Here is a 55,541-nt window from a genome sequence, read left to right as displayed (position 1 = left end):
ATGTGCGGAGTCGAGCTGTCAGGGATGACGTTTTTTGCGTGTCTGCGGTCAGTACACCCCGCCATCAGGCGGCTTGGCAATTGTTCCGAGGTACCGAAACGGCACAACCTCAGCGATAACCCTCCGGCTGGGCGGCGGCGAAGGGTTGGTTGAGGCGTTCGACTTCATCGTCGATGTCGGGCAGTTCAAGGTCCGGTTCGCTGCTGTCGAGGCGCGACTCGGCTGTGGGCAGCAGTACCTCGAAGGTCACGCCGCGCACATCCAGCGGCTCGAAGACAATGCGACAGCCCCGTTTGCGTGGGTGAATCTCCAGCACCCAGCCGGGCAGATCAGGCTGGATGGGATCGAACAGCACAGCGGGGTGATCTTCACCATCAGTGTTCTCCGGCACCAGCGTATGGGCCTCGCCCGTGGTTTCGTGCCGCACCTCCACCGCGCTGACCGGGCGGCGCAGCGACCAGCTCTGCTGGCGCTCGAACTGCGGCTGACCGTCCCGGTCCAGACTCGCCAGCACCTGGGGCGCCCCGTCTTCCAACTGTACCTGCACCGTTTCGTGCACCAGATCGCCATTGCTCAGCGTAAAGCGGAAATGCCACACCGCCTTGTCCTGTGCATCGGTGGACAGCCGGTTGTCTTCGTTGTGCACCAGAATCCGGCCGTCATACCCGCGCACGATCTCCTGCACGAAAAACAGACCCAGCCCCTTGCCGTGATGTTCACGCACCCGACGCGTGGAATACCCCAACTGAAAAATGCGGGCCTGCTCGGATTCCGGGATATGCGGCCCCCGGTTGTACACCTGCAAACGCACAAAGCCCTCGCGCTCTTCCAGCAGCAACCGAACCCGATTGTGCCGATGGCGATAGGCCTTCTTGTGCGCATAGAACTGAGCGTTCTTGAGCAGATTGTCCAGCAGCAGCGCCAGATGATTGGACTTGCCCAGCAACTGTTCGGTTGGCGCCAGGCGCAGTGCGATCTGAGGGTCTGTCTCCAGGACCAGCGTGCGGTCGTTGCTCGTCATTGCCGCCCGCAGGTCGGGCGTGACGGACGACTCATGCAACAGAGGCCTTGCCGCCAGCCAGATGGCCTCGCGCGGGTAATAGGCAGTGACCACGGGCTCCGTTTGCTCCGGGTTCAGCAACTGCTGGTAATAGCGCTCTTCACAGCGCGCCTGCTGGCTGCCGATGTGCAGGGCCAGATTGTCGGTGGTGGCCAGGTCCAGCAGATCCCACAGATAGCGCATCTGAGCCATGGCGTCTTCCGTGTTTGCACTGTCGCCCTCGAGCTGACCGGCACGCTGCGCAAGCGCCGTCTGCACCCGATCGAAGGCAATGACGCCATTGTGCCTGACCTCGGCGGCGATACTCTGAAAATGCAGGAACTTCTCGTCGTATTCGATGTACTCCAGCAGCTTGTCACTGATAAAGCGCTTCAGTCGATCGGCATGGCCGGAGTAGGTCTGTGCCTGCAGGCGCAGTTCGCGCCGGTGCTGCCAAAGATCTCGATTTTCCGCCTCCAGTTGTTCCACTGCAGCCCGCAGCGCACGCTTGCGACGGGCATGGCGGCGGGTGTCCACCAGCAGGGCCAACAGCAGAGTGCCTGCCGCGATATAAAGGCTTTCGGGCGTGCCCAGCCACTGGCTGACCTCGACCGGCACGCGGTAAAACTCGGCATTGATCGGATCAGCCTGAAACAGCAGCGCACAGACCAGTACCAGCAGAGTCAGCGCTGACCAGATCGGGAAGGCCGGCCGCGGCAGGTGCACCGGGCGCGGAGTATCGGCTTCGCTCTCGGGTAACGTCATCCCTGAGTGTCCTCTTGCTGTGGGCTCACCGGTCGCCAGCAATAGGCGCCCTCGTCACCAAAGGTGACCAGCCCCTCACCCTGCTGACACAGCGTCATGAAGCGGCCGTTGCCGCCGGCGGCCTGGTCCAGCGAGTGGCGCAGCGTGCGAATGTGCTGCCGATAGCTGGCCCAGGAAAAGCGATCCGGATCGGCCTGCAGGTGCGCGGCAATCTGATCCGTGGTCAGGGGGCGCGGCGACGCCTCGACCAGATAGCGCAATATCTTGCGCGGTGTCGGGCCCAATGGCCGTTGCGGATTGGCCGGGTTCATGAGCTTGCTGCCGTTCCACCAGATCTCCCAGGTCTCGGTATCAATGCGCAGCGGGCCCTGCTGCAGTTGCGACTGTTCACCCGGTTGCTGGCTCTGGCGCAGCGCGGCGCGAATGCGCCAGCACAGTACCTGTTCGATGTTGGGTTGATGCTTGGCAATGAAATCCCGCGCCTCGGTCTGCTCGAAGGCCTGCTCTTCGATGCCGGTGCCACTGTATTCGGACAGGTAGATCACCGGCACCTCCGGCCAGCGTTTGCGCAAGGCCCGGAAAACCGAGAAGCCCGCCTCGTCGTCGCCGCTCATCTGCGCATCCAGCAATACCAGGTCCGGTGGCGCCGATCCCGGCTGGCGGATGTGCTGGCAGGCTGCCGCCGCGAAACGGAAAACGGTCAGCCGCGTCGGACGCTGATCAAAAGCCTCGGCTTCCAGCGTCGGGCGGAAACGGTCAATCCAGTGTGTCTGGTCTTCAACCCAGAGAATATCTGCCATGAGGTCGATTCTTGTCCTGACGTCTGAGGCCTGTCGAAAGTCTAGCATGACGTTCCGTTGACGTGTTCGTGCACAACTCACAGATTTTTCACCGGCCCGCGGCAGACTTCAGGTCATGGTGGTGGGGCAGCACTCATTCTGCAGCCACACCGATACAACAACCGATGCAGGAGCACTTATCATGACTGAACTGATGCTTGTCTGGTCCGACTCACCGGCCGTCTCCATGGCGGTCTGGCTGGGTCTGGCCATGATCGTTCTCTATTTCGGGCGCCCTCATGCCCACCAACTGTTCAATTCTACCGGTCAGGCCATCCATACCGTGCTGCGCCTGGCGGCCCGTTCGGTTCACCAGCTTGAAGACCGGGTGGCGGCGCGCAACCGGGATGTCCTGCTGGCGCAGGGCCGCGAAGAGGTTGAAAAGACCATCGAGCAGGAGTTCCAGCGCGTCAACACAGTGGTGGAGCGGGAACTGAGCCACTACCCGGCACTGCACCGCAAGATCAGCGAGACCATCGAGCAGATTGCCAGTGATTATCATGCGGCAACGGACGAGCAGCCATTGCCTCCGGCCTGGTCCGAGGTGATTGACAAGCTGCACAATATGCCGGCGCAGGGCGACCCGGCCGTGGTCAAGGTGATGGACAACATCAGAGGCGTGGTGGACAACGCGCACCACCAGACCCTGAAAGCCTATCAGAAAAACTGTGCCGAGCGGCACAAGCTGTTGTCGGGCCTGCAGCCGCAGTGGCGCTCACTGAATCAGAACCTGCAGGCGACGCAGAAAACCATCAGCGGTCTGGAAGAGCACAGCAAGACCATCGACCGGCAGATGGAACGCTACGAGAGCATGCGCAAGGGTGAAGACCGGGCAGCCAACACCCTGATGGCGTCTTCGTTCACCCAGTTCGTGATTGCCAGCATCGTGCTGGTCATTGCGGCCTTTGGCGGCATCATCAACTTCCACCTGATTGCGCTGCCCATGTCGGAAATGGTGGGTGGCAGTGCCTATATCGGCTCGGTGCGGATGTCCGATATCGCCGCGCTGGTGATCATCATGGTAGAAATCGCCATGGGTCTGTTCGTGATGGAATGCCTGCGCATCACGCGGCTGTTCCCGGTCATCGGGCGTCTGGATGACCATATTCGTCGGCGCATGCTCTGGGTGGCGCTGGCCATTCTGGTGATCTTTGCCACCATCGAATCGTCTCTGGCCTACATGCGGGATCTGCTGGCGCAGGACCGTGAAGCCCTGTCGCAGGCGCTGGCCGGTGCCGCCACTGCGGAAGCCCAGTTCCGCTGGATTCCTTCCATCGGTCAGATGGTGCTCGGCTTCATTCTGCCCTTTGCCCTGGCGTTCGTGGCCATCCCGCTGGAATCCTTCATCCATTCCTCCCGGGCCGTTCTCGGTGCGCTGACCGTTGGCGTGCTTCGCGTGCTGCGGGTGCTGCTGCGCGCCGTAGGTGGCTTCGCCCGCCAACTGGCCCGCATGGCCACCAGCCTTTATGACATCTTCATCATGCTGCCGCTGGCACTGGAGCAGCGTATTGGCGCAGCGGGCAGGCAGCGCCGCGAACAGAAGGCAGACCAGGCCGAATCTGGTGAAGCGTCTGCTGCCGTCGAAGGTGAAGACGAAGCAAGCACATCCGGCCGCAAGCGTCGTTCGCCGCTGAGCCGTCGCAAGGCCGAGAAAAAAGAACCTGAAGTCAGTTCACCCGAACAGGATCTGGAGGTGCCGCATGAACCGCGTACAGCCTGAACACAATCGTGACAACCGGGACCGCCCACGGTGGCGGCTCTGGTGGGGCAAAGTCCGTCTGAGCCTTGGTGTGGCGCTGGGTGTTATTCTGGCAGGTTGCGCCCAGACAGACGACCCTCGCCGGGCGGCCTATATTCTGCTCGATATCTCCGACAACTATGTGCAGGAACTGGCCAGTGCGCAGGCACTGAACCGGTACCTGCTGGCAGAGCTGCAGCCGGGTGACACGCTGGGTGCCATGTTCATCGACAACAGCAGCTACAGTGACCGCAATGTCATCGCCCAGACCACGTTCGATGACCGACCCAGTCTGGCCACCCACCAGAAGCGGCAGTTTCACAGCAAGGTGGACGATTTCGTCAACGGCATCCAGGTGCCCAGTGCGCACAATGACATCACCGGTGCCATCCTGCTGGCCACCGAGCGCCTGGCCGATGTACCGGCAGGGCAACGCGTGCTGTATATCTTTTCCGACATGGCTGAAGACCGTCCGCCCTGGTTGGACCGGGATTTCCCCATCGCCCTGGATGGCGTGGAAATTGTGGCGATGAATGTGACCAAGCTGGGCTCTGACAACCGGAGCCCCAGCGCCTATCGTGAGCGCCTGGCTGATTGGCAGAACTGGGTGGAAGAGAGTGGCGGCGAGTGGCGGGTGATCAACGACCTGCAGCAACTGGAGCGGCAACTGGCGTTGCGTTGAGGAACACTCGGTGGATCATGGATGATCCGCCCGATACCAGGCTGTTTGCTGAATGGCCTGGGTAATCCAGGTCTGAAAGGCCTGCACCTTGGGCCAGCGAAAGTGGTGCTCCGGTGCCACCAGCAGATACCCAAAATGAGAATCATGGGTCAGCTCCAGAGGCCTGATCAACTGGCCCTTCTCCAGTGCATCGCTGCAGATACTGCGCCGTACCAGCGCCACTCCCTGGCCGGCAAGAGCCATTTCCGTCAGCGCCCAGGTGTCTGACACATGCAGGCGCCGCCGATACTGTGCCGGGTCCTGCCCGTTTTCAGTGAGAAAATCATCCCAGCGGTAGTCCATCGGATCCTGGCCGGCCAGCAGGTATTGATGCCTGAGCCAGTCCCACACATCTTCACTGTCATCCTGATACAGCAAGGGGTGGCAGACCAGCAATACACTGTCGTAACTCAGCCACTCGGTATGCATGCCGGGATACTCCGCCAGGCCATAGCGGATGCCCAGGTCGTTGCCACTGCGGGTGGTGAAGGCCTGGGCCCGATCCATGTCGATCTGCAGGTTGATATCCGGGTACTGATCCTGAAATTCCGGAACCCGTGGCAGAAGCCAGGCGCTGGCAAAGGAGGGCAGCACAGACAACCTGAGTACATTGGGTGCCGGCACGCCACTGATGCGTTGCAAACCCTCCGCCAGTTGCTCAAATCCGTGCTGCACAAAAGGTAATAATTCCTTACCAGTTGAGTTAAGCTGTATCTGCCGGTGGGTGCGATCGAACAATTGGAAGCCGAGCCAGTCTTCCAACTGGCGAATCTGCTGGCTTACCGCGGCTTGAGTGATGTGCAGCTCTTCAGCGGCGCCTTTGAAACTGCCCGCCTGGCAGACGATCCAGAAGCAGCGCAGCGTATTGAGAGGCGGGAATTTCATCATAAACATAAGTATAGCTTATGTGTTTATAAAAAACTATCGTTTGTCGAGAAACCGCTTTCCAACGACAATACTCCTGCCCATTAACCGGGGCCGTTGACCCAGCAGAATGCACTGCAACAGCCCCAATCCCGGTAAGGAGAAATACCATGACTGCACAAGTACCCAACACGCCTGTGGTTCACCCCATTCGCATCACTCTGCCCCTGGCAGCCATCAAGCGCCTGGCGACGCGTATCGTCGAGCGCATGATCGAGCGCAAGAGCAAGCGCATGCTGATGGAAATGCCCGAATATCTGCTGCGTGACATTGGTGTTACACGCTATGACATTGCTCAGGATCTGAACCGCCCCTTCTGGCGTTGATCAGACCGCAGCGCAGCGTGCAACAGGCACCGCGCTCACACCAGCACAAGAACAATACCGGGTGAGCAGGTCAGGGATTGACCCGCAGAAAAAGATCGAACAGAAACCGCCGAGTGGTCGCACCCGGCGGTTTTTTTTGTGCCCGTGTTGCGCACAATCCGAACTACACTGCAGATCAGATCAGGGGGTTGCGCCGGCGGATCTGCTCGTGGCGCAGCGATATGCCGGCATGGATGGCAATGGTGGAGAGGATGAGGGCACCACCCCAGAGGGTCGCCGCTGTTGGTGTCTCGTGCAGGATCCACCAGACCCAGATCGGCGCCAGTATGGTCTCCACCAGCAGGAACAGGCTGACCTCCGGTGAGGGCAGATACTTGGGGGCCAGCATCAGCAGAAAGCTGGCTATCGGCATCTGCAGCATGCCCATCAACAGCAGCCAGCCGAACTGATTCATCTCGAGGTCAAACGGCTGCGCCGGGATAACACAGATCAAAGCCGTCACCAGGCCTGCGCCGGCCACCAGCAGGGTGCGGGGCACTTCCGGGGTGTAGCGCAGCACGGTCAGCAGGCCGCCGGTAGACATGGCCAGCAGCAGGGCCAGGGCATCGCCTTGCCAGTTGAAGCCCCCCATGGAGCCGCCAAACACCACCACAACGCCGGTCAGACACACCGCAATGGCAATCTGGGTGCGTCGTGGCAGGTATTCTTTCAGCCACCAGCGCGAGAACAAGGCCGCAAAAAACGGGGCGCTGGCCAGAATAACAACGGTATTGGCCGCATGCGTGGCACTAACCGAGAACACAAACAGACTGGTATTGATGCCATAGACTACCGCCATGATGATGGTCAGCCAGAGTATGCGGCGTGTGGGCGGACGCCAGCGATAGTCGCCGCGCCACAGGCAGATCAGGGTCATTGTCATGCCGATCAGCAGACCCCGCCAGAAAGAGGTAGTCCAGGGGTCCGCGGCAGTCAGGCGCACCAGCAACGCATCAAAACTGAGAATCAGCACCCCGGTAAAGGCAATCAGAATGCCCTGAGCATGCGGCGGCAGGGCGAGAAAACGGGCACGATTCACAATATTGGCTCCCAGGGTTGCAGAAGGCTGGTCGTTTTTGACGGTTGCTATACCTTTGGCTAGCCTTTCAGTTTACTCTGTAGGCTATACAGGCCTGTTGCCCGCACCGCTTTATAACCCGCGGAGGGCCTGCATTGCCATCACACTGTTACAATCCAAAAAAAGAAAGGAGTAGCCCGTGCGGAAGGTTGCACTTGTTGTGGACTCGGTTTGTGCCCTGCCACCTCAGTTCATGCGGGATTTTCACATTTTTCGTGTCCCGATTGAAATATCCATTGATGGACACACGTTTAATGATCCCTGTGATGATCAGGAGTCTCTGCGTTTGTTCCGGTCCGGCGATCTCAGCCGCAAGCATGAGGTTGCAACAGAGGCCCCCTCGGTAGAGACGTTTCGCAACACGCTCTGGGACCTGATTGACCAGGGATACGAATATATCTGGATACAGACCCTGAACCGGCTGCAGGGCCTGACTTACGACAATGCCAACCAGGCCGCCAGTGAGGTGGCCCTGCAGCAGAAGGCTCCGCGCAAGGCTTATATTCGGGTCATGGACAGTCGCACTGTCTTTGCCGGTCAGGCTCTGCTGGCGGCTGAAACCGTGCGCCGCCTGCAGACAGAGGAAGATCCGGTTCGCATGCGCCGCGAGCTGGACTACATGTCGAGTTTTGTGCACACCTTTGTGGCTCCTCGTGAGCCCCTGGTGGCCCTCGAGCGTTCGCGCAAGCGCGGCGAGCGGGCCGTAAAATGGACCCAGGCGTTGATCGCCAACACGCTTGGTATTCATCCGATTCTCTGTATCGTCAATGATCATTCTTATCAGGCGGACAAGATCCGGGGGTTCAACAATGCCGCCAGAGGTGTTTTCACGCACCTTCGGACTCGTGTGGAGACCACGCACCTGCTGGCCCCCATTGTTACCGTCCAGTATTCCGGCAGCCTGCCTGAATTACGGGAACTGCCCGGTTACGCCGAGCTTGAAGCCGCCTGCAAGGCCCGTCAGCTGCACCTGATACCCACTGTGGCTGGCCTGGCTGGTGGCGTCTACGGCAGCGTAGGGTCGCTGATGGCCGCCATTGCGACCGAACCGCATGAATGGGAAGGGGGTTGAAACGGCTCCAGCACGCCCTGACGCACATTTTTCTGTCCCCGATTAAGCAATTTCCTGCAAGCGGACTACATTAAAGATTGAGGAGCCTCTGATTCCGCTGGGCAATGCCCGACGAATACTGCTCAGAAGGCCCTTGACGGCGGGTCGTGGCGCGCGCGAAGCCACTCCGGATTTTCGCAGGTTACTGTGATGGTCGGGCAAAGTGTAATGGTTACTGACGGCAGTGTGACAGCGAACAGAAAGGTACTGATGCTTGTGGATGACGACGCAGCCAACCGGCGTCGTCTGGGGGACTATTTCGTTTCCCGCGGGTATCACTTGCTCGAAGAAGACAACGGCAAGGTTGCGCTCAAGCGCATCGCCGAAGAACATCCGGATGTCGTCATTGCCGCAGTGGATCTGCCCGGCGAGAATGGCCTGACGCTATGCAAGTTGAGCCGGCAGGCCTTCTTTGGCCCCTTCGTGCTGATGGCTGAGCGCTGCGATGAACTGGATCAGGTGCTCGGCCTGGACATGGGGGCCGACGACTATGTACTGAAAGAGGTGTCGCCCCGCCTGCTTGCGGCCCGCATGTCAGCGGTTTTTCGCCGGGTAGAGGCTTATGATGAACCCACCAAATGCCATCATGAACGCCTCGATTTCGGGGATCTGGTGGTCGACAACACCATGCGTGAAGCCTGGCTCAATGATCAGCCGATCGAGTTGACCAGCGCTGAATTCGATCTGCTCTGGCTGCTCGGCAGTCATGCCGGCCGGATACTGACCCGCGAAGAGATCTTCACCCGTTTACGGGGCATCGAGTATGACGGCCAGGACCGTTCGGTCGACGTGCGGGTCTCGCGAATTCGACCCAAGGTAGGAGATGACCCTGACCATCCGCGCCGGATCAAGACCGTGCGCTCGAAAGGGTATCTGTTTGTGGAAGATCCGTTCAGCCCGCCCTGATCCCGACGCGCTCAGACCCTACCCTGCCAGACTCTGAAACCCCCGCCATGATGCAGGCAGGTTACCTGCTGCAGGTGTTCGTTCAGCCAGTCCTGATAGGGCAGGTGGTCATTGACCACGCCCAGCCAGAGCCCGCCCGGTTGCAGCAGGCGTCTGCTGTCGGCGAGCATGCGCCGGGTGATCTCGTAGTCGGTTGCCAGGCCGGTATGAAATGGCGGATTGGTCACCAGAGCCGCCCATTGGCCCTGCAGGGCGGTCAGTCCATCCATCCAGTGGACCTCCAGAGTCATCCCGCTCTGCTCGGCGGTGCGCCGACTGCTCAGTACGGCCAGCCAGTCATGGTCGACACCGGTCATCGCCAGGGTGGGTTGGTGGGCGGCGGCGGTCAGCGCCAGCAGTCCGGCCCCGCTGCCAAAGTCCAGCGCCGGCCCGGGCAGATCACGAAGAAAGGGCAGCAGACAGCGGCTGCCCTTGTCGATGCGGCTATGACTGAACACCCCGGGCAGGCTCCAGAGTTCCCTGTCTGCGGCCTCCGGAACCTCGACCCGAGCCCAGTAACGGTTGAGATCAAAAGGTGCCGGTTGAGCAGGAGGGCTGGCCCGCAGCAGCAGGCAGTGGCGGGCACTGCCCACTTTGCGCACCGTCCAGCCACGTTGTTCGAGAAAGCGTGGTGCCGATTTTATGCCGCTCTTGTTGGGGCCCAGAAGCCAGAGCTCCGCATCGGCACTGAGGCCGGCAGCGAGCCAGGCCAGCAACATGTCGGCTTCGGCCTTGGCCTTGGGCCAGCTCCAGATCACCCGGCTGACTGCAGACAGCTCTGCTTCCGGAAACCGTAGACCGGGCAGCGCCATCCCATCATGCTCCCGGGCAGGGCCGGCATGAAAATGACAATGCCAGATCGAGTCACTTCGCGAACGCAGTTCGTGCGCAGCGCCGGCAGATTCGGTATTCAACAGCAACTGAGGGCCGGAGCGGTCAGGCAGCCAACGTCGCAAAAGGTCCGCATAAGCGCTGGAGGGTCGATCGGACATGGTAGTCGCCGAACATGGAAGAATGTGCGCGCTATTCTAATGGGCAGACAGTCGAGCTGTCATGCGGGCAACAAAAAAAAGCCGGATACAGTCTGCGGCTGTATCCGGCGGTGATGCCTGCCTGGAGGCGGGAGATCACCATGAGTGACGTGCTGCGTTGCTTCGAGGAATCCATGAACGTGTCAGAACAGTCGGGCCATCACTTCCTGACCGCTCTGAATTCAGTCTAGTTCACGGATAGAGATCCTGCCCAACTCAGCAAGGAACAAATTGCTCTCAGTGCCAACTCTGTTAGGCGCTCTGGTTATTATCCGGCTCGGCGACGGTCCGTGGACTCGAATATCCGGTCCGCGTTGTTGGCCACAAAGCCCTGATAGAGAGAGCCGTCCGGTAGCCTGAAGCGCTGTGCAAACTCGTAAAAACAGGTAGGCACAACCATGTCGGTGCCATCTCTGAAACGCAGCCGGCATTGGTCTGCCAGCGTGCTCGATTGTGCCAGACAGACATCGGCACCGCCCTTTATTTCGCCACCGGCGGTGTTGAGCGGCAACTCCACTTCCTGTTTGACGAACTCGTTCAGGGCGCTGAGCTGGTCAAAGGAGCGCAACTGGTGCACGGCTACAGTGAAGTGGTTGGCACGCATGCCCATGACTGACATCCAGGCGGCGTATTCACTCACTTCGGCCAGGCGCAGGTATTCTTCTGCGGTGGGCAGCGCCCAGGGCAGGCCACGATAGAAGAAGTCCGGCCCGTTCACACTGTCGGGGTCAACCTGGTCGACCAGCCCCTTGATGATGGCCTGGCAGTCTTCCGGGAGGGCTTCCACACGCAGTTCACTGAAGAAAATTCGGGGCAGTTCCGGAGTTCTGGGCAGATAGCCCCAGGCGTCCAGATGTTTGCCGGGGAACTGGTATGGCTCCAATCGCTCATACCCCATTTCCAGCAGCCAGGGCTCCAGATCCTGCAGGCGCATGGGGGCCAGGTTGAATGTCCGGAATGCCACATGGTCATTCAATACGGTTTCGCCGCGCGCTTTCAGGGCACCATGAATCCGCGCGGCCTGGGGGGTCAGCTCAGTGTACTGACGCCAAAGGGCAGCGAAGAAGGTTTCGGGAGTCATTTCTGAAGTCTCATTAAAGGATTGCGGGCGTGCAGTTTAACTGACCCTCATGCCATCACCAGCACCTGATCGGCGAATTGACGCATTTGTCATGTACACTTTCACCAACGCGTCACTCAGAGACGCGCCAGTAACGGTGTCGAAATGCCTTCAGGCCGGCGGCTCCTCTTTGGTATCGGGTGCGTCCTGCAAATCATCGAGCCAGCGGTAGAGCGTGCGCCGGCCAATACCGAGAATGCTGGCGGCCTGTCGCTTGTTCCCCTTGACCCGATCCAGTACCAGGCTGACATAGCGTCGCTGCAAGTCTTCGAGGCTCGGCATTTCGGTACCATGCAAAAGCTGTTCGCCGGAACGGCCTGATCCGTTGACGGCAGGCAGGAGGCCGGTCTGGGTTGTCACCCCTTCGCTGTTGCTGCGCTCATCTGCTTCATGCAGGCGGGCGGGCAAGTGGGTGGGCTGAATCCAGGCGTCGGTACAGAACGCGACAGCGCGTTCGACAATGTTCTGCAGCTCGCGAACATTGCCCGGGAAGGGATACTGGCGCAGCAGCTGCATGGCCTCGTTGCTCAGACCTTCAATGGCCCGGTCCTGTGCCGTTGCATGCTGCTGTACAAAGCGCTGGGCCAACAGGTCGCAGTCCTCTCCCCGCTCGCGCAACGGGGGTACCTGCAGGGTAAAGGTTTCCAGCCGGTAGTAGAGGTCTTCTCGGAACTCTCCGGCGTCAACGCGTTGTTTGAGGTCCCGGTGTGTTGCCGCGATGATACGCACATCAACATGTTCCTCGGTATCCTGGCCGACAGGTCGGATCGAGCCGTCCTGCAGCGCGCGCAACAGTTTGGCCTGCAGAGACAGCGGCATTTCGGCGATCTCGTCCAACAGCAATGTGCCACCGTCTGCTTCCTGCAGCAGGCCTTTGCGGCTCTTTCTGGCCCCGGTAAACGCACCACTGGCATGGCCGAAGAACTCGCTTTCTAGCAACTCCTGGGGAATGCCGGCACAGTTCACCGCGAGAAACGGGCCTTCGGCGCGGTCACTTTCCTGAAAGAGCGCCCGCGCCACCAGCTCCTTGCCGGTACCGCTTTCGCCATTGATCAGCACTGGGCCGTTGGCGCGACCGATTACCCGAATCTGTTCAAACAGCCGCCGCATGGGCTCACTCTGTCCATAGATGCCATGAAAGCCCTGGTCGCGTGACAATGCCCGAAAGCGGCTCAGTTCATGGCGCATGGTCCGGTTGTCCAGCACCCGACGCACACTGAGTAGAAAATGATCCAGATCCAGGGGTTTGGTCAGAAAATCATCCGCCCCTGCCTGCAGCGCTTCCACTGCCTGTGGCACGCTGCCAAAGGCGGTGATCACAATGACCCCTGGGCGGTCCGGATCATTGTCATCACTGAAGGCATCCATGATGTCGTGCACCAGGTCCATGCCATAGCCATCCGGCAGGCGCAGGTCGGTAATGATCAGGGACGGCTGGTGTTCAGCCAGCCATTGACGCGCCTGCTGCAACTCGTTGACGGCATGCAGTGTCCAGCCTTCTGCTTCCAGCTCATCGGTAATCAACTGCGCCAATGCCGTATCATCTTCAATCAGCAGCAGGGGATGCTGTGGCTTCTTTGTCATGTCGAGCCCTCCTCTGCAGACGGCGGTGCACTCTGCACCCTGGGCAGGGTCAGGCGGAAACATGCACCGCCAAGTGAGGCGCTGTCTTCAATGCGGATATCACCCTGGTGCTCGCGCAAGACCCTTTTGACAATGGCCAGGCCCAGACCACTGCCAGCACCCGGCGCCTTGGTGGTCACAAAGGGTTCGAACAGCTTGTCTCTCTGGTCTTCGGGAATTCCGGGGCCGGAGTCTTCAACCGTCAGCGTGACCTGCTCATCCGTGCAGGACCAGTTGATTTCAACTTCAGCTCCCTGCTCGCTGGATTGAATGGCATTGCGTATCAGGTTGGTCAGAGCCTGCTCGAGGCTGAGCGAGTCACCCATAACATGGCAATCCTGCGTCCTGTCGACATGCACTTTGGCATCCGGGTACTCGTCGATGATCAGAGCCTGGGCGCGGGCCACCACTGCGGCCAGGGGCAACGATCTTTTCTCGGCCCTGGATCGCCGACCGTAAGACAGCAGCTGCTCGATGATGGCCGTCATGCGTGCCGCCTGATCGCGAATGTCAGCCAGCTCCTGAACGTCGCGCGGGTCGTCCAGTCGTCTTTGCAAGCGTCGCGCGCGCCCGTCGACCACACTTAAAGGTGCACCGAGTTCATGGGCCACACCGGCTGACAGCTGCCCCAGAGCAGCCATGGTTTCAGCCTGCCGCAGCTTTTCGGCCATGGTTTCCCGCTCCTCGCGCTGGCGCGCGACTCTGAGTTCAGCCAACTGTATTGCATCGAGCATGCCATTCAGACCGGTTGCCAGATGTCTTACTTCTTTCGGGCCTCGTATTTCGGCCCGGTGTGCCCGGTTACCTGACTCCACCCGCTGCATGCTGAGGAGCAGCCGTTCCAGTGGCTGGCCGATACTGCGCTGATGGCTGAGGGTGATGGTGCCCAGCACCAGCAGTGACAAAAGGCCAAATCCGGTCCAGGACCAGTTGCGCAGTTGCAGAAGCTGGTTGTCGATATCGCTGCGTCGCCGCGTCACCTGCAGGAACCCGTTGGGCTGCCCGGTGGTGCGGAACAGCGGCATGAAATAGGAGTACACATTACGCCCGTCGATGCTTTCGTACTGGGCAAACTCGCCCTCTTCCGTTTGACGCAGGGCTTCATCGGCCTGTCGACGCGTCGGGTTGACCGACCCCAGGCTGATCACCTGTTCGCCCTCGGCATTGAACAGGTAGGCCCCGTAAACTTCACTGATCCCGAATACCGAGCGCAGGCTGTTTTCTACCTGGTTCAGGTCTTCGCGCTCCATGGCTTCCGATACCGGTAGGCTGATCGCTTGAGCCAGGACCTGCAGGTTTCTCTGCAGACGCTCCTCGGTAAAGTGGGCCATGACATTCAGTATCAGAGCGAGAATCGCCGCCATCAGCACCAGCAGGGGCAGCGCAACCTGAAGCAGCAGGACAGCACGCAAGCTCGAAGCAGAGTGGTTGGCATACGGCTTCTGAGTGTAGCGTTCTGGCACAAGTCACCTCGTGGATGTGGCACATGAGTCAAAATGGCACATTTAAGCCGGTACTGTCAAAGGCCTCTATGACTCACATGAACCGCCGAAATAAAATAAAGTTCTTTAAAAACAGAGACATAAGAGCTATTTGCACTTTCTGGCATGCTGCCTGCAACCCTGTCAGTGAATTCATCAAAAACGATCGAGGTACAGCATGACACGCATCTCCTCAATTCTCGCCGCCATGATGATGGCACTGGGTCTCGCAGCAACCGCCGCAGCCCAAGAGGATACCATGACTGATATGCCTGGCGAGGCTGACATCTCTGACACTGATCTGGAGCGGTTCGTAGAGGTACAGACGGACATCCAGGAGATCACGGCAGAGTACTCGGCACGTCTGGAAGGCGTAGAGGATCCTGACGATGCAGCTGAACTGCAACAGGAAGCCAGCCAGATGATGGTCGAAGCGGTTGAAGACACAGGCCTCGATGTGGCGACCTACAACAACATTGCGGTCGCTCTTGAGACTGATGAAGACCTGCGCGAACGCGTTCAGAGCATGATGAACTGATACGCAGCAGAGTAACGGATTTGCAATTTAACGGACTGAAGCGATGAGCGCTGAAGTCACCAAAAGTGGTCAGAAACGACCAAAGGGGGAGAAGACCATGAAAACGCTGATGAGCACACTGATGGCACTGTCTTTCGCACTGGTACTGGTAGCCTGTGGTGATCCGGGCGAGTTTGAAGACCTGCCGGAAGACGGCATGCAGCAAGAAGGTGGCGGCGACTGGTAAGCCGCTTCTTCTGAAGCAAGTACTTTGGAGGGCCCCGCATTGCGGGGCCTTTTTTTGTGCCGTCACTTTAGCTGGGGACAGGCCGCAGAGTTTTGAGTATGGTAGGGATCTGGCCTGGCTTTTGGGGAAAGGCGCGCATGATCGCAGTCCGGCATTATCTGCAATTCTGCCTTAAATCAGCGGCAGTGGTTTCGCTGCTGTTGTGGAAGCCGGTGGCCGGAGAGCCTTTCTCCCCCGAGCAGTTGCTGGAGTATTGCGCCATTGACGGCCAGGTCTACCGCCATACTGCATTGGGGTACCCGGCATCCAGGGTGGACTGGGGTTTCATGAGTATTGATGGCCAGATTGGCGGTGCCACAAGCGTGCAATGCATGCAATCCGAGGCGCTGGCTTTGCGGTTGATTGCAGAGAGTTTTGCGCAACTCGAGCGTGAATTGGTGCAGGGGCCGGGTATCTATACGCGCAGCCTGCTGGGCCAGTTGGGGTGCAGCGCCGAAATGGCTCAGATGCATTACCAGACTGCCCGTACAGGTTTGCCGGAGCAATTGGATCTGCGGCCGTCTGACCCGGAAGACGGCGCACGGAGAATTCTCTGGTATCTGGCTTTGCTGGAGCCGGACCAGGACTGGCCATGCCTGTCGTCCTGAAGCGGGTTGGCAAACTGCTCTTGCTCGGCTTTCTGGGTGCCGGGCTTGCCAGCGCCGAAGCTCCTGCCGGTCACTCACAATGGCATGACGCTGCCACTGACCTGGCCCTGCATGACAATTGGCGCTGGCTGCAGTTGGGACACTACCAGCCGCGGCGCACTGGAAAACCGGTGAGCGACATCCACTCTGCCGGCTTCTTTCTGGCACCGGAAGGCGCACGCGATCCCGAGCTCGAGTTGCACGCTACGATCGAGGCTTTTTTTGCGCCGCCTGGAGAAGATCCGGAGCAGCATGCACAATGCCGGTTTCCGGCCCGCCTGCTCTGGCTGCGTGAACACTTGCCGCAAGTCGATGATTTGCCGACCCCCCGGTGTGAAGGCTATGACCGGTGGCGAGGCCAGGACGAGCGCCGCATCGAATCGGTCAGCCTTATTGCCGTGGAAGGCTATCTGCGCAATCCGTCATCGCTGTATGGCCATATTCTGCTGCGGCTGAACGAGTCTGCCAGAGAGCCGGCCGAGCATGCACATGTGCTGGCCAATACGGTCAACTTCGGTGTTGATCTGCCGCCCGGAGAAAGTCCGCTGCAGTTTATTAGCAAAGGTCTGTTCGGCGGCTACGAAGCCGTTTTCTCGCACGCCAGATTTCATCAGAACAGCGTGCTCTATGGCGACTACCAGCAACGTGATCTCTGGGAGTACCGACTGCAACTGACCCCGGAGCAGACCGCACTGGTGGTGGCTCATACCTGGGAGCTTCTGGGACGGGAGTTCAGCTACTACTTTGCCGGCTCCAACTGTGCCTATCGCACGGCGGCCATTCTGAACCTGATCCTCCCGGAAGACGAAAGCCTGGATAACCGGATCAAACCCTGGACTATGCCTCATGACACCTTCAACCATCTGATGCGCGTGGACAACAATGGCGCCTCAATGGTTTCGGCGGTCTACTACTATCCCTCGCCACAAAGCGAATTGCTGGCAGACTGGCAGCATCTGAGCCGGACCCAGCGTGCCGCGGCCAGTGCCTGGCTTGAATCCGGAGACCCGGAGCTGATTACGGACGAGCGCTTCAGTCTGCTCGAACAACAGCAACTGCTGGATGCACTGATCAACTATCATGCCGCGCAGACCGCGTCACCGGCGTCGGGGCTCTCTGATGCCGACTGGCGAACCTTGATGGCACTGCGGGTTCGGCTGCCGGTGCGCACAGATTCACTGGGTGATCATATCTATACCGAACCGTCATCGGCGCAATCCTCGCGCGACCGGATGCGTCACCCAGCACCCATGCATGCAGCCAATTATCCGACATTGCTCTCCGCTTCCGGCTTGTGGAACGAGACCCGTGGCCCAGGCGTGGAAGCCCGTTTCCGTCTGTCCTACTATGATCTGCTGGCGCGGCCCGTCGGTCGCCCGGCGCTTGCCGAACTGAGTATGGTGGATATTCGGGCAGCGGCCTGGGAGGATGGACTGCAACTGCGCCGTCTGGACCTGATTAATGCGACTGCGTTGAATTTGTCGGCAACCGGCCGGTTGGCCGATCAGCCGATGTCCGGGCGACTGCGGGCCGGCTATGAGGCCAGCAATCTGGCCTGCAACGACTGCGGAGAGTGGTTTGTAGAAGGCGGGCCAGGGCTGGCTTTCGGGTCACCGGGGCTGGCTGCCGGATATGGTTTGCTGGAAGGTCGGCTGGCCAGCGGGGACTCCGGCCCGGTGGCGGTCACGCCTCGCCTGGGGTGGCTGCAGCACTGGCACTCGGCCTTCAGCACGGGTCTGGAAGCCGGGTATCGCTGGTCAGCCGGCGATTCGGACAGCGCCGGTCCGCTGCTGGATGCAAGGCTGCGTTTTGGTAACAGCCAGCGCTGGGACCTGCGCCTTGAAGGGCAGTGGCATCAGGCCAGTGAATTCAGGGTGGGCCTCGGTACCTACTGGTGACCCCCGGAGCGTTTGCGAAATTTCCGCTGCGCCTTGTCGACGGCACGCGCGTCTTTCCAGGCCGCATAACGTATCTGCATTCTGGCCATCCAGCTCAGCAGTCTGTGCGCCTCGTAACGACGAGTCAGCAACTTGGGTGGGGCTTTGGCCATGTGGGAACCTTCTCCTTTAAGGGTGCAATGAACGTGTCGATTATGCGCGGGGCAGCTGCAAGCGCAAGCTTTGCGCTGCCAACAGCATTTAAACAGGTGTTTCAGGGCAATAATAGCAGCAGAATGGTCTGCATTGTTCACACAGCCCCAAAAGCTACTTCGAATTGCGACCTGTCGTTGTAAAGCCACCAAATTGATGTAATTGGTTGAGTCGCGCTGATCCGACAAAGTACCATGGTGGCCGGTTCAACGGGCAGGGATGACAATGCGCACCTATATGCGGCCGCTACTGGCGCTCTTTATCGGTATCAGCCTGTTACTGCTAGGAAACGGGTTGCTGAACACCCTGGTCACCCTGGCTGGCGAGGTTCGAGGCTTTTCGACCACCTTGCTTGGTGTGCTCAGCTCCGGCTATTTCCTGGGTTTTCTGCTCGGCATCTTTCTGGTGGTTCCGGTTATCAGGCGGGTAGGGCACATCCGGACCTTCGCTTTCATGGCGGCTTTGGCAGCGGTCGCCAGCCTGACCCTGGTGCTGACCGACCTGCCCTGGGTCTGGCTGGCTCTGCGCATACTGTATGGCATTGCTCTGGTGTCGCTGTATGCGGTGATTGAAAGCTGGCTCAATGCCGCCGTGTCATCGGAGCGGCGGGGCATTGTGTTTGCCCTGTACACCATGGTCAGCCTGGGGTCTATTGCGGCAGCTCAGCAGTTGCTGCGCCTCGACAGCCCGGCAGCGGTCACGCTGTTCGTACTGGGGGGCATTCTGCTGTGTCTTGCCTTGACGCCGGTGACTCTGACCCGTCTGCCGCAACCCGATATCATGACCATGCCCAAGCTGGATCTGCGGATAATCTGGCGCCTGGCACCTCTGGCGCTGGTGACTTCGTTGTTTTCCGGGCTGGTGCTGGGCGCCTTCTGGGGGCTGATGCCGCTTTACGGCAGTCTGATGGGCCTCTCAACAGCCAGTATCGGCACGCTGATGAGCGCGGCCATTGTAGGGGGTGCCCTGGGTCAGTTGCCGATTGGCTACTATTCTGACCGGCATGACCGTCGGCGCGTGCTGGCGGCGGTAATGGCCGTGGCCATTGTTGTGTCCCTGCTGATGATTCCACTGGATGAGTCACTTTTTCTATGGGTTCTGATGGGGCTTTGGGGCGCCATGGTGTTCGCGCTTTATCCCATCGCCATTGCCTACATGGTGGACCGGGTGGAGCCCGAACACATTGTCAGCGGATCCAGTGCTGCGCTAATGGCCTTCGGCATAGGGGCCGCCCTGGGGCCGACTGGCGCCGCCTCTCTGATGGAGCTGTTAGGTCGTGATGCGCTGCCGGCCTATTTTGCCGGTTGTCTGTTGCTGATGATGGGTTTGCTGATGCTTTCGGTGCGGCGCCGCAGCCGCGAAGAGCCTACGGATTCGCCCGGGCACTACTCACCCATGGTTCGATCCACACCACAGGTATTGGAAATGATGCCGGATGCGCCAGACCAGCACGAGGCGCCTGAAGACACCCCGGACATCGAAGATGATTTGCCGCCGGACCCTGCTGACGAGGGCCCGGCGTCATCAGATGAGCAGCCGGTCAGGCCTTGAAGGCCTGAATCAGCTTCTGCACACTGTCCTTGGCATCACCAAACAGCATGCGGGCACTGTCCTTGTAGAACAGGGGGTTCTGCACGCCGGCATATCCGGTGGCCATGCTGCGCTTGAGAATGACACACTGTTTCGCTTTCCAGACTTCCAGCACCGGCATACCGGCGATGGGGCTGTTGGGCTTTTCCTGTGCGTCCGGATTGACGATGTCATTGGCGCCAATAACGATCACCACATCGGTCTCCGGGAAGTCGTCATTGATCTCGTCCATCTCCAGCACAATGTCATAGGGCACATTGGCTTCCGCCAGCAGCACATTCATGTGTCCGGGCAGACGACCGGCAACCGGATGAATGGCAAAGCGGACCTGTTTGCCGGTCTTGCGCAGTTCATCGGTCAGTTCGCTGACGGCGATCTGCGCATTGGCCACGGCCATGCCATAGCCGGGCACGATGACAATGCTCTGGGCTTCACTCAGCGCGTCGGCCAGTTCTTCGGCGGTGGTAGCGACAGCGTCGCCCTGATCGTCGCTGCTGATGCCGCTGCTGGAGTCGGTACCGAAGCCACCGGCAATCACGCTGATAAAGGAGCGGTTCATGCCCCGGCACATGATGTAGGACAGGATGGCGCCACTGGAACCCACCAGAGCACCCACCACAATCAGCAGGTCATTGTTCAGCATGAATCCGGCCGCTGCCGCCGCCCAGCCCGAATAGCTGTTGAGCATGGACACCACTACCGGCATATCAGCCCCGCCAATGGCTGCGATCAGGTGGATGCCGAGCAGGCAGGCAATAATCGTCATGATGAAAATCAGCGTGGCATTGCCCGGGCTGGGATCACTGCCGGCGACAATGAACAGCAGAATCACACTGACCACAATGGCGGCCAGGTTCATCCAGTGACGGTAGGGCAGCGTCAGCGGGTTGCCAGACAGTATCCCGTGCAGCTTGCCACAGGCGACCCAGGAGCCGGTCATGGTGATGGCTCCGATGAAGATGCCCAGATAGATCTCGGTATTGAGAATGACGCGATCAGCGCCGGTGTAGTGATAGTCCGGATCAAGATAGGTGCCCCAGCCGATCAGCACGGCGGCCAGGCCGACAAAGCTGTGCAGCAGGGCTATGAGCTGCGGCATGGCCGTCATCTGAACGCGGTGGGCCAGCGACAGGCCGATGACCGCACCTACCGCCATGGCCAGGCCGATCATCACATAGTTCTGGACGTAAGCGCTGAGCAGGGTGGCGATGACGGCAACCGCCATACCGGTGATGCCGTACCAGTTGCCCCGACGGGCGGTTTCCTGCGAGCTGAGGCCCCCAAGGGCCAGAATGAACATAACAGCGGCGAACAGATACGCCATGGCAATAGTGCCGGTCATACGAAATCTCCCTTAATTCTTGTCATTATTTCCGGAACATATGCAGCATGCGATGGGTCACATAGAAACCGCCGAATATATTGATGCTGGTCACGAACACCGCCACCATGGCCATCACCGTGATCAGGGTGCTGTCGGGTGTCGCCACCAGCAACAAGGCACCCAGTATCACGATGGAACTGATGGCATTGGTGACACTCATCAGTGGCGTGTGGAGCGAGTGTTTGACGTTCCAGATCAACTGCCAGCCGACAAAAATCGACAGAATGAAGATAAAGAAATGGTGCACAAAGTCTGCCGGGGCCACTGAGCCGAGCAGCAGCAACAGAGTGCCCGCCACTGCCCAATAGCCGATCATCGCCTTGCCGCTGAACAGATTTTTCGGCTTTGCCTTCACCGCCGGCGCTTCCGGCTCAGGCTCGGGTACCGCTTTTTTCTCCGCAGCCGGAGACGGCGGGGGACTGGCGGGTTGCGGTGGGGGCCAGGTCACCTTGCCCTGGTGCACCACCGTGGCGCCGCGTTGAACTTCATCGTCCATGTTGATGATCAGTTCGCCGTCCTTGCCGGGTGTCAATTCAGCGACCAGGTGCACCAGGTTGGTGGCATAGAGCTGTGACGACTGGGCTGCCAGACGACTGGGCAGGTTGGTGTAGCCGATGATGCTGACGCCATGCCTGGTGACCACCTTGTCGGCCTGCGCCAGTTCGCAGTTCCCGCCATTGGCCGCCGCCAGATCCACAATCACGCTGCCCTGCTTCATGGATTTGACCATGTCTTCCAGTATCAGCTTGGGCGCCGGCTTGCCCGGAATCAGGGCCGTGGTGATGATGATGTCGACCTCGGCGGCCTGCTCACGGAACAGCGCCATCTCGGCGTCGATAAACGCCTTGCTCATTTCCTTGGCATAGCCGCCGGTGCCGCTGCCATCTTCCTCGTAGTCGAGTTCGAGAAATTCGGCGCCCATGCTTTTGACCTGATCTTTCACCTCAGGCCGGGTGTCGAAGGCACGCACGATGGCGCCCATCGATTTGGCTGCACCAATGGCCGACAGCCCGGCGACGCCTGCGCCGATCACCAGCACCTTGGCCGGCGGCACCTTGCCCGCAGCTGTAATCTGGCCGGTAAAGAAACGACCGAACAGGTTGGACGCCTCGACGACTGCCCGATAGCCTGCAATGTTGGCCATGGAACTCAGCGCGTCCATCTTCTGGGCGCGCGAAATGCGGGGTACTGCATCAATGGCCAGCGCGTTGATCTTTTTCTTTGCAAACTGCTTGAGCAGCGGTTCGTTGAGCGCCGGCTGCAGAAAACTGATGAAGGTGGCGTCCTTGGGCAGCAGGTCCAGTTCGTTCTTGCCATCCAGATCTGTCCGCTTCTCCGGCCCGTTGACCTTGAGCAGAATATCGGCCTGTGGATACAGTTTGGCCGCGCTGACCATCTCGGCCCCGGCTTCCTTGTAGGCATCATTGCTGTAATTGGCCTGGCTGCCGGCGCGCGACTCCACCACCACCCGGTAGCCGAGCTCCAGCAGTTTGCGCACTGAATCAGGCGTCGCAGCGACGCGCTTCTCCAGCTTGTGGGTTTCCTTGGGTATGGCGATCGTAAGAGGCATACGCAGTTTCCTTCAGGCTTGCAGCGGCTGGTTATTGTTCTGAGAATGGCGAAGCGCACTGAGGATTCTGAACCCACAGTACCCCTGTCTTTATAGGGCGCAGGGCAGCATAAGTCAAAGCCCGGACCATGGGGTTCCGGCTGAGATACGGTGGAGAGTCGATTAACGCTTGGGCAGCAGGGTGGTGCGACTGTAGGAAAGATATTCGTGCAGTGTCTGACCCTGCGGTGACCAGAGACTCCACAGGTAGCCGAGCCCAAAAAGCAGCACGGCCGGTACACCGGCAAAGAATCTGAGCATGATCTGGCGATGACTCAGCAGGTGACCGTCGAGCGTCTCGGCGCGCAGCCGCCATGCCTTCATGCCAATGGTCTGACCGCCCCGACGCCAGCTCAGCCACACATACCCCAGCACCAGCAGCAACACATAGAGGCGAAACAGCGGGTCGCCAGCGTCAGGCGATTCGGCCCCTGTGGTCCAGTAGAGTATGCCGAGGTACGGAAACGTGGCGATCATAAGCCCGCCGGTCATGACCAGCAGGTCATAGCTCAAGGCTGCAAGACGGCGCAACAGCAAGGCCCCTCGCCCGGGTTGCGGTATCAGGTGGAAGGAAGTCTGTTGGTCACGGTTGTCCGACATGATTGTCAGCACTCCACCTTGAGTGAGAGTTCAGAGCCGAGCGCATGATGCCGGACCTCAGGCGTCCATGCAACGGTATCTTTGGCGCACTGGCAGCAGGCCCCAAAAGATGAGACAAGACGTCGTCGGCTTGCTTGATATATAATGGACGTCATGACTACAGACCTACTGCATAAGAACAGCCAGCAATGGCAGGACAGCCCACGGGATCTATCTGCCATGGAGACCAATGCCCGCGAAGCGGCTGCATTGCTCAAGGCGTTGGGGCATGAATGTCGCCTGATGATTCTGTGCAGTCTGCTCGAGGGTGAAAAGACTGTCACCCAGCTCAATCAGGGTGTACCCCTGAGTCAATCGGCACTGTCGCAGCATCTTGCCAAATTGCGCCATCAGGATCTGGTCAGCGTGCGCAAGGATGCCCAGATGGTGTATTACCGACTCAAGTCGGACAAGGTAGTGCGGGTTATCGGGACGCTTTACGAACTTTATTGCCACTGACCTCCGCTTTTTGCGTGAACTCTGTCTCGTTATATCTCTCCCGGTAGGGTCAAAAGTTGACATATCGCTGACGCCTTCCTATGGTTATTACTGGTTAAATTTTATTCATCCAGCTAACCAGACTCTTGAGGAGTGTCGAATGCCTTTCGCGACTGCACCATTACCGTCGCAGCTGGACATGGACGACCTACCGATGCTGCCGCCCAAGCGCCGTCTTTCCGCCAATGCCTGGCAGATGGTGTGGACGTTACAGATGATGAACCCGCTCCGCTCGCCACATACACTGGAAAAGTTTGTCAAACAGTTTGATGACCATAAGCGTACGTTCGGAGCCCGACCTAGAACCAGTACGCGTTTGTGCCTTTCGGTGACCGCGGAAAGCATGGATGACACCGATATGGCCGCTGAAGTGTTTGTGGTTATTCGTGCGCTGGAAGAACAGTTTGGGCCGGTTTCCCAGATAGAGAACCGCTCGGCAGAGCATTGGCCGCTGTATCAGGATGAAAACCCCCGCAACTGACTCTCAATCGTCCGCCTGACGCAGGGCCCTGTTGGTTGCGCGAGTAGCCGGGTGGGTCTCGGGATTGTCCGGCCATGGATGTCTCGGGTAGCGACCTCTCATTTCCCGGGCCACGGCGTGATAACCCTCTCGCCAGAAACTGGCCAGATCCGATGTGATGGCCAGGGGCCGGCCTGCCGGCGACAACAATTGCGCCGTAATGGGTAATCTGTCTTTCGCTGTGCTCAGGTCCTCGGTGCCGAAAAACTCCTGCAACTTGCCACTGACTATCAACTGGCCATGTTCCGAGATAGCCACTTTTACCTCTCGCCCACTGGGCAGCGTGTAGCGGTCTGGTATCCACTGGTTGAGTTGTCGCACCGCTGTGGCGCCAATCAAGGTGCACAGGGCGTCATGCCAAGGCAGGCGATCCGGGGCCACGGTAGGGTCATCCAGAATCGTCAGAAAAGGTTCGAACCAGTCTTTCATGTTGGCTTGCAAGGCGTCATCCTGCAGGTCGGGCAGTGGTAGCAGATTGTGTTCGGCAGCAATGCGGGTGCGCAACAGAAGCCTGCGGGTGCGCTCAGGCCAGGGCCATTGATCCGGCGGCTGGTTCTGGTAGTGCTCCAGCAATGCGGGACCCAGTTCCTGCGCTGTGACGGGGCGGTTGGTCTGCTCCACGACGCGTTCGCCCAGCTGCAAAGACTCGGTCATCCGCCAGCGCCCCTTGTGGTACTCCAGTACCTGCCGCTGTTGGGCAAGTTGGCGCACCTGTTCCGGTTGCATGCGCAGATCCAGACCACTCCCCCGGTGATGCTTGCCCTGTCGTGCCAGAGTCAGGATCAGCGCCCATTCAGAGCTGGCCATGGGCAGTTCAACGCTGACGCCACTGGCCAGATGATAGCGGCCGGAGGGCTGACAATGCGCAACCCGGTCCGGCCAGGCTGTTGCCGCAGCGGCGGCCAGCGCTTCCGGGGATACTGCATTGTTGTTGCTCAGGCGGACCTCCAGTATACGCTGCCAGCGCTTCGCCAGGCGCTGCCATTGCCAGTTGTGCTGCAGTTGCTGCGCTTTACTCTTGAGCAGCGATGCGCTATCCGAGGCCTGCGGATCATCTGCGCCCTGATCGCCAAAATGCAGCCACAACACCAGCGTCATTGCCTGCGTCGGCCAGGTGCTGCCGAGCTCCCGCCTGAAGCCCTGCAGCAGGGCGGCCAGTCTTGGGTGTGTACCGAGTTGCGAGACCTGTTGGCCGGCTTGGCTGATTTGACCGTTGTGGTCCAGCAACTGCCAGGCTTGCAATTGTTGCCGGGCCTGCTGCAGGGCGAGTGGCGAGGGCCGGTCCAGCCAGCCCAGTTCCTGTTCCGGGCTGCCCCAGTGCGCAATTTGCAGTGCCAAAGGCAAGGCATCGCATTGCCGTATTTCGGGCAGGTCGACCGGTGCCAGAGCCTGATCCGCCGACCAGAGTCGCACACACTGGCCGGCCTGAACCCGCCCGGCTCGGCCGCGTCGCTGATCGGCTGATGCCTGGCTGATACGTTGTGTGTCCAGGCGCTGTACGCCGCTGCCCTGATCAAACCGGGGACGCCGCACCAGCCCCGAGTCGATCACCAGGGTTACATCGGGAACCGTCAACGCACTCTCGGCGATATTGGTCGATACTATGATGCGTGGCCCGGTCTCCGGGTTGATGGCCGCCTGTTGCTCGTCCGTGTCGACACGGCTGTGAAGCCGCACTATGCGGCGCGCCGGCCAGGCTGTGCGCAGGGCCCGGGTAACCGCTTCGATATCGCGCCAGCCCGGCAGAAAAACCAATGCTGTACTCTTCTCGTCATGGCCCTGCAGTGCGCGGATAACCTGATTAGGCAAGGCCTCACTCTGGCCGGCGGTCTGATGCCGGGTGGTCACCGGGTACTGCCGTCCGGCGGCGACCAGGCGGTTGTCCAGTTGTTGCTGCAGCTTGGGGTCTGGCGTGGCAGACATCAGAATCAGTCGCAGATCGTCGCGCAGCAGGGCCAACTCCTGCAGCCAGACCCAGGCCAGGTCCTGCTGTACGGAGCGCTCATGGACTTCATCCAGTATGACTGTGCCGACACCGGGCAGCTCCGGATCGGCCAGCAGACGCTGTAGCAAAATACCCGGTGTCATGATCAGCAGGCGCGTCCTGTCGCTGGCGCAGCGGTCAAATGGCACCTGATAGCCGACTTCCTGGCCCGGTTTGCCGTCGCGCAGGTGCGCCAGGCGCTGGCACAGGGCGCGCGCAGGCAGAATGCGGGGCTGAACAAGCCAAACCTGGTGCTGGTCCGGAGACGCGGCCTCCAGCAGCCACAGTGGAATCAGCGTTGATTTTCCGGCCCCCGGCTCGGCCTCCACCAACAAGGGTGACCCGGCCTTCCAGACATCCAGAAATTCCGTGTGATGATGACTGATCGGCAGATCAGACAGATCAACCCGTTCGGGCATGACGATATCCGCGGTTGTCAGCGTGCCCTGCTAAAGCGCTGGGCCATAGGGCAGAAAACGGTTGTCAGTATTGGCCCTGATCCAGCGGGTGAGCTCAGGGTCGGGACGTCCCAGTAGTTGCCGATAACGCCGGAAGGCATGAATGACAACCGATTGATCGCCTGCCACACAGCCGGACAAATGCTGCTCGGCCAGTGTGCACAGGCAGGCAAGCCGGGCCAGTTCATCGATTTGCAGCCCATCCAGCAATGTGGCCCAGCGATCTTCCGGCAGGTCTATCCAGCGCTGTAAGCTGGCCCTGTCGAGGTCATCAAGCCGTTCAAGGTCGGATGCCTCCTGCCATGAATGTTGCAGCCAGGCTTTCACTCGTGAAGGGTCGGGACGAAGCTGATCCGCTTCCGGTTCCCAGGTGCCTGTAGAGGCCATAATGCGCTCTCCCGCCGTCTATCGTTTCAGTATTCAGGGTGTCCGGCCACCACCAGCTCTTCAATGTGAGCCTGCACGCTGTCGGCCAGAGCATGGGTATTGTAACCGCCTTCGAGGAAACTGATGACCCGCCCACGCGCGCCACCGGTTTGAGCTTCAGTCATGATCTCCCGAGTCAGCCAGCGGTAGTCATCGGTGGTCCATTCCAGTTCTGCCAGGGGGTCCTCCCGGTGAGCATCAAACCCGGCTGACAGCAGGATGAACTCCGGACTGTGTTCACGCAGTGCCGGTTGCCAGTCGTCGGTCCAGATCTGACGCAGCAGCTCTCCTCCAGAGTATGCGGGCAACGGCGAGTAGAGCAGGTTGCTGCGATCCGCTTGCCAGTGGGAGTGCGGGTAAAACGGGTGCTGAAATGAACTGATGAACAGCACGTCCGGATCACCACGGAACACTTCGGCGGTGCCGTTACCCTGATGCACATCAAAGTCGATGATGGCCAGCCGCCTGACGCCATATTCGCGTTGCAGATAGCGCGCGGCCACGGCGACATTGTGGAAAAAGCAGAATCCCATGGTCGTGCCCGGCTCGGCATGATGACCGGGCGGGCGGGTGGCACAGAACGCATTCTGGTACAGGTGGGTCATGATGCCATCGACTGCCTGAATGCCGCTGCCGGCAGAGCGCAGAGCCGCCTCAAGGGAATGCGGACCCATCAGCGTATCCGGGCCGGCATGCACCAGACCGTGTTTGGGGGCCAGGCGCCTGACCTGTTCCAGATAGCGCGGCAGATGCACCGTCAGCAGGTGGCGGTCTTCAGCCATGGGGGCGAGATAGACGTCCAGTTTCTGCCACACACCGGAGCTCTTGAGTCGATCCAGAATGGCCTGGAGGCGCGCCGGGCTTTCCGGGTGATCGTCGCCCATGTCATGCAACAGACTGGCCGGATGATGGATAAAACCGGTGGTCATGAAAGTGCTGTGACTCCAGGCCGTTATTGAGTAAGGTCTGCATCATGGCAGAGCTGGATGCATTCTTTCAACCGAAATCGATTGCCATACTGGGCGCGTCGGAACGACCGGGCAGTATGGGTGGTCTGGTGCTGCGCAATCTCCAGCAAGCCGGCTACCCGCATCCGGTTCTGGCGATCAATCGCAGGGGCTATCGGTCGGTTTTCGGCGTGCCCTGCAAGTCAACCCTGCATGCCAGTGACAACATCGACCTGGCGGTACTCTGCCTGCCGGCGCCGGGCCTGCAGCGGGCTATCAAGTCGGTGGCGCAGGCCGGTGTGCGGGCAGCACTGATATTGACCGGCGGCATGGCCCGCGACCAGTTGAGCCCGACCCGCATGCGTCGCCTCAAGGTGCTCGCACGGCACTGGGGCATCCGGCTGATGGGCCCCAACAGTTTGGGTCTGATCGTGCCATCGCAGAATCTGAACGTCTCCTGGTCGCACCTGCAGGCGCCCCCCGGCGACATCGCTTACATCGGCATGTCGTCGGCTTTGGGATCTGCACTGCTCGATTGGGCGGCTGGCCGAGGCTATGGTTTTTCCCACTTCGTCACGGTGGGCGCGCGCGCTGACGTCAGTCTCAGTGATGTGGTGGATTATCTGGCCGGCGACCGGCGGGTTCGTGCCATCCTGTTGCATGTGGAGAATATCCGCAATGCAGAGCGCTTCATGACCGTGCTGCGGGCCGCGTCGCGCAGTAAAAAAGTGCTGGTGTTGCATACGGATCCGGATTCCACGATCCCGCCTGGTCTGGCCAGCAGAGACAAGCTGACGCAGGCCTTTTTTGACCGGGCCGGCGTCCTTCAGGTGACCAATTTCCATCGGCTTCTGGGTACGCTGCAGACGCTGATACGTACGCGGCCACTTTATGCGCATACGCTGGCCCTGGTCAGCAACGGTCTCGGGCCGGCCATGCTGGCGCATCAGGAGTTGAAGGTGCTGGCAGCAAGTCCTAGTAGGCTGGAAGCCCTTCCCGAGGCATTGCGACCACTGCGCCTGCACGGTGACCGTCATTCCGAACATGGGCTGATTCTTCCTGCTGCGACTGATCCGGACATGCTGACCCAAGTGCTGGCGGGGTTGGACAGCATGAGTGGCATCGGTGCCGTACTGGTAATACTGGTGCCCAACGCGCGGCTCGATATTCCCGGCCTGACTGAGGTACTGCTGGTGCATCGCCGACGAACCCGGCGCACCCTAATGGTGGCCTGGCTGGGAGAAGCCAGTGTACAGTCGGCCAGAGCCCGCCTGGACGAGGCTGGCATTCTGCATTTTGAATCTACCGAAGAGGCGGTGCAGGCGTTCTCTGCCATTGTCCGGCATGAGCAGGTGCAGGCCTACCTCAGCGAGACACCGGAACAGAATACCCGCATCACGCCTGCCGCAGAATTGCTGACACCCTTTCGTCAACTGGCGACAAAAGTGGCGGCTGGAGAAAGCCGCTGGCTAAGCTGGCAGCAGACCCGGGAACTGATCAGGTTGTTCGGCTTTCAGCTCAATCCGGGACAGCACTTCAGAGACCGTAAAGCACTGCTGCAGGCGGCTCCCGGCCTCAGGTATCCGGTAGTCCTTCGGTTGTTGCACGAGGCTTATCTGTATCCGTTTGCTTATCCGAGCGAGGCCCGGCAGCGTTGGCGTGGTGTGGCCATAGATGTTGGTCATGCGGAGCAACTGGAAGAAGAAGTCGACAAGCTGTATCTGGGCTTGCAGCAGCACTTTCCCGCCAGCAAGGTGATGGGCTATGTGGTGCAGCCGATGCGTCGGCGACTGGATGCATTGCAGTTCAGCCTGGGCATTACCCGGGACCGGGTTTATGGGCCAGTCATTCTTTTCGGGCTGGGCGGGAGCCTGGCCAATGTGCGCGCCGACCGGCGGGTTGCACTGCCCCCATTGAATCGCACTCTGGCCCGTCTGCTGCTGCGCGACACTCATGTCTATGTGCTGCTGCGTGAAAGAGTGCGCCAGCCACTGGTGGCAGAAGAAGCGCTGATCGATGCCATCATGCAGCTGTCCGAACTGGCTGAGCATTGTCCATGGTTGGTTGGTCTGGAGATGAATCTGGTTCTGGAAAATGACCGTGATCTCGTGGTTCTGGGTGCTGCTGCGGCCATTGGCGAAGAACGGACACCGTCCATACCGACTTACCCCCAGCACTGGGAGGTTCGGGTGCAGCGACGCGGTATCGAGTGGCTGATTCGGCCGGTGCGGGCCGAGGATGAACCGGCCATGAAGCAGCTGTATGAGAAGCAGCCGCCAGAAGCCCTGCGTCTGCGTTTTTTTGGCAGTCGTCTGCATTTTGCACATCGTGAACTCGCGGCTATGTGCCAGATCGACTATCGTCGCGAAATGGCCTTCGTGCTGGAGGCCCCTGATGGCACCCTTAAGGGTGAAGTTCGGGGCTGGAGCCATGTCGATGCCCTTACCATGGAATTTGCCATACTGCTTGATGCCGAAGCGCAGGGTCAAGGGTTGGCGCAGGCGTTGCTGGCCCAGTTGGAAACCTTTGCGCTGCAATCCGGCATGAAGCGCATGATGATGGATGTCATGCCGGAAAACACGCCCATGCAGTCATTGGGTAAGCGGATGGGCTATGCGGTGCAAGGTCGCGACAATGACTCGGTCTTGATGGAGAAAACACTGGATGCTGTATGATTTGGCTGGCCAGGGCTGGGACCTGACGCCTGGCCCGGAAATTCCGCCGCCCGCCGCCCGTTTGGTGCTTGTTCATGAGGGTGAGCTGTTGTCCGTTCAGCCGGGGATTTGGGAGACCCTGGATCAAACCGATCTTCCGGCCGGTCTGCTCAAGGGTGGTGCCCCGATAGCGTTGGGAAAAATCTCCGGCCGGGATTGGTATGCACTTGAATGGCCGGCAGCTCACAGCTTGCCAGCCAACTGCCACAGGGTTGGTCTGCGCGAGGTGCTGGCGCAGTCCGAGTCGGCCTTTGCTGTGGCCAGTCGCGCGGTTCAGATGATGACCTGGCGTCGTCAGCATCGCTATTGCGGGCAGTGCGGCAGGCCCACCGAGGCTGGTCGAGGTGAACATTTTCGTTTTTGCGAACCGTGCGAGCTGCGTTTCTACCCACGCATCAATCCCTGCATCATCGTCCTGGTGGTGCGCGGTGACGAGGTTCTATTGGCCCAGGGCACACGCCACAGGACCAGCGGCTGGTACAGCACTCTGGCCGGGTTCATGGAGCCGGGTGAGTCGGCAGAACAGGCAGTACATCGAGAGGTGGCCGAGGAAGTGGGTGTCACGCTGGGGCGGCTGCGTTACATGAACAGTCAGACCTGGCCCTTTCCGCACCAGTTGATGCTGGGCTTTATTGCCGAGTATGAATCAGGTGACATTTGCCTTGATCCGAGCGAAATCGCCCGGGCCAGTTGGTTTCCGATCGACGCCCTGCCCAGTCACCCCCCGGTGCATTCCATCAGCGGTTGGCTGATTAGCCAGTATGTGAAGGAACGCCGAGGCTGAGTCAGTGGGTCGTGGTCGTTTCGATCAGACCCAGCTCCACCCGCTCGCCCTCACTCAATGACGCCATGTCACACAGCCTTTTCTGGTCGGCGATGTGGACTTCCCGGGCGCTGCCTGTGTCGGCGATGATTCCCGACTTCTGCAGCCGGGTGAATACTCGGCTCACGGTCTCGACGGCCAGGCCGAGATAGTTGGCCATATCAGACCGCGACATGGTCAGGCGAAAGTTGTGCTCGGAATAGCCGCGGCGCTTGAAGCGCTGTGCCAGACTAAGCAGAAAAGAAGCAAGACGCTCTTCAGCTGATTTTTTGCTGAGCAGCAACATCATCTGTTGATCTTCCCGGATTTCCCGGCCCATCACGCGCATGACCTGACGGCCCAATTCCGGCAGTTGACTGCTCAAGCGTTCCAGGTGCTCAAGTGGAATCTCACAGACATTGGTGGTTTCGAGGGCACGGGCCGATACCTGGTGATGCTGGGTGCCGAAGCTCGACAGGCCGAGAATCTCACTGGGAAGGTGGAATCCGGTAATCTGCTCTTCGCCGGCGCGGGTCAGGGCGAAGCTCTTGATGGTACCCGTGCGTATTGCGAATACAGACTCCATCGGGTCGCCCTGTCGGAACAGGTACTGGCCTTTTTCAATCGGCCGCCCGCGCTCAATGATGTCGTCCAGCCGATCCATTTCAGAAAACGACAAAGAAACCGGCAGACACAAAGGGCTGAGTGAGCAGGTCTTGCAGGCAGTGTTGTGTCGCATGTGCTGGTTCATTGGCGGGCTCCATGATTCCACTGAACGTTAGTCACGGGTATAGAAGACTATACTAATATTACATGACAGCCATTGACCAGGGTCAATAAAACCATGTGAAGTGCTCAGTTCAGCATAGACCAATTTGGAGAACTGTCACCCGAAAAGTGGTACGGGCTTGAAATTTACCCGAGACATTCAATAGCTCTCTATTGGGGCGTCCAGGTGTTGACACGGGTGTTCGCCATCGGGCTCATGTCACTGTCTTCGCCTGCCGGGGTCAGCGGAATGGCAGCGGCCTGCAGGCTTTGGAAGTCGAACAGGTTGCCGTCTGCGAGCTGTGAAGGCGCCACATTCTGCAGGGCCCGGAACATGATTTCCGAGCGACCGGGATGGTCCCGATCCCATTGCTGCAGCATCTGTTTGATGGTCTGGCGCTGCAGGTTCTCCTGCGAACCGCACAGGTTGCACGGAATGATCGGGAACTGGTGGTGATCGGCGAACGCCTGAATATCCGCTTCACGACAATAGGCCAGAGGGCGGATCAGTACATTGGTGCCACTGTCGGCCAGCAGCTTGGGGGGCATGGCCTTCAGCTTGCCACCAAAAAACAGATTGAGGAAAAAGGTTTCCAGAATATCGTCCCGATGATGACCCAGCGCCACCTTGTTGCAGCCGATACGGTCGGCAAAGGCATAGAGTGTACCGCGACGCAGGCGAGAACAAATGCCGCAGGTGGTTTTGCCCTCGGGCACCACCTCCTTGACGATGGAATAGGTATCGCGCTCGAGGATGTGATAGGGCACCCCCTGATGCTGCAGATACTCGGGCAGGATATGTTCCGGGAAACCCGGTTGCTTCTGGTCCAGGTTGACCGCCACCAGCTCGAAGCTGATCGGCGCGCTCTTTTGCAGGCTGCGCAGAATCTCCAGCATGGTGTAGGAGTCCTTGCCGCCCGACAGGCACACCATGATGCGGTCGCCGTCTTCTATCATGCGATAGTCTTCGATGGCGCGCCCGGCTTCCCGCCGCAGGCGTTTCTGCAGTTTGTTGAACTCGGTGCGGGCTTTTTTCTCCGCTGTGGCGGCGGGCGCGTCAGTCAGGGTCGTCATCGAAGGGTCCACTGTGCATGGCGGTTTATGGCGCTGCGTTCTAGCACTTGAGGGGGTTGGCAGTCAAGTTGAGCCCCTTAACGATTTTCGAAAGCCACCAACGAAAACAGGCTGATATTCGAACTGCCAATCAGACCGCGACACCCCTCGTCCGGGATCTCGGCGACGGTGGCGATTTCATGAATCTCTGCTCCCAGTTCCTTCAGCAGCGTGCTGGCGCCAATGACCGAGCCGCCGGTCGCTACCAGATCATCGAAAATGACCACCTTCGAGCCCTTGCTGCAGGCATCGCGCCGCAACTGCATCTGCCGCGTGCCGTAGGACATCTCGACCTGCTGCTGCAGCGGGCTGCCAGCCAGTTTGTCACCCTTGCGGATCAGTATCAGCGGCAGGTTGAGGCTGGCTGCTAGCATGCCGCCGACGATAAACCCACGCGCCTCTATGGCGGCAATATGGGTCAATCCGGCTTCGATATACCGGCCCTTCAGGGTCGAGACGACGCGGTGCAGCGCCGACGCGGACTGGTACAGCCGAGTCAGGTCACGGAAGGTGGTGCCTTCGACGGGCCAGTCCGGGTAGGAATCGATAAACTGATGCAGAAAAATGGCGTCTTCTCGCATGATGCACTTCCTATCTTTTGCCACTTGGGCTGGTCGATTAGCTGTCTGCCAGTATAGATGATGACACCGGGTAGCGGGCCAGCAGGTGGTCGATGTCCGGCAGAACGGTCTGGTGTTCCGGTTTCAGCGGTCTGGGGTAGAGCGGCTGGTTGCGGTCATTCAGCCTGGGTTTCCAACTGTGGGTATGTTGCAGAAAATGTTCCGCAAAGGCCTCGCTGATGGTCAGACAGCCGCGCAGCGCCACATCCAGGTAGCTCTGGGCAATGGGGTGCGGGCTGTGTCTGGCCGGTGGTATATAAACCCAGATGTCTCCGTTCGGCAGTGGTCTCTCCGAAGCCAGCGGCCTGACCTGATCCGCCGACAGTTGCACCCGCTCGTACTCCACTTCCCGCGCATCAAAGTGACTGAAGGCATCATCATCCAGGGCGAAAAGAACGCCGCCCACCTCGGCTTCCGGTGCGGCCGTGCGGATGCCCAACACCGTGAGCTCCGCATAATTGACAGCCACCGACCAATGGCGCTCGAACCCCTTGACGACAACTGGCAGGGCGGCACCTGTCAGGCCGGTTCGGGCGCGGCTGTCGGGGCAGATCAAGCTGCCATAGCCGAAAATCCAGTGGTTCATGGGCTACTCCTGCTGCTGTGACGGTGCCTATTGGATCATGCTTCAGGCTGGAACTTTGCGCTTGGTGAACAGTCTGAATGGACCAGTAGACACTATACGGAGCAATGGTCACCATGTTCAATCGTCTCAAGCTGGCGCTGGCTCTGCTGGGCCTCTCATCCTTCAGCTATGCGGCGGGCCCCATCTATACCGGTCTGTTCAGCAATGTGGCTATTCGCGGGTATGACCCGGAAGCCTTCGATATCGTGGAGGGCAGGCTGTATCTCAACTTCAGTCCGAGTATTCAGACCCGATGGCAGGCTGACCGATCCGACTTTATCCAGCGCGCAGACCGGCAATGGGTCGATCTGAGTCAGGACTAAGGTTCTATCGAACTGTGACAGGGGTCACATAACAGCACTGAATTCGCCATAAAAGGCATCAGAGATGGCTCTTTAGTGTTGACCATCCACTGGACATTCCTTACCTTTCATCCTCTTTGAAATCGATTACATTTTCGCTGGGCAGACCGGCACGCGGCAGCAGGGAGTCGGCTGGCATTCGCTCCGTCGCGGATACTGAACAAGGATGAAATACTGATGCAACAGCAGTGGCGTTGGGTGGTGTCGCTGGGCTTGTGCCTGGCACTGACCGCCTGTTCAGGAAGCAGTGGGTCTGACTCGTCGGACAGCAGTGGGTCGGAAGACAAGGAGACGGATGCTCAGCCTGAGCCCTTTGCCATCACCGAACTGACCCCCGCCCTCGGTGAAGCCGACATTGTACCCAGTATGGTGATGGTCGCACGGTTCAATCAGGCTGTAGACCCGCTCACGCTGGAAGGTGCCTTTCAACTGAAGGACGAGAACGGCAACCCGGTTGAAGGCAGTCTTGAGTGGCTGCCCGACCAGAAGCAGGCACATTTCCATCCCGCTCGGGCGCTGGCGCTTGGCGCTCAGTATGAATTGTCCTGGTCGGACTCGGTACAGGATGAATCCGGAGCGCCCCTGGACAATCCGCAGCAGGCGGACTTCAAGGTCCGTGAGGGCCACTGGCACGACTGGGAAACCCTGGTGGGTCCCTATCAGTTGATCGACATGCCAACCGACTTTTCGTATCTGGTCACCCGTGTCGGTCCCCAGGGCGATGTCCTGATCGGCTGGTTTCAGCGTGATGACGAACAATCGGCGCTGATGGCCTCCCACTATCGGCCTGGTGATGGTTGGCGGTATCCCCAGGCACTCAGTACACCCTGGATCATGCGCGCGGATGCGCTGTCCCTGACCTGGCTGAATGACCAGCAGGCAATAGCGGTCTGGCATGAAGGCCATGGCGGAAGTCATCAGGTCAAGGCGGCGAGTTTCCACTACCAGACCGGCTGGGAAGAGCCGGTTCACCTTGGGCTGGGTTCGCGAGCTCAGGAGCCTCGCGTTATTGTCCGGCCCGATGGGGCCCCGGTTGTTCACTGGCTGTACCAGGATCAGGTCCATGTTACCGCTTTGGAAGACGGAGAGTGGGAGCACCCCATTCAGTTCGGTACCGGTCAGGACAGCTTGATCGATGCCTATGAACTGCTGCTCACCGATGGCGGGACCCGGATTCTGGTCTGGGAAACGACGGTGTCGTCGTTGAAGCAGGTCTATCAGGCGGTACTGATGGATGACAACAGCCTGCAGGACCCTGTCCGTGTAGTGGAAGACACCGAGGATGTGCAATTGGTCGCCGCCTTTACGGAAGGCGATGACTGGCTGGTGGTGTGGTCCGTGGATGAGGGCTCGCCCTTTGGTCGCCGCCCCGATGGGCAATGGTTCAGAGGCCAGGAGCCGCTGGCGGCCCCCTTCTGGATTGGCTCCAACTCAGGCGTCAGCGGCCGGCTTGATCGGGATGCCGTTGCATTTTTCGTATCGCCCGAGGGCTATCGTGATCTTTATCTGAACTCCAATCGCAGTCGCGCCAGAACGGACCAGCAGGGCGAGCTTGTGCGCCGAGACACGATTCACCTGCCCAATGGTGACAACAACTATGCACTGGCGCAGTGGGTTCAGGGCGCCGATGGCCTGCCCATTGGCATATGGCGATACGACCCATGGAACAACGACAACCCGCACTCTGTGCTGGTGGCCCGGCACAGCGACAGCCTCAATCTGCCTCTGCAAGAGGAGCTGCTTGAGTACGAACTTTCGGGCCCCAGCCCCAGGGTCCCCGACCTGTATTACTTTACCGGCACCCAGGGTCATTCGGGCCTGCTGGAATTTGGAATCATCGATGACCTCAAGGCTCGGATCAGAACCCGAGTGTTTGATTGAGACAAGGACAAGGAACCCCGTCATGCAATGGACAACCCATCGAACACTTCTGGCTGGTCTGCTCTGTCTGACGTTGCTGGCTGGCTGCAACAGTGACAGCAGCAGCGGCAGCAGCGGATATGACAGCACTGACAATGCCGCCGAGAACGAACCTGAACCCAATGAAACCGGAACGGATGACCTGGTTCTGGAGTGGACCAGTCCCGAGGCCGGACAGAGTCTGGGTGCTCGGGAGCCGCTTGTTGCCCGATTCAATCAGGCTCTGGATGCGGGTGCGATAACGGAGACGGTTTTCTGGGTTGAAACGGACAGCGGCGACCGGCTCTATGGTGATGTCAGCCTGCAGGACGATGGCCATGAGCTGAAGCTGGTGCTGGATGAAACACTGCAACTGCTGACCGATTATGACGCTGTTGTGCATCGGGATCTGAAATCGGAAGCCGGGTACGGACTGGATGACCATCTTCGCTGGACGTTCCGGACCCGCGATATTGCCTGGTCAGAAGCGGAGCTGCTGGCGCCGGCCTTTGTCCCCGACGACCTGGACCCGTCCGACTTCTATCCAGTGTCGAGCAGAGTGGAACTGAATCGCGATGGTGTCGGCATGATGGCCTGGACAGAATCCCGGTTCCAGGAGACCAGTGACATTCATCTGCGGCATCATGATCCGGTACTTGGCTGGTCGGAGCCCGACGTTGTCAGCGAGCTGGCCGATGAGCGGCATTCTGTTCCCCGATTCAATGTTGATGACGCGGGCAATGCGCTGCTGGTCTGGGATATCAGGCGCGACAATCCGGACCCGGATGCGGATCGGAGCTTTATTTACAATCAACGGTACCGCTACTACTCGGCGGAAGAGGGCTGGAGTGATGCGGGAGACGGCCCGCGTGAAGAGTCGACCACCCGCTTCGGTGCCATGCTGACGGAACCGCTGGGCGATGGCCGCTTTATCGGACACTTCAGGCAGAACGATGAAGACGGCGTGCGACAGTGGTACTACATGATCTTTGATCCGGACACCGGCTGGTCTACCGATACCGTCCCCCTGCCGCATTCGGCGGCTGATCTGGAGTCAATCCGTCTGACAACCAACAACCAGGGTCGTATTCTGTTTACCTGGCACAAGCGACGGGGCGACGAGGACCATGGAGTGTGGCTGCTGGAGTACCAGGAGGATGATGGCTGGTCCGATGCCCGTCGCATGTTGACCTGGGAGTCGGGTGGCGTCGGAACCTTCAACATGCACTCGCTCGTGCTCGAGGACGACGGCAGGGCTGGCCTGGTCTGGGAAGAACGGGATGAGCATCTGGGCAAGTCCGTGCTGTGGTCTGCCTTGCGTGACCCCGACATGGGCTGGGGTCAGCCCGAACAGGTTACGGTGGCAGGGTCCAATGAGCACGACAACTATGCGCTCCTGACCTTTGGGCCGGGGGGAGAAACACTGCTGCTGACCCAGGCGGGAGGCTTCCGTTCGTCCACGCTGCGCGCCAGACGTTACGAGCCCGGGCAAGGCTGGCAGTCACCGGACATCATCGGCCGCAACCAACACGGCAGCAATACAGGCCTGAAAGCACGCTGGGGCGATGATGGGGCCCTGATACTGGTCTCCCGGCAGAACACCGAGCACAGCAGCCTGAGCCAGAGGGACATTATCGTTCGGCGCTATCATCCTGATCATGGCTGGAACAACGGCAGCTTCTTGGGCCACATAGGTGATGGCAGCTATCCTCTGGCGTTCGCATTGCCCACCCAGGGGCCGCGCATCATCATGGTGTGGGCCTATCAGCCATCGGAAGACGGCGAGCCGGACCGGATTCTGAGCAGCCAGGGATACTGACCCGTGGCGGTCAGTTTCCCGCTGCAAAGGTCTGGTATTCTGTGCTGACTCGCCGGCGGACCTGCGAGCCTGATGATCACTCCGCCTTCAGGCCGCTCCACGCCGGTGACGGATGCAGACGCTGTCGCGGCTGCGCCTGTGTGTGGGGGACCTGTATCAATTCCAGACTGCCGTCCGGATGTTCCAGCAGCGCAGAACAGCTCTCGACCCAGTCACCGTCGTTGGCATAGACGAACCCGTCTTCCGTGATGCGCAGCTTGCTCTGATGGATATGGCCACAGACGACGCCCTGCACGCCTTGTTCACGGGCGAAGGCAATGACTTTCTCTTCGAAACTGTCGATATAGGCCCGTACCTTTTTGCTGCGCAGTTTCAGGGCGCCGGGCAATGACCAGTAGGGACGACCCAGCAGGGCGCGAACTCGATTGATGTGACGGTTTTGCGTCACTATGGCTTCATACAACCACTCACCAATATGCCACCAGAAGCGTCCGCAGTAGATGTCTTCATCGAAACGATCGCCGTGCAGCAGCAGGTATCGCTCGCCACTGGCGGCGGTATGAATGGCTTCTTGCCGGACCTCAATCGGACCCAGGCAGGTATTGGCGAAATGACGGAAGAAGGGGTCATGGTTGCCCGGCACATACACCACCCGGGTGCCGGCCTTTGCCTTGGCCAGTATCAGTTGCAGGATGCGTTCATGGTCCTTGTGCCAGCGGCCACGGCGGGTGCTCAGTTTCCACAGGTCGACTATGTCACCCAGCAGGTAGAGGGTGTCCATCTGTGTGGTCTTGAGGAACTCGGCGAGCAGGTCAACCTGGCTGTTCGGGTTGGCCAGATGAATATCCGAGATGAAAACGGCGCGCACGGTACGTTGGATCATGGCGGCAGCTCCAGTGTGGGCATGGTCGAAACAGTACTTCAGCTTTGTGTCGCTATTGCGGACATTTCATGAAGGTTTGATAACAAAAATGTCTTCCCGGGATGATTACCTGGTCGTGAGGGTTTTCCCGGCTGGCAGGGTGGAGCCAGTGTCGTTAAGATCGGGGCTCACTTTCCAGCCCGGAATTTTGCCATGATGACCGACCCGCACTTTCTGCCCTATCCCTCCAGTCGGATGCCGGTGGTGGGCCATCGAGGCATGGTGGCGACCTCACAGCCCCAGGCTGCGAAGGCGGGGATGCAGATTCTGCAGGCTGGCGGCAATGCAATCGACGCTGCCATTGCGACTGCCGCCGCACTGACCGTGACCGAACCCACCTCCAATGGTATCGGTGGCGATGTCTTTGCCATTGCCTGGGTCAACGGGGAATGGCACGGCCTCAACGGCAGCGGGCCGGCGCCGGCCGGCATGACGCCAGAGGCTGTCAGGGCGCAAGGCCATGACACCATACCGGATCATGGCCTGTTACCCGTTACCGTGCCGGGAGGACCTGCTTCCTGGGCGGCCCTGTCGGCTCGTCTGGGCAAGCTGCCTTTTGCGGACTTGCTGCAGCCGGCCATTGATCTGGCGCAGCACGGGTTTGCCGTCTCGCCGGTCACCAGCCGGCTCTGGGCCCGGGCTGTAAGCAAATACGGTCACTATGACCGCCCGGAATTCACGCCCTGGTTCGAACACTTTGCACCGGGGCATGCGGCACCGCTGACGGGAGACGTGTGGCGCTCGGCGGATACGGCGCGGACACTGACACGGATCGCCGAGAGCAAGAGCCGGGATTTCTATCAGGGTGAACTGGCGCAACAGATGGATGACTTCATGCAACGCCATGGTGGCCTGTTACGCGCCAGCGATCTGGCCGCTTTCGAGCCGGAATGGGTCACCCCGATCGGACAGGCCTATCGTGATCATACCGTGCTGGAACTACCGCCCAATGGCTCGGGTCTGATTGCCTTGCAGGCGCTGGGCATACTGGAGCAGCTCTCGGCGGCGACGCCGTCGGACCCGGTAGAGGGCCTGCATCAGCGCATCGAAGCCGTCAAGCTCGCGTTCAGCGATGGGCTGCATTACATTACAGAGCCCACTGCCATGCCGTTGTCGGCGGATGAACTGCTGGCGCCGGCGTATCTGGCAGAGCGTGCCGGCCTGATCGGTCAGGACGCGCTCGAGCCGCATTGGGGCAAGCCCCCGCAGGGGGGCACCGTCTATCTGGCCACGGCGGATGAGCAGGGCAACATGGTGTCCTTCATCCAGAGCAATTACGAAGGCTTCGGTTCGGGTATGGTGGTGCCGGGTACCGGCATCAGTCTGCAAAACCGGGGTGTGTCCTTCTCGCTGGATCCGAAAGCCATCAATACGCTGGTGCCGGGTCGCAGGCCCTATCACACCATCATCCCCGGATTTCTGAGCCGCAATGGCAAGCCTGTGGGGCCTTTCGGGGTGATGGGGGGCGACATGCAACCACAGGGCCATGTGCAGGTGGTCTGTGCCATGCTGGACGATCATTTGAATCCGCAGGCGGCGCTGGATCAGCCGCGCTGGCGCTGGGTCGGTGGACGCACCATTCTGGTTGAGCCTCATTTCCCGGATCATCTGGCCCAGGCATTGGCGCGCCGCGGGCATGAGGTGCACAAGCAGACCGAGAGCCTGAGCTTTGGTCGGGGCCAGATCATTCTCCGGCAGACGGCAACGGGCAGCTATATCGCCGGTACCGAGCCGCGCGCGGATGGAGTGGCGTTGCCATGGTGAGAGCGTTGACGTGATTCTCGAGCATGCACTGGTCCGCCTGACGCGCTGGTTGGCTCGCTGGCGCTGGCTGTGGTTGCTGGCGCTGTTGGTCATGACCCCGTTTTTCTTTGTCGGCAATCTGGAATCCGGAGCCCGCGTAGTGCCCGGGGCTGCTGCCAATCCGGTTTATGAAGCCCTGTGGAACCTGGCACACCCGGTCTATTTTGCGCTGCTCACCCTGGTCTGGCTGCGCCATTGGCGTGCTCCGGCCTGGCGACGCTGGTTGGTGATTACCCTGACGGTGTTGGTGGTGGGCTTTCTGATTGAAACCATACAGCGGCAAATTGGCCGATTTTTCTCTTGGGACGATATCTGGGCCAACCTGGTCGGCGCCTGGTGTGTGCTGGCTTTCTGGCCGGGTAACCTGCCCTTGCGGCGCTGGCTGCAGACGCTGATTCGCCTGCTGGTGCTGTTGCTGCTGTTGCTGCAGGTGTCAGAGGTAGTGCTTGCAGGCGCCGAGGAATGGCAATTGCAGCGCCAGTTGCCGACCCTGAACGATCAGAGCCGGGCAGCGCAACTGGAGTACTGGAGCGGCCCGATCACGCCCGCCCGCGACGTGTCGGGCTCACAGGGCCCGGCGTTGCGGGCGTCTTTGAGTACAGCCCGTTATTCAGGGGTCGGGCTGGCGCGCTTGCCGCGCGACTGGCGCGGCTATGAGGCACTGACTTTTCGCATACTCAATCCGGATGAGGAGCCGCTGAATCTGACCCTGCGCATCAATGACTGGGCGCATGACAGGGGTGCTCATGCCTATGCCAATCGGTTCAATACCCGGCTGGTGGCCGAACCGGGCTGGAACCAATACCGTATAGATCTTGAGCGGGTGCGCAGTGCGCCGACTGAGCGCGAGATGGACATGCACCAGATCGGCCGACTGGGTCTGTTCGCTACCGAGTTGCCGGAACCCAGGGTCATCTATCTGGATGACTTCAGGCTGGAGTAGCGTCCTTGTGCTGGGTAAGGCAAAATTGCGGAGTAGTGGAATGCGGAGAATGGGTGGATGACCCCGGCAATCAGAATGGCTGAACAGGCAGGTGCCTGCTTCAATGTTCATGAATACAACCATGACGCTGATGCTCAGAGCTATGGCCTGGAAGCAGCGGAAAAACTCGGGGTTGAACCGTCCAGGGTATTCAAGACGCTGGTGGTCAGTCTCGAACCCGGTGGGCTGGCTGTGGCCGTTGTGCCGGTCACGCATGATTTGAGCCTCAAGCAACTGGCGCGTGCGGCAAAGGTCAAAAAAGCCGCCATGGCAGACCCGGGAGAGGTACAGCGCAGCACCGGCTATGTGCTCGGCGGCGTCAGCCCGCTGGGGCAGAAGAAAACCTTGCCCACCTTCCTTGATGCAACGGCAGCCGGGTTTGATACCATTTATGTCAGTGCCGGGCGACGCGGGCTGGAGATTGAACTGGCCCCCACCGTGTTGCTGGAACTGACCGGCGCACAACTGGCCCTGTTGCACGCCGACTGAGCTATTGTGACTCACCGTATACTGGAGTCGACCTATGCAGACCGGATCCTGCCTCTGTGGCGCTGTACGTTATGAGGTGCATGGCCCCCTGCGGCCCTCGATCGGGTGTCACTGCCTGATTTGTCGCAAGACAAGCGGCCACTACTGGTCTGCCACTCAGGCCGCTTGCGCCGACATCAGACTGACGGAAAACAAGGGTCTGCGCTGGTTTCGCTCATCCGACACTGCGCGGCGTGCCTTCTGCAACCAGTGTGGCAGCAGTCTTTTCTACCAGGAGGATGGTCAGGACAACTGGTCGATTGGTACCGGTACACTGGACAACCCCACCGGACTGCGCACGTCGCACCATATCTGTCTCGATGAAAAAGGGGACTATTATGAACTGGCAGACGATGCGGAAATAACAAGAGTGCAATAACCATGAAACAAGACACTCAGTATCCCAAAGCCCAGGGGATGGAAAAGCGTCTTTGCTGGCTGCTGCTCTTGCTGACTGGCATTGCCGTGGCCGCTATTCTGATGCGCGATGAACCCATGCAGCCCGGCTACCTGCTGCTGGGACTGGTCATCTTCTTTGCCCTGGGTCGCCTCGCTGGCCTGATTGCACCCGTACACAGGTCATGATTGCTGCAGCGCTGGGGCCGGTTTTTCTTCTGATCCTGCTCGGCGCTGTGCTGAACCGACTCGATTTCCCGGGCCGCGACTACTGGCCCGGTATTGAACGGCTCACCTACTATGTCTTGTTCCCGGCGCTGCTGATCCATCGCCTGGCGCTGACGGAATATTCCTGGTCGATCCTCCCACCCCTCGCTCTGACTCTGGTGCTGGCTCTGGGTGTGGTCAGCCTGCTGGTGCTGATCAACCGGCGCTGGCTGGCCGCTGATGCGGCGGCGCTGACTTCCGTCTATCAGGGCTCTGTGCGGTTCAATACCTATATTGGCCTGGCTGCAGCGGGAGCCCTCTTTGGCGATACCGGGCTGGCCTTTGCCGCCATTGCGCTGGGGCTCAAGATACCTTTGGTCAATATTGGCTGTGTACTGGCCTTCTCGCTGGCCAATGGCCGGGCCGGGCTGGACTGGTCGCGCGTGCTGCGCGAACTGGGTACCAATCCGCTGATTCTGGGATGCCTTTTGGGCCTTACGCTGAACTTTACCGGTATCGGCCTGCCGGGCTGGAGTGCCGATACCTTGTCCTTTCTGGGCGCGACAGCACTGCCGCTGGGGCTCTTGGCTGTAGGTGTGGCGCTCAGCCCGCGCACGCTGGGCACCGATGTGCGCCCGATAATGGCCGCCAGTCTGCTCAAGTTTCTGGCCATGCCCTTGTTGCTCTGGGGGTTTGCCCGGCTGCTTGGCCTGGATCCGGTCATGCAGCAGGTGCTGGTACTGCTGGGTTGCCTGCCCACCGCCACGTCGGCCTACATTCTGGCGCGTCAACTGGGCGGCAATGCGCCCCTGATGGCCAATCTGATCACCGCCCAGTCGCTGTTGGCGTTTCTGGTCATACCGCTCTGGATGTGGTTGCTGCTCTGAACAACCGAACCGGTCAGTCCTTGTAGTAGGATTTGTCGAGTCCGTGCTTCTTCATCTTGTCGTAGAGTGTCTTGCGCGCCAGACCCAGGCGTTCCATTGTGTCCTTGATGCTGCCGTTGCAGGTCCGCAGAGCATCCTGAATCAGGGAGCGCTCGAAAATTTCCACAGTTTCCGCCAGGCTGCTTCCCCCGTGCCCGACGCCGATGTCCCAACTGGCGTCCAGTGCAGCCGGGCCCATCAGCACATAGCGTTCTGCCAGGTTGCGCAGTTCGCGCACATTGCCCGGCCACTCCTGCTGCTTCAGGTAGGCGGCCTGTTCGGGCTGCAGCGGAATGATCTCACGGCCGTGGTGCTCTGCTGCAATCAGGGCAAAGTGCTGAAACAGCAGCGGAATGTCATCCGGTCTTTCACGCAGTGCCGGAATGCGCACTTCCAGTACATTGAGTCGGTAGTAGAGATCGGGCCGGAATTCACCACTCTGGCTGAGCGACTGAAGGTCAGCCTTGGTGGCGGCTATGATACGGACATCAATGGGAATGGCCTGGTTGCTGCCCAGCCGCTCGACGGTCCGCTCCTCGAGCACCCGCAGCAGCTTGACCTGCAAGGAGGGCGGCATGCTCTCGACCTCGTCGAGAAAGAGGGTGCCCCGGTGCGCATGCTCGAACTTGCCGATGCGCCGTCGCTCGGCACCGGTAAAGGCCCCGGATTCATGGCCGAACAACTCGCTTTCGATCAGGTTGTCCGGCACTGCGCCGCAATTGATGGCGACATAGTGCGCAGCACTGCGCTGGCTGCGCTCATGAATGTAGCGCGCCAATGCGTCCTTTCCGGCTCCGGTTTCACCATGCAGCAGAATGTCGGCGGAGGTGTCCGCCAGCGAGTCCACCATCGCCAGCAGGCGCTGCATGGGTGGAGACTGACCCAACAGTCTGGGCCCGGGGCGGCCCACTTGGCTGAGCTGACCCTTCAGATAGCGGTTTTCCAGAGCCAGTTGCCGCTTCTCCCGCGCCTTGCGCAGCAACTCTATCAATTCATCATGATTGAAGGGCTTTTCGATAAAATCATAAGCGCCCTTCTGCATGGCGGTGACGGCTGTGCTGATATCGCCCTGGCCGGTCAGGATGATGACCGGAATGCTGTCGTCAATCGCCAGGATGCGTTCCATAACAGCCAGGCCATCCAGTGCCGGCATGTGATAATCACACAGCACAACCCCGCAGAAGTCCGGACCCAGGGCGCGCAGCGCGGCCAGACCCTCGGCATAGCACTGGGTGGTCAGGCCTTCAAGCGCCAGGGTCTGTTGCATGACCCGACGAATATCGGCCTCATCATCAATAAACAGCACATCCGGTTGCGTCATAAGGTGGCATCACTTTCTGTCACTGCGGGCTGGGCAGAGCGGGCCTTCAGCATCAGGGTGAACTCTGCGCCCTGACCGTCAGTCCTGTTGCGGCCCCCCAGTCGACCGCCCAGAGCATCAACAATCTGGCGCGATATCGACAGGCCAAGGCCCAGCCCCTGCTTGATGGATTTGGTGGTGTAAAAGGGTTCAAACAACTGCTCGGAGTCGGCTGGCAGACCCGGGCCGTTGTCCGTGACCCGGCAATACCAATAGTCGTCCTGCTGTTCAACGTCAATGCTGACCTGTCCGTCGGGCAGGGGTTCTACGGCCTGCAGCGCGTTGTTCAGCAGATTGATCAGCACCTGCTCGATGCGGATCATGTCACCATGAACCCAGATGGGTGTCCCGGGCGCGGTCCAGTGTATCTGACCCGCAGGTTTCAACTGCTGCGCATGCAGCATCTTCAAGGCAGCGGCGATGGGCTGACGCAGATCAACCGAGCTTGGCTTGCCTTCCGACTTGCGGGAAAACACCTTGAACTGGCGAGTGAGGTCGGCCATACGCTGACAGAGCTGTCCGATTTCATGCAGGTTGGCATCTACCGTGGCGGTTTCCCCGCGGGCCAGAAAACGGCGGCTGTTGGTGGCATAGGCCTGAATCGCCGTCAGGGGCTGGTTCATTTCGTGATTCAGGCCGGCTGACATCTGTCCCAGTACCGCCAGCTTGGCTGCCTGAATCAGTTCCTGCTGAGCTTCTTTCAAATCTTCCTGGGCCCGCTCACGTTCGCGAATCACGCCCAGCAGGCGGCGGTTGGACGCCTCCAGGTCCGAGGTTCGCTCTGCCACCCGTTTTTCCAGTTGCTCGCCCCGTTCTGCGAGTTCAGCCTCTCGCCGATAGCGCTCGCGCAGATACAGGGACGCCAGCAGCAGACCCAAAAATATCACTATACCACCGGTCAGAAACAGCAACTGGGTGCCCAGCACCGGTCGGGTGCTCACCATGACCCGCAGGTCCCAGTCCAGCCGGGGCAGCGGGGTGGTCACGCTGAGAAAGCGGCGCTCCTGGCCGTTATGGTCCAGCAGGATCCGCTCGGATTGGTCCGACAGCCCCCAGGGGCGACCCAGGTGTGATACGGGCATGCGCCGAATCGCCTGGTTTGCATAGCGCCTGCTGGCATAGATGGCATCCAATCGCTCAGCCGTAATGGGTTCGAAGGCCCGATAGAGCCAGTCAGACTGGCTGGACAGAAAGACGATACCGTCGCCGTCCTGAACCACCATTTCGGCCTCATAGTAGGGGGAAGGGCGCTGCCACTGCTGCTCGATGCCTTCCACCAGAATCTTGACCACAATCACACCGATACGTTCTGTCGGGTCAGCGGGGTTCTTTACCGGGTGCGAAAAATAAAGGCCACGTTCCAGTGAGGTAGTGCCCAGCGCAAAATAGAGCCCGGACGCGCCAGTCGTCATGGGCTCGATGAAGTAGGGGCGAAAGCCGAAGTTGCCACCAACGAAACTGGAGGGCAGGTCATAGTTGTTGGCGGCGATGGTCAGGCCAGTGCGATCCATCAGGTAGACGTCCGAGCCGTCGATGATGGTGGCCATGCGTTTCATCTCTTCATTGGCGCGCAGCAGCGTGGCGTCGTCATCGGGGTTCTCGAACGCCTCGGCCATCAGCGGATGCTCTGCCATCAGTTCGAGGATTGGCCTGTAGCGGTCCAGCTCGTTGCCGAGCAGTTGGTTATACCGAAATGATTCCTCAAGACTTTGGCGCTCGAGTTGATGGTAGCCAAACCAGGTGCCGAGCAGCCAGGCCAGGCTGACAATCAACAGGAAACCGCCTGCAACCCAGATTCGCAGACCCGGGATGCGCAGGCGGGATGCAGCAGCACGCGCCGGCCTTTGGGCCGGTGCAGTGCCCTCTGCAGAGGCGGTCATGTCAATCCAATCCGCGTGCGACGCGGTCAGTCGTCAGTATCATTTTCTTGATCCCCAGCACCAGTGCGGCAGCGCCAAGTCCGATGATATCAGAGATCCAACCGCCCTGAATCATGAACAGAGCTGCAACCAGCAGGATGAGTCTGAGTATCACGCCAATACTGCCGAAGAACCACGCCTGCACCGCCGAGGCGAGCAGGAAAATGCCCAGTGCTGCGGTCAGCACCACATGGATGATTTCCAGCGGGGTACCCTGCATCAGCAACGCTGAATTATAGAAGAACATGAAGGGCACCACGAACGCCGCCAGACCAATCTTGAAGCTTTCGACACTGGTCTTCATCGGATCCGACTGAGCAATACCCGCCCCGGCGAATGCTGCCAGCGCCACGGGTGGCGTGATGGCCGACATGACCGCAAAGTAGAAGATGAAGAAGTGCGCGGTCAGCGGATCTATCCCCATGCGGATCAGGCCGGGTGCAATTACCGACGCGGCCACGGCATAGGCCGCAGTGGTCGGCATACCCATGCCCAGAATGATGGCTACGCACATGGCGAAGAACAGAGCCAGCAGTTGGTTCTGCGCAGCAATGGCGAGCAGCATGGAAGAAAACCGCGTGCCCACCCCTGTCAACGCAATGACACCCACAATGATGCCGGCGGCGGCACAGACGGCCACCAGTTGCAGTGACATGCGGGCCGCCAGTTCGAAGGCGTAGAAGATGGCCCTGGGACCCATGCGGAACGGTGTCAGCCAGCTCACCATGGCGGCAGCGGCCATGGCCAGCGTGCCCGCACGGATGACCGAGTAGCCCATGAACAGGGCGACAATCAGAATCACAATGGGTGCAAACAGGTAGACCTGCTTGGCCAGTACCCGGAACTTCGGCAACTCGCTGCGCGGCAGCCCTTTCATGTTGTTGCGCAGAGCTTCCTTGTCGACCATGAAGTAGACCGACAGGAAATACAGCAGGGCCGGAATGATGGCAGCGACGACTATCTCGGTATACCGGATGCCGGTGATTTCGGCCATGATGAAGGCCCCGGCGCCCATGATCGGAGGCAGTATCTGCCCGCCGGACGAGGCCGCCGCCTCGACGGCGGCGGAGGTCTGGGGTTTGTAGCCGACCCGTTTCATCAACGGTATGGTCAGTGACCCGGTAGACACCACATTGCCCGCGCTGGTGCCATTGATCATACCCATCAGCCCGGAACCGAATACGGCCACCTTGGCTGGCCCGCCCCGGGTGTGCCCGGCGGCGGCAAAGGCGAAGTTCACAAAGTACTCGCCGACACGACTGGCCTGCAAAAAGGCCGCGAAGGTGATGAACAGGATGATATAGGTCGACGATATGGCCGTGGTTGGCCCGAGAATGCCGTTATCCGTGTAGATGTAGGAAAAGAAACGCTGCATCGAGTAGCCGCGATGCTGCAGGATGCCGGGCAGCCAGGGGCCGATAAAGGCATAGGCCACAAAAACCGCCGCGATAATCACCAGTGCCAGGCCCGCCAGACGGCGGGTCAGCTCAAGGATCAGCAAGACCCCCACCATTGAGGCGTACATGTCGGAAGGCAGTGCCATGCCGGTGCCGGCACGCAAACGCAACATGGGGGCGTAGTAGATGAAGTACATGGCGACAGCAAGGGCTGACAGCGCCAGCAGGACATCTGCCGGGTCGAGGCGGCCGCGGCGCTTGGCCGGAAACAGCCAGGCGGTCAGCACGGTCACTGTCGTGCCGGCCAGCAAGGGTATACCGAAGGTCAGCACAAACGCTGGGGGTTGAGGTGCACCCATGCCACTCTGGCCACCGGTGCTGATCCACAGTGTGAACATGCAAAGCAGACCATACAATATGCCGGCAGAGCCCAGCGCCAGCGCGATCCAGGCCGGCAGCTTGCGTTCGTTGTAGGCCGGAGCGTCATCTGTCAGCAGATGCGCGGAGTAAAGCAGGAACCCCAGCGCCAGGCCACCGCCGACGTGGCTGATGCGATAGATCCAGGGCTCCAGGGGATAGAAATTCATCGACCAGACATGGAACAGAGTGTAGGCCGCACAAAGAATGCTGAGGGCTACGCCCAGTGCGCCACTGATCACACGCTGGTTGCTGGCGATATTCTCGGCGTCGACCCCGGCCGCAATATTTTTTGTTCCGGTTTCGGGGGACGGGTCATTGGCCACAGACATGGCAGGCTCTCCGATCGGTAAAACGAGGAAAGGGACAAGTGGTCGGGGCTGGCGCCCCGACCACTACAGGGTAGCCAGGATCAACCGCGCAGGTCGTCCGGAATCTCGATGCCCTGTTCTTCGAAATAACGCACAGCGCCCGGATGGAAGGGCAGGAAGCCGTTCTTGTCGACGTGCTCTTTCAGCGTTTCACGCGCGGCAGAGTGGATCTGCATCATGCGGTCATTGTTTTCCATGACCAGTTTGGTGATCTCATAAGCCAGACTTTCCGGCATGTCCTCATGGGCGACTGCAAAGTTCCACATGGCGACAGAGTCAATGTCTTCGTCCTGACCGGAGTAGGTGCCGGCTTCCATGACGAAGTGCGCCACTTCCGGATGGTTGTCCAGAATGGTGCTCAGTTCATCTTCCGTGAAGCCGAAAATGTTCACGTTGCCTTCAGCGGCCAACTGGCTGAAGGCAGCCGTCGGAATGCCGGCAGCAAATGCGAAGGCATCAATCAGGCCATCCCCCAACTGGCCGGCTGCATCGGACGCCCCGGCATTGGAGACGCTGGCGTTCACTCCCAAAGTATTCAGAAACTGGGGCCAGTAGGTGCCCGGTGTACCACCGGCAGGGCCTACATTGACCCGGCGACCGTCGAGGTCACTGACCGTTTCGAGCCCGGAGCGGGACAGCGTTACCACCTGGAAAGGCGTCTGATACATGGGGAACAGAGCGCGGATCTCGGTGTGTTCCAGGCCCGGGGCCAGCTCGCTCTCGCCCTGCAGGGCGGTGAAAGCCGGTCCCATGGTGATCAGGCCGAGATCGTGGTCTCCCAACTGTACCAGGGTGACGTTCTGTACCGGGCCGCCGGTCACTTCGCCACTGGCGCCGATACCCAGCTCTTCACCGATAAAATTGGCCAGGCCGTTGCCGTACACGAAGTAGGCGCCACCCTGACTGGCAGTACCTACCGTGATTTCACTGGGCCAGTCCGAGCGATCCGCCAGAGCCGCGCCGGCCAGCAGAGTAGAAGCAGTTGCAGCAAAGGCAACCTTGCGCAGTATGGAATGCATAGCAATCTCCGTCATTGTAGTTGTTGTGTTGGGTCATCAATCAGAGCACTTCCGTGCGTACCCATCGGGTATGTCGCAATTGGCATGCCACTCTTGCGGGCCGGCTGAAAGCCCCGCATATCGGGGGGTTGGGTGAGTCCGGCGAGTCTGCGTGGGTGAACATTCACCCAATCTGCTCGCGCAGGGTGGGTGGAAACCCACCCACTTGCCGACGCTGGTATCGAGGACTCGATCTGGGGTACATTCAAGCCCTCCAAACAACCATGATCAGCCAGTTCAAGGATCGTCATGCCACAACCCTGTGATGTCAGTGACTACAAGCGACTCGCGCAGAAGCGCGTGCCACGCATGTTTTTCGATTACGCCGACTCGGGCTCCTGGACCGAGTCGACCTATCGCCGCAATGAATCCGATTTTCAGCAGATCCAGTTGCGGCAGCGGGTGGCGGTGGACATGACCAATCGGTCGACGGAGACCACCATGATCGGCCAGCAGGTGGCCATGCCGGTGGCTCTGGCGCCTACCGGGCTCACCGGCATGCAACACCCGGATGGCGAAATACTCGCCGCCCAGGCGGCAGAGCAGTTCGGCGTGCCGTTCACGCTGTCCACGATGAGCATCTGTTCCATCGAGGATGTGGCCGCCCACACCCAGAAACCCTTCTGGTTTCAGTTGTATGTGATGCGCGACCGGGACTTTATCGGGCGCCTGATCGACCGCGCCAAGGCGGCCGGCTGCAGTGCCTTGATGGTCACACTGGACCTGCAGATTCTGGGTCAGCGGCACAAGGATCTGCGCAATGGCCTGAGTGCGCCGCCGAAAATGACGCTGAACAGCCTGCTGCAACTGGCGACCAGGCCGCGCTGGTGCCTGAAGATGCTGGGCACAAAGCGGCGTGGTTTCGGCAATATCATCGGCCATGTTTCCGGTGTGTCCGATCTGTCGTCACTGGGCGCCTGGACGGCCGAGCAGTTCGATCCGCATCTGTCCTGGAGCGACCTGGACTGGATTCGCGAGCGCTGGGGCGGCAAGCTGATCATCAAGGGTATTCTGGACCCCGAGGACGCCAAGCTGGCTGCCAAAAGTGGCGCCGATGCCCTTATTGTTTCGAATCACGGCGGTCGACAACTGGACGGAGCACCGTCCAGCATCGCGATGCTGCCGGCCATACTCGACGCCGTGGGCGATGACATCGAGGTTCACGTCGATGGCGGCATCCGTTCGGGGCAGGATGTGCTTAAGGCGGTGTGTCTCGGTGCCAAGGGCACCTATATCGGCCGCCCGTTTCTCTATGGTCTGGGGGCCGCCGGCAAGGCAGGCGTGTCGGATGTGCTGAACATCATGCACAAGGAGCTGGATACCACCATGGCACTCTGCGGTGAGCGACTGCTTACCAACCTGGGGCGGCACAATCTGCTCGATCCGACTGTCTTCGACCGGCCGGACAAGCCATAAGGCTCGGCTAACGGTTCAGCATGTAGCGGGCCTGATAGGCGTTGAACACCCGCTCCGGGTACCAGGTCTGGCCGTAGCTGCCATTGTAGCGGCCCAGGCCCCCGACTTCGTCTCCGTTCTCCATGTCGAGATAGTAGGCCAGAATGGTGGTGCCGTAGCGCAGATTGGTTTCGAGATCGAACAGGTTGTCGTCGGGCCGGCCGATCTCGTTTTTCCAGAAAGGCATGACCTGCATGATGCCTCGGGCCCCGGCGTGGGATAGGGCAAAGCGGTCAAACAGGCTTTCCACATGAATGACGGCCAGCACCAGTTGCGGGTCAAGGTCTGCGCGCCGGGCTTCCCGGTGCATCAGGCGCAGAAATTCCATGCGTTCACGCTCATCCGGCATGAAGCGCTCGATGCGGGCTGACATGTCGACCATCCAGACCTGGGCATCAAAGCGGTCCTCGAAGCCGGACTCTTCCGCCATGGCGTCCGACAGGGCGTCGAGCAACCCTTCTTCAGGCCTTTCCTGAGTGGTTGCCGATTGTGCCAGCAGGGGCGCAGCCAGCACGCACAGCGCTGCGAGCAGCAGTAACCGGGGCAAAAGGGTTCGGGTTCGCATACGGATTCCAGTGTCCGGGTTGGCGCGCCGCAAGGAAATTATGCCGCGGCGCCTTAAGTTACAGCAAAAAGTCGGTATAATCGCTCACCTCAAAATTTACCTGATCGCGGCCTTGGACAGAATACTATGCGAACTCATTACTGTGGTGAACTGCGCAGTTCACATATCGATGAAACCGTCACGCTTTGCGGCTGGGTACATCGCCGCCGGGATCACGGTGGGGTCATTTTTCTCGATATGCGCGACCGCGAAGGTCTGGTGCAGGTGGTGTTCGACCCGGATGATGCCGCCAACTTTGAAACCGCCGACCGGGTGCGCAGCGAATTTGTACTGAAAATCACCGGTCGTGTGCGGGCCCGGCCCGAGGGCACAGTCAATCAGGACCTGCCCACCGGCTCGATCGAGGTGCTCGGCACCGGCATCGAGGTGCTGAATGCGGCGGCGACGCCTCCGTTCCCGCTCGATCAGTACTCGGATGTGGGTGAAGACGTACGCCTGAAATACCGTTACATCGATCTGCGTCGCCCGGAAATGCAGGAAAAGCTGATTTTGCGCAGCCGCATTTCGCAGGCGCTGCGCCGGTATCTGGACGATCAGGGCTATCTGGAAATCGAAACGCCGATTCTGAACCGGGCCACGCCGGAAGGCGCGCGGGACTATCTGGTGCCCAGCCGTACGCACGAAGGGCGCTTTTTCGCGCTGCCGCAGTCACCCCAGTTGTTCAAGCAGTTGCTGATGGTGTCCGGTTTCGACAAGTACTTCCAGATTGCCAAGTGCTTCCGGGATGAAGACCTGCGCGCCGACCGGCAGCCGGAATTCACGCAGATCGATATCGAGGCCTCGTTTGTCGAGGAAAAGGACATCATTGCCGTCACCGAGGGCATGATTCGCCAGACCTTCAAGGCCGTGCTGGATGTCGATCTGGGTGAGCTGCCGCACATGACCTTTGCCGAGGCCATGGAGCGCTATGGTGTCGACAAGCCGGATCTGCGTATCCCGCTCGAGCTGGTCACGGTCGACGACCTGATGACCGAGGTCGAATTCAAGGTGTTTGCCGGTCCGGCGAAAGACGAGAAAGGCCGGGTCGCCGCACTGAAAGTACCCGGCGGCAACAGCCTGACGCGCAAGCAGATAGACGACTACACCAAGTATGTCGGCATCTTCGGTGCCAAGGGTCTGGCCTACATCAAGGTCAACGACAAGTCGGATCTGGAAAACGGTCTGCAATCGCCCATCGTCAAGTTCCTGCCGGAAAGCGTACGCGCCCAGTTGCTGGATCGCCTGCAGGCCGAAGACGGCGACCTGATCTTCTTCGGCGCCGACAAGGCACGCATCGTCAATGACGCGCTGGGCAACCTGCGCTGCCGAATGGGCGAAGACCTGAACCTCTATACGCGCGAGTGGGCGCCGCTGTGGGTGGTCGATTTCCCGATGTTCGAGGAAGATGATGACGGCAGACTGGCGGCTTTGCACCACCCGTTCACGGCGCCGTCCTGCTCCCCGGAAGAACTCAAGGCCAACCCGGCTGGCGCGCTGAGCCGAGCCTACGACATGATCCTGAACGGGGTCGAACTGGGTGGCGGGTCGATTCGTATCCACGATCCGGTGATGCAGGAAGCCGTGTTCGACGTGCTGCAGATCAGTCATGAAGAGCAGCGCGAGAAATTCGGCTTTCTGCTCGATGCCCTCAAGTACGGTTGCCCGCCGCACGGTGGTCTGGCCTTCGGTTACGATCGTCTGATCATGCTGATGACCGGTGCCGACAGCATTCGCGAAGTCATTGCCTTCCCGAAAACCCAGTCGGCCTCGTGTCTGATGACCCAGGCACCGGGCGAGGTGACCAACGAGCAACTGCGTGATCTGAATATCCGTATTCGCAAACCGGTCAGCGAGAGCTGATCACCTAATCTCAGGGGAGACGCACCTTATGGCAGGTCATTCCAAGTGGGCCAACATCAAGCACCGCAAGGCGGCGCAGGATGCCAAACGGGGCAAGGTATTTACCAAGATCATCCGCGAGATCGTGGTGGCGGCGCGCAATGGCGGCCCGAATCCGGAAGACAATCCGGCGCTGCGCTCGGTCATGGACAAGGCGCTGACCGCCAACATGAAGAAGGACACCATCGAGAAAGCCATCG

Annotated in this window: 50 protein-coding genes and 1 pseudogene; 26 read left to right on the top strand and 25 right to left on the bottom strand. The window is 60.0% G+C overall.

Annotation, left to right across the window (positions count from 1 at the left end):
• Positions 1-109: 109 nt before the first annotated feature.
• Both LAT62_RS04690 and LAT62_RS04685 read right to left on the bottom strand, forming a co-directional pair.
• The gene (locus LAT62_RS04690; protein WP_293379692.1) at positions 110-1,804 is read right to left on the bottom strand and encodes a sensor histidine kinase KdpD; all 1,695 of its coding nucleotides are present in this window, start codon (positions 1,802-1,804) and stop codon (positions 110-112) included.
• On the bottom strand, positions 1,801-2,604 hold the full coding sequence (locus LAT62_RS04685; protein ID WP_293379689.1) for a response regulator: 804 nt from the start codon (positions 2,602-2,604) through the stop codon (positions 1,801-1,803). The genes LAT62_RS04690 and LAT62_RS04685 overlap by 4 nt, the downstream gene beginning before the upstream one ends.
• 181 nt (positions 2,605-2,785) lie before the next feature.
• Between LAT62_RS04685 and LAT62_RS04680 the strand changes: the two genes are divergently transcribed.
• Both LAT62_RS04680 and LAT62_RS04675 read left to right on the top strand, forming a co-directional pair.
• Positions 2,786-4,363, top strand: coding sequence for a hypothetical protein (locus LAT62_RS04680; RefSeq protein WP_293379686.1), 1,578 nt, complete (start codon positions 2,786-2,788; stop codon positions 4,361-4,363).
• Positions 4,344-5,063 carry a VWA domain-containing protein gene (locus LAT62_RS04675; protein ID WP_293379683.1) on the top strand — a complete coding sequence of 240 codons (720 nt, stop codon included), beginning with the start codon at positions 4,344-4,346 and terminating at the stop codon, positions 5,061-5,063. The genes LAT62_RS04680 and LAT62_RS04675 overlap by 20 nt, the downstream gene beginning before the upstream one ends.
• A gap of 15 nt (positions 5,064-5,078) precedes the next feature.
• Here LAT62_RS04675 and LAT62_RS04670 read toward each other — a convergent pair whose 3' ends face one another.
• Entirely contained in the window at positions 5,079-5,948 is an 870-nt protein-coding gene (locus LAT62_RS04670) for a LysR substrate-binding domain-containing protein (RefSeq protein ID WP_367120525.1), read from the bottom strand.
• Positions 5,949-6,136: 188 nt separating this feature from the next.
• On the opposite strand from LAT62_RS04670, the gene LAT62_RS04660 reads away from it, so the two are divergent.
• Positions 6,137-6,352 (top strand): DUF1127 domain-containing protein, encoded by a 216-nt coding sequence (locus LAT62_RS04660; protein ID WP_293379674.1) that lies wholly within the window; start codon positions 6,137-6,139, stop codon positions 6,350-6,352.
• A gap of 175 nt (positions 6,353-6,527) precedes the next feature.
• Here LAT62_RS04660 and LAT62_RS04655 read toward each other — a convergent pair whose 3' ends face one another.
• A complete protein-coding gene (locus LAT62_RS04655) occupies positions 6,528-7,430 on the bottom strand; it encodes a DMT family transporter (protein ID WP_293379671.1) in 903 nt (300 codons plus the stop codon).
• A gap of 178 nt (positions 7,431-7,608) precedes the next feature.
• Between LAT62_RS04655 and LAT62_RS04650 the strand changes: the two genes are divergently transcribed.
• Entirely contained in the window at positions 7,609-8,541 is a 933-nt protein-coding gene (locus LAT62_RS04650; RefSeq protein WP_293379668.1) for a DegV family protein, read from the top strand.
• A gap of 225 nt (positions 8,542-8,766) precedes the next feature.
• Positions 8,767-9,486, top strand: coding sequence for a winged helix-turn-helix domain-containing protein (locus tag LAT62_RS04645; RefSeq protein WP_293379665.1), 720 nt, complete (start codon positions 8,767-8,769; stop codon positions 9,484-9,486).
• Between the two features lie 11 nt (positions 9,487-9,497).
• On the opposite strand, the gene LAT62_RS04640 is transcribed toward LAT62_RS04645, so the two are convergent.
• The 4 genes from LAT62_RS04640 to LAT62_RS04625 form a co-directional block, all read right to left on the bottom strand.
• Positions 9,498-10,517 (bottom strand): methyltransferase, encoded by a 1,020-nt coding sequence (locus LAT62_RS04640; protein WP_293379662.1) that lies wholly within the window; start codon positions 10,515-10,517, stop codon positions 9,498-9,500.
• 307 nt (positions 10,518-10,824) lie between these two features.
• Positions 10,825-11,637 carry a DUF1338 domain-containing protein gene (locus LAT62_RS04635; RefSeq protein WP_293379659.1) on the bottom strand — a complete coding sequence of 271 codons (813 nt, stop codon included), beginning with the start codon at positions 11,635-11,637 and terminating at the stop codon, positions 10,825-10,827.
• 150 nt (positions 11,638-11,787) lie between these two features.
• Entirely contained in the window at positions 11,788-13,260 is a 1,473-nt protein-coding gene (locus LAT62_RS04630; RefSeq protein WP_293379656.1) for a sigma-54 dependent transcriptional regulator, read from the bottom strand.
• The gene (locus LAT62_RS04625; RefSeq protein WP_293379653.1) at positions 13,257-14,762 is read right to left on the bottom strand and encodes a HAMP domain-containing sensor histidine kinase; all 1,506 of its coding nucleotides are present in this window, start codon (positions 14,760-14,762) and stop codon (positions 13,257-13,259) included. Before LAT62_RS04625 ends, LAT62_RS04630 begins: the two co-directional genes overlap by 4 nt.
• Before the next feature lie 196 nt (positions 14,763-14,958).
• On the opposite strand from LAT62_RS04625, the gene LAT62_RS04620 reads away from it, so the two are divergent.
• The 4 genes from LAT62_RS04620 to LAT62_RS04605 all read left to right on the top strand — a co-directional run bounded on the left by LAT62_RS04620 (position 14,959) and on the right by LAT62_RS04605 (position 18,128).
• On the top strand, positions 14,959-15,318 hold the full coding sequence (locus LAT62_RS04620; protein ID WP_293379650.1) for a DUF4168 domain-containing protein: 360 nt from the start codon (positions 14,959-14,961) through the stop codon (positions 15,316-15,318).
• A gap of 97 nt (positions 15,319-15,415) precedes the next feature.
• Positions 15,416-15,544 (top strand): hypothetical protein, encoded by a 129-nt coding sequence (locus tag LAT62_RS04615; protein WP_293379647.1) that lies wholly within the window; start codon positions 15,416-15,418, stop codon positions 15,542-15,544.
• A gap of 137 nt (positions 15,545-15,681) precedes the next feature.
• Positions 15,682-16,191: a hypothetical protein gene (locus LAT62_RS04610; protein WP_293379644.1), complete on the top strand. Its 510-nt coding sequence runs from the start codon at positions 15,682-15,684 to the stop codon at positions 16,189-16,191.
• Positions 16,176-18,128, top strand: coding sequence for a DUF4105 domain-containing protein (locus LAT62_RS04605; RefSeq protein WP_293379641.1), 1,953 nt, complete (start codon positions 16,176-16,178; stop codon positions 18,126-18,128). Before LAT62_RS04610 ends, LAT62_RS04605 begins: the two co-directional genes overlap by 16 nt.
• Here the strand turns inward: LAT62_RS04605 and LAT62_RS04600 are convergent.
• Positions 18,119-18,280, bottom strand: coding sequence for a hypothetical protein (locus LAT62_RS04600; RefSeq protein ID WP_293379638.1), 162 nt, complete (start codon positions 18,278-18,280; stop codon positions 18,119-18,121). The genes LAT62_RS04605 and LAT62_RS04600 overlap by 10 nt on opposite strands.
• Before the next feature lie 265 nt (positions 18,281-18,545).
• Here LAT62_RS04600 and LAT62_RS04595 point away from each other — a divergent pair, with 265 nt between their 5' ends.
• Complete coding sequence (locus LAT62_RS04595; protein WP_293379635.1) at positions 18,546-19,871, top strand: MFS transporter; 1,326 nt, start codon at positions 18,546-18,548, stop codon at positions 19,869-19,871.
• Here LAT62_RS04595 and pntB read toward each other — a convergent pair.
• The 3 genes from pntB to LAT62_RS04580 form a co-directional block, all read right to left on the bottom strand.
• The gene (pntB, locus tag LAT62_RS04590) at positions 19,861-21,252 is read right to left on the bottom strand and encodes a Re/Si-specific NAD(P)(+) transhydrogenase subunit beta (protein ID WP_293379632.1); all 1,392 of its coding nucleotides are present in this window, start codon (positions 21,250-21,252) and stop codon (positions 19,861-19,863) included. The genes LAT62_RS04595 and pntB overlap by 11 nt on opposite strands.
• Before the next feature lie 25 nt (positions 21,253-21,277).
• Entirely contained in the window at positions 21,278-22,864 is a 1,587-nt protein-coding gene (locus tag LAT62_RS04585; protein WP_293379629.1) for a Re/Si-specific NAD(P)(+) transhydrogenase subunit alpha, read from the bottom strand.
• A 162-nt stretch (positions 22,865-23,026) separates the two neighbouring features.
• On the bottom strand, positions 23,027-23,503 hold the full coding sequence (locus LAT62_RS04580; RefSeq protein ID WP_293379627.1) for an RDD family protein: 477 nt from the start codon (positions 23,501-23,503) through the stop codon (positions 23,027-23,029).
• A 153-nt stretch (positions 23,504-23,656) separates the two neighbouring features.
• Between LAT62_RS04580 and LAT62_RS04575 the strand changes: the two genes are divergently transcribed.
• Both LAT62_RS04575 and LAT62_RS04570 read left to right on the top strand, forming a co-directional pair.
• A complete protein-coding gene (locus tag LAT62_RS04575) occupies positions 23,657-24,001 on the top strand; it encodes a helix-turn-helix transcriptional regulator (protein ID WP_293379625.1) in 345 nt (114 codons plus the stop codon).
• 139 nt (positions 24,002-24,140) lie between these two features.
• A complete protein-coding gene (locus tag LAT62_RS04570; protein ID WP_293379623.1) occupies positions 24,141-24,521 on the top strand; it encodes a hypothetical protein in 381 nt (126 codons plus the stop codon).
• 3 nt (positions 24,522-24,524) lie between these two features.
• Here the strand turns inward: LAT62_RS04570 and hrpB are convergent, their stop codons facing one another.
• From hrpB to LAT62_RS04555, 3 genes are read right to left on the bottom strand one after another with little or no spacing between them, the layout of a single operon-like run.
• Positions 24,525-26,963: an ATP-dependent helicase HrpB gene (gene hrpB, locus LAT62_RS04565; RefSeq protein ID WP_293379621.1), complete on the bottom strand. Its 2,439-nt coding sequence runs from the start codon at positions 26,961-26,963 to the stop codon at positions 24,525-24,527.
• A gap of 30 nt (positions 26,964-26,993) precedes the next feature.
• A complete protein-coding gene (locus tag LAT62_RS04560) occupies positions 26,994-27,389 on the bottom strand; it encodes a hypothetical protein (RefSeq protein ID WP_293379619.1) in 396 nt (131 codons plus the stop codon).
• Between the two features lie 26 nt (positions 27,390-27,415).
• On the bottom strand, positions 27,416-28,357 hold the full coding sequence (locus LAT62_RS04555) for a histone deacetylase family protein (RefSeq protein WP_293379617.1): 942 nt from the start codon (positions 28,355-28,357) through the stop codon (positions 27,416-27,418).
• 44 nt (positions 28,358-28,401) lie between these two features.
• Between LAT62_RS04555 and LAT62_RS04550 the strand changes: the two genes are divergently transcribed.
• The gene (locus LAT62_RS04550) at positions 28,402-31,050 is read left to right on the top strand and encodes a bifunctional acetyl coenzyme A synthetase (ADP forming), alpha domain/GNAT family N-acetyltransferase (protein WP_293379615.1); all 2,649 of its coding nucleotides are present in this window, start codon (positions 28,402-28,404) and stop codon (positions 31,048-31,050) included.
• The gene (gene nudC, locus LAT62_RS04545; RefSeq protein WP_293379613.1) at positions 31,040-31,873 is read left to right on the top strand and encodes an NAD(+) diphosphatase; all 834 of its coding nucleotides are present in this window, start codon (positions 31,040-31,042) and stop codon (positions 31,871-31,873) included. Before LAT62_RS04550 ends, nudC begins: the two co-directional genes overlap by 11 nt.
• 1 nt (position 31,874) lies before the next feature.
• On the opposite strand, the gene fnr is transcribed toward nudC, so the two are convergent.
• From fnr to LAT62_RS04525, 4 genes are all read right to left on the bottom strand, one after another.
• Positions 31,875-32,642 (bottom strand): fumarate/nitrate reduction transcriptional regulator Fnr, encoded by a 768-nt coding sequence (fnr, locus tag LAT62_RS04540; protein ID WP_293379611.1) that lies wholly within the window; start codon positions 32,640-32,642, stop codon positions 31,875-31,877.
• Positions 32,643-32,830: 188 nt separating this feature from the next.
• A complete protein-coding gene (ttcA, locus tag LAT62_RS04535; protein ID WP_293379609.1) occupies positions 32,831-33,733 on the bottom strand; it encodes a tRNA 2-thiocytidine(32) synthetase TtcA in 903 nt (300 codons plus the stop codon).
• Between the two features lie 77 nt (positions 33,734-33,810).
• On the bottom strand, positions 33,811-34,353 hold the full coding sequence (locus tag LAT62_RS04530; RefSeq protein WP_293379607.1) for an adenine phosphoribosyltransferase: 543 nt from the start codon (positions 34,351-34,353) through the stop codon (positions 33,811-33,813).
• Positions 34,354-34,390: 37 nt separating this feature from the next.
• On the bottom strand, positions 34,391-34,978 hold the full coding sequence (locus LAT62_RS04525; protein WP_293379605.1) for a gamma-glutamylcyclotransferase family protein: 588 nt from the start codon (positions 34,976-34,978) through the stop codon (positions 34,391-34,393).
• 113 nt (positions 34,979-35,091) lie between these two features.
• Here LAT62_RS04525 and LAT62_RS04520 point away from each other — a divergent pair, with 113 nt between their 5' ends.
• The 3 genes from LAT62_RS04520 to LAT62_RS04510 all read left to right on the top strand — a co-directional run bounded on the left by LAT62_RS04520 (position 35,092) and on the right by LAT62_RS04510 (position 39,097).
• On the top strand, positions 35,092-35,340 hold the full coding sequence (locus LAT62_RS04520) for a hypothetical protein (protein ID WP_293379603.1): 249 nt from the start codon (positions 35,092-35,094) through the stop codon (positions 35,338-35,340).
• A gap of 216 nt (positions 35,341-35,556) precedes the next feature.
• Positions 35,557-37,260: an Ig-like domain-containing protein gene (locus tag LAT62_RS04515; RefSeq protein ID WP_293379601.1), complete on the top strand. Its 1,704-nt coding sequence runs from the start codon at positions 35,557-35,559 to the stop codon at positions 37,258-37,260.
• A gap of 22 nt (positions 37,261-37,282) precedes the next feature.
• On the top strand, positions 37,283-39,097 hold the full coding sequence (locus tag LAT62_RS04510; protein WP_293379599.1) for an Ig-like domain-containing protein: 1,815 nt from the start codon (positions 37,283-37,285) through the stop codon (positions 39,095-39,097).
• A gap of 76 nt (positions 39,098-39,173) precedes the next feature.
• On the opposite strand, the gene LAT62_RS04505 is transcribed toward LAT62_RS04510, so the two are convergent.
• The gene (locus tag LAT62_RS04505) at positions 39,174-39,980 is read right to left on the bottom strand and encodes a UDP-2,3-diacylglucosamine diphosphatase (protein WP_293379597.1); all 807 of its coding nucleotides are present in this window, start codon (positions 39,978-39,980) and stop codon (positions 39,174-39,176) included.
• A gap of 192 nt (positions 39,981-40,172) precedes the next feature.
• On the opposite strand from LAT62_RS04505, the gene LAT62_RS04500 reads away from it, so the two are divergent.
• Genes LAT62_RS04500 through LAT62_RS04475 form a run of 6 tightly spaced genes read left to right on the top strand, consistent with a single transcriptional unit; the run spans position 40,173 to position 44,822 of the window.
• Positions 40,173-41,783: a gamma-glutamyltransferase family protein gene (locus LAT62_RS04500; protein WP_293379595.1), complete on the top strand. Its 1,611-nt coding sequence runs from the start codon at positions 40,173-40,175 to the stop codon at positions 41,781-41,783.
• On the top strand, positions 41,761-42,765 hold the full coding sequence (locus LAT62_RS04495) for a VanZ family protein (RefSeq protein ID WP_293379593.1): 1,005 nt from the start codon (positions 41,761-41,763) through the stop codon (positions 42,763-42,765). The genes LAT62_RS04500 and LAT62_RS04495 overlap by 23 nt, the downstream gene beginning before the upstream one ends.
• Positions 42,766-42,822: 57 nt before the next feature.
• On the top strand, positions 42,823-43,293 hold the full coding sequence (gene ybaK, locus LAT62_RS04490) for a Cys-tRNA(Pro) deacylase (protein ID WP_293379591.1): 471 nt from the start codon (positions 42,823-42,825) through the stop codon (positions 43,291-43,293).
• Positions 43,294-43,327: 34 nt separating this feature from the next.
• Complete coding sequence (locus LAT62_RS04485; RefSeq protein ID WP_293379589.1) at positions 43,328-43,711, top strand: GFA family protein; 384 nt, start codon at positions 43,328-43,330, stop codon at positions 43,709-43,711.
• A 2-nt stretch (positions 43,712-43,713) separates the two neighbouring features.
• Positions 43,714-43,917: a hypothetical protein gene (locus tag LAT62_RS04480; protein WP_293379587.1), complete on the top strand. Its 204-nt coding sequence runs from the start codon at positions 43,714-43,716 to the stop codon at positions 43,915-43,917.
• Complete coding sequence (locus LAT62_RS04475; RefSeq protein WP_293379585.1) at positions 43,914-44,822, top strand: AEC family transporter; 909 nt, start codon at positions 43,914-43,916, stop codon at positions 44,820-44,822. Before LAT62_RS04480 ends, LAT62_RS04475 begins: the two co-directional genes overlap by 4 nt.
• A 13-nt stretch (positions 44,823-44,835) precedes the next feature.
• On the opposite strand, the gene LAT62_RS04470 is transcribed toward LAT62_RS04475, so the two are convergent.
• The 4 genes from LAT62_RS04470 to LAT62_RS04455 all read right to left on the bottom strand — a co-directional run bounded on the left by LAT62_RS04470 (position 44,836) and on the right by LAT62_RS04455 (position 51,344).
• Complete coding sequence (locus LAT62_RS04470; RefSeq protein ID WP_293379583.1) at positions 44,836-46,182, bottom strand: sigma-54 dependent transcriptional regulator; 1,347 nt, start codon at positions 46,180-46,182, stop codon at positions 44,836-44,838.
• Complete coding sequence (locus LAT62_RS04465; protein WP_293379581.1) at positions 46,179-48,101, bottom strand: ATP-binding protein; 1,923 nt, start codon at positions 48,099-48,101, stop codon at positions 46,179-46,181. Before LAT62_RS04465 ends, LAT62_RS04470 begins: the two co-directional genes overlap by 4 nt.
• A gap of 1 nt (position 48,102) precedes the next feature.
• Positions 48,103-50,286: a TRAP transporter permease gene (locus LAT62_RS04460; protein WP_293379579.1), complete on the bottom strand. Its 2,184-nt coding sequence runs from the start codon at positions 50,284-50,286 to the stop codon at positions 48,103-48,105.
• A gap of 80 nt (positions 50,287-50,366) precedes the next feature.
• Complete coding sequence (locus LAT62_RS04455; protein WP_293379577.1) at positions 50,367-51,344, bottom strand: TAXI family TRAP transporter solute-binding subunit; 978 nt, start codon at positions 51,342-51,344, stop codon at positions 50,367-50,369.
• A gap of 288 nt (positions 51,345-51,632) precedes the next feature.
• On the opposite strand from LAT62_RS04455, the gene LAT62_RS04450 reads away from it, so the two are divergent.
• Positions 51,633-52,799 (top strand): alpha-hydroxy acid oxidase, encoded by a 1,167-nt coding sequence (locus LAT62_RS04450; protein WP_293379575.1) that lies wholly within the window; start codon positions 51,633-51,635, stop codon positions 52,797-52,799.
• A 7-nt stretch (positions 52,800-52,806) separates the two neighbouring features.
• Here the strand turns inward: LAT62_RS04450 and LAT62_RS04445 are convergent, their stop codons facing one another.
• Complete coding sequence (locus LAT62_RS04445; RefSeq protein WP_293379573.1) at positions 52,807-53,403, bottom strand: lytic transglycosylase domain-containing protein; 597 nt, start codon at positions 53,401-53,403, stop codon at positions 52,807-52,809.
• Between the two features lie 126 nt (positions 53,404-53,529).
• Between LAT62_RS04445 and aspS the strand changes: the two genes are divergently transcribed.
• A complete protein-coding gene (gene aspS / locus LAT62_RS04440; RefSeq protein ID WP_293379570.1) occupies positions 53,530-55,302 on the top strand; it encodes an aspartate--tRNA ligase in 1,773 nt (590 codons plus the stop codon).
• A 28-nt stretch (positions 55,303-55,330) separates the two neighbouring features.
• Positions 55,331-55,541: pseudogene (locus LAT62_RS04435) on the top strand (YebC/PmpR family DNA-binding transcriptional regulator); the annotation flags it as partial.

It is taken from the genome of Natronospirillum sp., from assembly GCF_022565775.1.
GTDB lineage: Bacteria > Pseudomonadota > Gammaproteobacteria > Pseudomonadales > Natronospirillaceae > Natronospirillum.
The sequence above is the reverse complement of the archived record's forward strand: the minus strand, read 5'-3'. Positions and strand labels throughout refer to the sequence as shown.

Coding starts and splice junctions, on each gene's coding strand:
- LAT62_RS04690 (WP_293379692.1), bottom strand. CDS start 1,804: ATGACGTTACCCGAGAGCGAAGCCGATACTCCGCGCCCGGTGCACCTG.
- LAT62_RS04685 (WP_293379689.1), bottom strand. CDS start 2,604: ATGGCAGATATTCTCTGGGTTGAAGACCAGACACACTGGATTGACCGT.
- LAT62_RS04680 (WP_293379686.1), top strand. CDS start 2,786: ATGACTGAACTGATGCTTGTCTGGTCCGACTCACCGGCCGTCTCCATG.
- LAT62_RS04675 (WP_293379683.1), top strand. CDS start 4,344: ATGAACCGCGTACAGCCTGAACACAATCGTGACAACCGGGACCGCCCA.
- LAT62_RS04660 (WP_293379674.1), top strand. CDS start 6,137: ATGACTGCACAAGTACCCAACACGCCTGTGGTTCACCCCATTCGCATC.
- LAT62_RS04640 (WP_293379662.1), bottom strand. CDS start 10,517: ATGTCCGATCGACCCTCCAGCGCTTATGCGGACCTTTTGCGACGTTGG.
- LAT62_RS04635 (WP_293379659.1), bottom strand. CDS start 11,637: ATGACTCCCGAAACCTTCTTCGCTGCCCTTTGGCGTCAGTACACTGAG.
- LAT62_RS04630 (WP_293379656.1), bottom strand. CDS start 13,260: ATGACAAAGAAGCCACAGCATCCCCTGCTGCTGATTGAAGATGATACG.
- LAT62_RS04620 (WP_293379650.1), top strand. CDS start 14,959: ATGACACGCATCTCCTCAATTCTCGCCGCCATGATGATGGCACTGGGT.
- LAT62_RS04615 (WP_293379647.1), top strand. CDS start 15,416: ATGAAAACGCTGATGAGCACACTGATGGCACTGTCTTTCGCACTGGTA.
- LAT62_RS04610 (WP_293379644.1), top strand. CDS start 15,682: ATGATCGCAGTCCGGCATTATCTGCAATTCTGCCTTAAATCAGCGGCA.
- LAT62_RS04605 (WP_293379641.1), top strand. CDS start 16,176: ATGCCTGTCGTCCTGAAGCGGGTTGGCAAACTGCTCTTGCTCGGCTTT.
- LAT62_RS04600 (WP_293379638.1), bottom strand. CDS start 18,280: ATGGCCAAAGCCCCACCCAAGTTGCTGACTCGTCGTTACGAGGCGCAC.
- LAT62_RS04595 (WP_293379635.1), top strand. CDS start 18,546: ATGCGCACCTATATGCGGCCGCTACTGGCGCTCTTTATCGGTATCAGC.
- pntB (WP_293379632.1), bottom strand. CDS start 21,252: ATGACCGGCACTATTGCCATGGCGTATCTGTTCGCCGCTGTTATGTTC.
- LAT62_RS04585 (WP_293379629.1), bottom strand. CDS start 22,864: ATGCCTCTTACGATCGCCATACCCAAGGAAACCCACAAGCTGGAGAAG.
- LAT62_RS04580 (WP_293379627.1), bottom strand. CDS start 23,503: ATGTCGGACAACCGTGACCAACAGACTTCCTTCCACCTGATACCGCAA.
- LAT62_RS04575 (WP_293379625.1), top strand. CDS start 23,657: ATGACTACAGACCTACTGCATAAGAACAGCCAGCAATGGCAGGACAGC.
- LAT62_RS04570 (WP_293379623.1), top strand. CDS start 24,141: ATGCCTTTCGCGACTGCACCATTACCGTCGCAGCTGGACATGGACGAC.
- hrpB (WP_293379621.1), bottom strand. CDS start 26,963: ATGCCCGAACGGGTTGATCTGTCTGATCTGCCGATCAGTCATCATCAC.
- LAT62_RS04560 (WP_293379619.1), bottom strand. CDS start 27,389: ATGGCCTCTACAGGCACCTGGGAACCGGAAGCGGATCAGCTTCGTCCC.
- LAT62_RS04555 (WP_293379617.1), bottom strand. CDS start 28,357: ATGACCACCGGTTTTATCCATCATCCGGCCAGTCTGTTGCATGACATG.
- LAT62_RS04550 (WP_293379615.1), top strand. CDS start 28,402: ATGGCAGAGCTGGATGCATTCTTTCAACCGAAATCGATTGCCATACTG.
- nudC (WP_293379613.1), top strand. CDS start 31,040: ATGCTGTATGATTTGGCTGGCCAGGGCTGGGACCTGACGCCTGGCCCG.
- fnr (WP_293379611.1), bottom strand. CDS start 32,642: ATGAACCAGCACATGCGACACAACACTGCCTGCAAGACCTGCTCACTC.
- ttcA (WP_293379609.1), bottom strand. CDS start 33,733: ATGACGACCCTGACTGACGCGCCCGCCGCCACAGCGGAGAAAAAAGCC.
- LAT62_RS04530 (WP_293379607.1), bottom strand. CDS start 34,353: ATGCGAGAAGACGCCATTTTTCTGCATCAGTTTATCGATTCCTACCCG.
- LAT62_RS04525 (WP_293379605.1), bottom strand. CDS start 34,978: ATGAACCACTGGATTTTCGGCTATGGCAGCTTGATCTGCCCCGACAGC.
- LAT62_RS04520 (WP_293379603.1), top strand. CDS start 35,092: ATGTTCAATCGTCTCAAGCTGGCGCTGGCTCTGCTGGGCCTCTCATCC.
- LAT62_RS04515 (WP_293379601.1), top strand. CDS start 35,557: ATGCAACAGCAGTGGCGTTGGGTGGTGTCGCTGGGCTTGTGCCTGGCA.
- LAT62_RS04510 (WP_293379599.1), top strand. CDS start 37,283: ATGCAATGGACAACCCATCGAACACTTCTGGCTGGTCTGCTCTGTCTG.
- LAT62_RS04505 (WP_293379597.1), bottom strand. CDS start 39,980: ATGATCCAACGTACCGTGCGCGCCGTTTTCATCTCGGATATTCATCTG.
- LAT62_RS04500 (WP_293379595.1), top strand. CDS start 40,173: ATGATGACCGACCCGCACTTTCTGCCCTATCCCTCCAGTCGGATGCCG.
- LAT62_RS04495 (WP_293379593.1), top strand. CDS start 41,761: ATGGAGTGGCGTTGCCATGGTGAGAGCGTTGACGTGATTCTCGAGCAT.
- ybaK (WP_293379591.1), top strand. CDS start 42,823: ATGACCCCGGCAATCAGAATGGCTGAACAGGCAGGTGCCTGCTTCAAT.
- LAT62_RS04485 (WP_293379589.1), top strand. CDS start 43,328: ATGCAGACCGGATCCTGCCTCTGTGGCGCTGTACGTTATGAGGTGCAT.
- LAT62_RS04480 (WP_293379587.1), top strand. CDS start 43,714: ATGAAACAAGACACTCAGTATCCCAAAGCCCAGGGGATGGAAAAGCGT.
- LAT62_RS04475 (WP_293379585.1), top strand. CDS start 43,914: ATGATTGCTGCAGCGCTGGGGCCGGTTTTTCTTCTGATCCTGCTCGGC.
- LAT62_RS04470 (WP_293379583.1), bottom strand. CDS start 46,182: ATGACGCAACCGGATGTGCTGTTTATTGATGATGAGGCCGATATTCGT.
- LAT62_RS04465 (WP_293379581.1), bottom strand. CDS start 48,101: ATGACCGCCTCTGCAGAGGGCACTGCACCGGCCCAAAGGCCGGCGCGT.
- LAT62_RS04460 (WP_293379579.1), bottom strand. CDS start 50,286: ATGTCTGTGGCCAATGACCCGTCCCCCGAAACCGGAACAAAAAATATT.
- LAT62_RS04455 (WP_293379577.1), bottom strand. CDS start 51,344: ATGCATTCCATACTGCGCAAGGTTGCCTTTGCTGCAACTGCTTCTACT.
- LAT62_RS04450 (WP_293379575.1), top strand. CDS start 51,633: ATGCCACAACCCTGTGATGTCAGTGACTACAAGCGACTCGCGCAGAAG.
- LAT62_RS04445 (WP_293379573.1), bottom strand. CDS start 53,403: ATGCGAACCCGAACCCTTTTGCCCCGGTTACTGCTGCTCGCAGCGCTG.
- aspS (WP_293379570.1), top strand. CDS start 53,530: ATGCGAACTCATTACTGTGGTGAACTGCGCAGTTCACATATCGATGAA.